The sequence below is a fragment of the Pseudoflavitalea sp. G-6-1-2 genome (assembly GCF_012927185.1).
Taxonomy (GTDB): Bacteria; Bacteroidota; Bacteroidia; order Chitinophagales; family Chitinophagaceae; genus Pseudobacter.
Map to the genome: position 1 here is coordinate 576714 of NZ_JABBGB010000001.1, position 57671 is coordinate 634384.

The 57671-nt window shown below is 47.2% G+C and carries 53 protein-coding genes (1 of these 53 only partly in view); 20 read left to right on the plus strand and 33 right to left on the minus strand.

The annotated features are described in order from the left end of the window. A protein-coding gene (locus HHL16_RS02340) for a clostripain-related cysteine peptidase (protein WP_169423534.1) crosses the window boundary here: on the minus strand, positions 1 to 54 show its 5' end (the start). It extends 1170 nt beyond the left edge of the window; 54 of the gene's 1224 nt are visible here — the first part of the coding sequence; its start codon is at positions 52 to 54; its stop codon lies beyond the left edge, outside the window. Between HHL16_RS02340 and HHL16_RS02345 the strand changes: the two genes are divergently transcribed. After that, a complete protein-coding gene (locus HHL16_RS02345; RefSeq protein WP_169423535.1) occupies positions 35 to 3082 on the plus strand; it encodes a two-component regulator propeller domain-containing protein in 3048 nt (1015 codons plus the stop codon). The genes HHL16_RS02340 and HHL16_RS02345 overlap by 20 nt on opposite strands. Here the strand turns inward: HHL16_RS02345 and HHL16_RS02350 are convergent, their stop codons facing one another. The 9 genes from HHL16_RS02350 to HHL16_RS02390 all read right to left on the minus strand — a co-directional run bounded on the left by HHL16_RS02350 (position 3083) and on the right by HHL16_RS02390 (position 11813). Then, a complete protein-coding gene (locus tag HHL16_RS02350; protein WP_169423536.1) occupies positions 3083 to 3736 on the minus strand; it encodes a response regulator transcription factor in 654 nt (217 codons plus the stop codon). 9 nt (positions 3737 to 3745) lie between these two features. Continuing rightward, positions 3746 to 4426, minus strand: coding sequence for a histidine kinase (locus tag HHL16_RS02355; RefSeq protein WP_169423537.1), 681 nt, complete (start codon positions 4424 to 4426; stop codon positions 3746 to 3748). A gap of 103 nt (positions 4427 to 4529) precedes the next feature. Continuing rightward, positions 4530 to 5432, minus strand: coding sequence for a lysophospholipid acyltransferase family protein (locus HHL16_RS02360; RefSeq protein ID WP_169423538.1), 903 nt, complete (start codon positions 5430 to 5432; stop codon positions 4530 to 4532). A 20-nt stretch (positions 5433 to 5452) separates the two neighbouring features. Beyond that, entirely contained in the window at positions 5453 to 6901 is a 1449-nt protein-coding gene (locus tag HHL16_RS02365) for an RNase adapter RapZ (protein WP_169423539.1), read from the minus strand. A 64-nt stretch (positions 6902 to 6965) separates the two neighbouring features. Continuing rightward, positions 6966 to 7694, minus strand: coding sequence for a nucleotidyltransferase family protein (locus HHL16_RS02370; protein WP_169423540.1), 729 nt, complete (start codon positions 7692 to 7694; stop codon positions 6966 to 6968). 38 nt (positions 7695 to 7732) lie between these two features. Then, a complete protein-coding gene (gene nadB, locus HHL16_RS02375; protein ID WP_169423541.1) occupies positions 7733 to 9331 on the minus strand; it encodes an L-aspartate oxidase in 1599 nt (532 codons plus the stop codon). Between the two features lie 26 nt (positions 9332 to 9357). Beyond that, positions 9358 to 10068: a lysoplasmalogenase gene (locus tag HHL16_RS02380; RefSeq protein ID WP_169423542.1), complete on the minus strand. Its 711-nt coding sequence runs from the start codon at positions 10066 to 10068 to the stop codon at positions 9358 to 9360. Then, positions 10058 to 10828 carry a hypothetical protein gene (locus HHL16_RS02385; RefSeq protein WP_169423543.1) on the minus strand — a complete coding sequence of 257 codons (771 nt, stop codon included), beginning with the start codon at positions 10826 to 10828 and terminating at the stop codon, positions 10058 to 10060. The genes HHL16_RS02380 and HHL16_RS02385 overlap by 11 nt, the downstream gene beginning before the upstream one ends. Before the next feature lie 31 nt (positions 10829 to 10859). Continuing rightward, positions 10860 to 11813: an aldose 1-epimerase gene (locus tag HHL16_RS02390; protein WP_169423544.1), complete on the minus strand. Its 954-nt coding sequence runs from the start codon at positions 11811 to 11813 to the stop codon at positions 10860 to 10862. Positions 11814 to 11864: 51 nt separating this feature from the next. Here HHL16_RS02390 and galK point away from each other — a divergent pair, with 51 nt between their 5' ends. Then, positions 11865 to 13037, plus strand: coding sequence for a galactokinase (galK, locus tag HHL16_RS02395; RefSeq protein ID WP_206022226.1), 1173 nt, complete (start codon positions 11865 to 11867; stop codon positions 13035 to 13037). A 72-nt stretch (positions 13038 to 13109) separates the two neighbouring features. Here the strand turns inward: galK and HHL16_RS02400 are convergent, their stop codons facing one another. The 3 genes from HHL16_RS02400 to HHL16_RS25280 all read right to left on the minus strand — a co-directional run bounded on the left by HHL16_RS02400 (position 13110) and on the right by HHL16_RS25280 (position 15243). Next, positions 13110 to 13712 carry a type 1 glutamine amidotransferase family protein gene (locus tag HHL16_RS02400; RefSeq protein ID WP_169423545.1) on the minus strand — a complete coding sequence of 201 codons (603 nt, stop codon included), beginning with the start codon at positions 13710 to 13712 and terminating at the stop codon, positions 13110 to 13112. 38 nt (positions 13713 to 13750) lie between these two features. Beyond that, a complete protein-coding gene (locus HHL16_RS02405; RefSeq protein WP_169423546.1) occupies positions 13751 to 14200 on the minus strand; it encodes a GyrI-like domain-containing protein in 450 nt (149 codons plus the stop codon). Between the two features lie 89 nt (positions 14201 to 14289). Further along, positions 14290 to 15243 carry a YafY family protein gene (locus tag HHL16_RS25280; RefSeq protein WP_169423547.1) on the minus strand — a complete coding sequence of 318 codons (954 nt, stop codon included), beginning with the start codon at positions 15241 to 15243 and terminating at the stop codon, positions 14290 to 14292. A gap of 110 nt (positions 15244 to 15353) precedes the next feature. On the opposite strand from HHL16_RS25280, the gene HHL16_RS02415 reads away from it, so the two are divergent. Genes HHL16_RS02415 through HHL16_RS02435 form a run of 5 tightly spaced genes read left to right on the plus strand, consistent with a single transcriptional unit; the run spans position 15354 to position 22083 of the window. After that, entirely contained in the window at positions 15354 to 16199 is an 846-nt protein-coding gene (locus HHL16_RS02415; RefSeq protein WP_169423548.1) for a 3-hydroxyacyl-CoA dehydrogenase NAD-binding domain-containing protein, read from the plus strand. Between the two features lie 32 nt (positions 16200 to 16231). Beyond that, positions 16232 to 17227, plus strand: a complete 996-nt coding sequence (locus HHL16_RS02420; protein ID WP_169423549.1) for an NAD-dependent epimerase/dehydratase family protein — start codon at positions 16232 to 16234, stop codon at positions 17225 to 17227. Positions 17228 to 17238: 11 nt separating this feature from the next. Continuing rightward, positions 17239 to 18321 (plus strand): carboxypeptidase-like regulatory domain-containing protein, encoded by a 1083-nt coding sequence (locus HHL16_RS02425; protein ID WP_169423550.1) that lies wholly within the window; start codon positions 17239 to 17241, stop codon positions 18319 to 18321. A 31-nt stretch (positions 18322 to 18352) separates the two neighbouring features. Further along, complete coding sequence (locus HHL16_RS02430; protein ID WP_169423551.1) at positions 18353 to 19096, plus strand: LytTR family DNA-binding domain-containing protein; 744 nt, start codon at positions 18353 to 18355, stop codon at positions 19094 to 19096. A 17-nt stretch (positions 19097 to 19113) separates the two neighbouring features. Continuing rightward, complete coding sequence (locus tag HHL16_RS02435) at positions 19114 to 22083, plus strand: histidine kinase (RefSeq protein WP_169423552.1); 2970 nt, start codon at positions 19114 to 19116, stop codon at positions 22081 to 22083. A 25-nt stretch (positions 22084 to 22108) separates the two neighbouring features. Here HHL16_RS02435 and HHL16_RS02440 read toward each other — a convergent pair whose 3' ends face one another. Then, positions 22109 to 23053, minus strand: coding sequence for a UDP-3-O-(3-hydroxymyristoyl)glucosamine N-acyltransferase (locus HHL16_RS02440; RefSeq protein WP_169423553.1), 945 nt, complete (start codon positions 23051 to 23053; stop codon positions 22109 to 22111). A gap of 364 nt (positions 23054 to 23417) precedes the next feature. On the opposite strand from HHL16_RS02440, the gene HHL16_RS02445 reads away from it, so the two are divergent. The 5 genes from HHL16_RS02445 to HHL16_RS02465 are packed head-to-tail and all read left to right on the plus strand — an operon-like array spanning position 23418 to position 27128. After that, entirely contained in the window at positions 23418 to 24008 is a 591-nt protein-coding gene (locus HHL16_RS02445) for a pseudouridine synthase (protein ID WP_169423554.1), read from the plus strand. Positions 24009 to 24059: 51 nt separating this feature from the next. Next, positions 24060 to 24935 (plus strand): YicC/YloC family endoribonuclease, encoded by an 876-nt coding sequence (locus HHL16_RS02450; RefSeq protein WP_169423555.1) that lies wholly within the window; start codon positions 24060 to 24062, stop codon positions 24933 to 24935. A gap of 25 nt (positions 24936 to 24960) precedes the next feature. Beyond that, positions 24961 to 25437: a gliding motility lipoprotein GldH gene (locus HHL16_RS02455; protein ID WP_169423556.1), complete on the plus strand. Its 477-nt coding sequence runs from the start codon at positions 24961 to 24963 to the stop codon at positions 25435 to 25437. Between the two features lie 3 nt (positions 25438 to 25440). Continuing rightward, positions 25441 to 26415 carry an ATP-binding protein gene (locus HHL16_RS02460; RefSeq protein WP_169423557.1) on the plus strand — a complete coding sequence of 325 codons (975 nt, stop codon included), beginning with the start codon at positions 25441 to 25443 and terminating at the stop codon, positions 26413 to 26415. A gap of 11 nt (positions 26416 to 26426) precedes the next feature. Continuing rightward, a complete protein-coding gene (locus HHL16_RS02465; RefSeq protein WP_169423558.1) occupies positions 26427 to 27128 on the plus strand; it encodes a response regulator transcription factor in 702 nt (233 codons plus the stop codon). On the opposite strand, the gene HHL16_RS02470 is transcribed toward HHL16_RS02465, so the two are convergent. Next, a complete protein-coding gene (locus HHL16_RS02470) occupies positions 27129 to 28574 on the minus strand; it encodes a BatD family protein (RefSeq protein ID WP_169423559.1) in 1446 nt (481 codons plus the stop codon). It abuts the gene before it with no gap. Between the two features lie 205 nt (positions 28575 to 28779). Between HHL16_RS02470 and HHL16_RS02475 the strand changes: the two genes are divergently transcribed. The 3 genes from HHL16_RS02475 to HHL16_RS25285 all read left to right on the plus strand — a co-directional run bounded on the left by HHL16_RS02475 (position 28780) and on the right by HHL16_RS25285 (position 31621). Next, entirely contained in the window at positions 28780 to 29412 is a 633-nt protein-coding gene (locus HHL16_RS02475) for a hypothetical protein (protein ID WP_169423560.1), read from the plus strand. Between the two features lie 83 nt (positions 29413 to 29495). Further along, the gene (locus HHL16_RS02480; RefSeq protein ID WP_169423561.1) at positions 29496 to 30839 is read left to right on the plus strand and encodes a histidine kinase; all 1344 of its coding nucleotides are present in this window, start codon (positions 29496 to 29498) and stop codon (positions 30837 to 30839) included. A 35-nt stretch (positions 30840 to 30874) separates the two neighbouring features. Then, complete coding sequence (locus tag HHL16_RS25285) at positions 30875 to 31621, plus strand: LytTR family DNA-binding domain-containing protein (protein WP_169423562.1); 747 nt, start codon at positions 30875 to 30877, stop codon at positions 31619 to 31621. Position 31622: 1 nt separating this feature from the next. On the opposite strand, the gene HHL16_RS02490 is transcribed toward HHL16_RS25285, so the two are convergent. Beyond that, the gene (locus HHL16_RS02490) at positions 31623 to 32324 is read right to left on the minus strand and encodes an SDR family oxidoreductase (protein ID WP_169423563.1); all 702 of its coding nucleotides are present in this window, start codon (positions 32322 to 32324) and stop codon (positions 31623 to 31625) included. An 81-nt stretch (positions 32325 to 32405) separates the two neighbouring features. On the opposite strand from HHL16_RS02490, the gene HHL16_RS02495 reads away from it, so the two are divergent. Then, entirely contained in the window at positions 32406 to 33101 is a 696-nt protein-coding gene (locus tag HHL16_RS02495) for a YjjG family noncanonical pyrimidine nucleotidase (RefSeq protein ID WP_169423564.1), read from the plus strand. A gap of 89 nt (positions 33102 to 33190) precedes the next feature. On the opposite strand, the gene HHL16_RS02500 is transcribed toward HHL16_RS02495, so the two are convergent. The 3 genes from HHL16_RS02500 to HHL16_RS02510 are packed head-to-tail and all read right to left on the minus strand — an operon-like array spanning position 33191 to position 35678. Continuing rightward, positions 33191 to 33847: a phosphatidylserine decarboxylase family protein gene (locus tag HHL16_RS02500; protein ID WP_169423565.1), complete on the minus strand. Its 657-nt coding sequence runs from the start codon at positions 33845 to 33847 to the stop codon at positions 33191 to 33193. Positions 33848 to 33881: 34 nt separating this feature from the next. Further along, positions 33882 to 34775 carry a phosphatidate cytidylyltransferase gene (locus HHL16_RS02505; RefSeq protein ID WP_169423566.1) on the minus strand — a complete coding sequence of 298 codons (894 nt, stop codon included), beginning with the start codon at positions 34773 to 34775 and terminating at the stop codon, positions 33882 to 33884. A gap of 15 nt (positions 34776 to 34790) precedes the next feature. Continuing rightward, complete coding sequence (locus tag HHL16_RS02510) at positions 34791 to 35678, minus strand: CPBP family intramembrane glutamic endopeptidase (RefSeq protein ID WP_169423567.1); 888 nt, start codon at positions 35676 to 35678, stop codon at positions 34791 to 34793. 62 nt (positions 35679 to 35740) lie between these two features. Between HHL16_RS02510 and dusB the strand changes: the two genes are divergently transcribed. Then, positions 35741 to 36784: a tRNA dihydrouridine synthase DusB gene (gene dusB, locus HHL16_RS02515; protein WP_169423568.1), complete on the plus strand. Its 1044-nt coding sequence runs from the start codon at positions 35741 to 35743 to the stop codon at positions 36782 to 36784. Between the two features lie 26 nt (positions 36785 to 36810). After that, on the plus strand, positions 36811 to 37764 hold the full coding sequence (locus tag HHL16_RS02520) for a M28 family peptidase (RefSeq protein WP_169423569.1): 954 nt from the start codon (positions 36811 to 36813) through the stop codon (positions 37762 to 37764). Positions 37765 to 37890: 126 nt separating this feature from the next. Here HHL16_RS02520 and HHL16_RS02525 read toward each other — a convergent pair whose 3' ends face one another. The 5 genes from HHL16_RS02525 to HHL16_RS02545 all read right to left on the minus strand — a co-directional run bounded on the left by HHL16_RS02525 (position 37891) and on the right by HHL16_RS02545 (position 43031). Further along, positions 37891 to 38421 carry a hypothetical protein gene (locus HHL16_RS02525; protein ID WP_169423570.1) on the minus strand — a complete coding sequence of 177 codons (531 nt, stop codon included), beginning with the start codon at positions 38419 to 38421 and terminating at the stop codon, positions 37891 to 37893. A 94-nt stretch (positions 38422 to 38515) separates the two neighbouring features. Further along, the gene (locus HHL16_RS02530; RefSeq protein ID WP_169423571.1) at positions 38516 to 39115 is read right to left on the minus strand and encodes a glutathione peroxidase; all 600 of its coding nucleotides are present in this window, start codon (positions 39113 to 39115) and stop codon (positions 38516 to 38518) included. Positions 39116 to 39144: 29 nt separating this feature from the next. Continuing rightward, positions 39145 to 40527: an aldehyde dehydrogenase gene (locus HHL16_RS02535; RefSeq protein WP_169423572.1), complete on the minus strand. Its 1383-nt coding sequence runs from the start codon at positions 40525 to 40527 to the stop codon at positions 39145 to 39147. A gap of 20 nt (positions 40528 to 40547) precedes the next feature. Continuing rightward, a complete protein-coding gene (locus tag HHL16_RS02540; protein WP_169423573.1) occupies positions 40548 to 41684 on the minus strand; it encodes a glycerate kinase in 1137 nt (378 codons plus the stop codon). A 3-nt stretch (positions 41685 to 41687) separates the two neighbouring features. Beyond that, a complete protein-coding gene (locus HHL16_RS02545) occupies positions 41688 to 43031 on the minus strand; it encodes a GntP family permease (protein WP_169423574.1) in 1344 nt (447 codons plus the stop codon). A gap of 152 nt (positions 43032 to 43183) precedes the next feature. Between HHL16_RS02545 and HHL16_RS02550 the strand changes: the two genes are divergently transcribed. Continuing rightward, positions 43184 to 43507 (plus strand): hypothetical protein, encoded by a 324-nt coding sequence (locus HHL16_RS02550; protein ID WP_169423575.1) that lies wholly within the window; start codon positions 43184 to 43186, stop codon positions 43505 to 43507. Between the two features lie 7 nt (positions 43508 to 43514). On the opposite strand, the gene HHL16_RS02555 is transcribed toward HHL16_RS02550, so the two are convergent. Both HHL16_RS02555 and HHL16_RS02560 read right to left on the minus strand, forming a co-directional pair. Then, positions 43515 to 44450 (minus strand): HEPN domain-containing protein, encoded by a 936-nt coding sequence (locus tag HHL16_RS02555; RefSeq protein ID WP_169423576.1) that lies wholly within the window; start codon positions 44448 to 44450, stop codon positions 43515 to 43517. Between the two features lie 9 nt (positions 44451 to 44459). Continuing rightward, positions 44460 to 44780 (minus strand): hypothetical protein, encoded by a 321-nt coding sequence (locus HHL16_RS02560; protein WP_169423577.1) that lies wholly within the window; start codon positions 44778 to 44780, stop codon positions 44460 to 44462. Between the two features lie 206 nt (positions 44781 to 44986). Between HHL16_RS02560 and tadA the strand changes: the two genes are divergently transcribed. Next, positions 44987 to 45430 (plus strand): tRNA adenosine(34) deaminase TadA, encoded by a 444-nt coding sequence (tadA, locus tag HHL16_RS02565; protein ID WP_169423578.1) that lies wholly within the window; start codon positions 44987 to 44989, stop codon positions 45428 to 45430. A gap of 78 nt (positions 45431 to 45508) precedes the next feature. On the opposite strand, the gene HHL16_RS02570 is transcribed toward tadA, so the two are convergent. The 7 genes from HHL16_RS02570 to HHL16_RS02600 form a co-directional block, all read right to left on the minus strand. Next, positions 45509 to 47020 (minus strand): SusD/RagB family nutrient-binding outer membrane lipoprotein, encoded by a 1512-nt coding sequence (locus tag HHL16_RS02570; RefSeq protein ID WP_169423579.1) that lies wholly within the window; start codon positions 47018 to 47020, stop codon positions 45509 to 45511. 10 nt (positions 47021 to 47030) lie between these two features. Further along, positions 47031 to 50540 (minus strand): SusC/RagA family TonB-linked outer membrane protein, encoded by a 3510-nt coding sequence (locus tag HHL16_RS02575; RefSeq protein ID WP_240965735.1) that lies wholly within the window; start codon positions 50538 to 50540, stop codon positions 47031 to 47033. 256 nt (positions 50541 to 50796) lie between these two features. Further along, positions 50797 to 51777: a FecR domain-containing protein gene (locus HHL16_RS02580; protein ID WP_169423581.1), complete on the minus strand. Its 981-nt coding sequence runs from the start codon at positions 51775 to 51777 to the stop codon at positions 50797 to 50799. 88 nt (positions 51778 to 51865) lie between these two features. After that, a complete protein-coding gene (locus tag HHL16_RS02585; protein WP_169423582.1) occupies positions 51866 to 52426 on the minus strand; it encodes an RNA polymerase sigma-70 factor in 561 nt (186 codons plus the stop codon). 2 nt (positions 52427 to 52428) lie between these two features. Next, on the minus strand, positions 52429 to 52902 hold the full coding sequence (locus HHL16_RS02590; RefSeq protein WP_169423583.1) for a hypothetical protein: 474 nt from the start codon (positions 52900 to 52902) through the stop codon (positions 52429 to 52431). A gap of 27 nt (positions 52903 to 52929) precedes the next feature. After that, the gene (locus tag HHL16_RS02595; protein WP_169423584.1) at positions 52930 to 54399 is read right to left on the minus strand and encodes a SusD/RagB family nutrient-binding outer membrane lipoprotein; all 1470 of its coding nucleotides are present in this window, start codon (positions 54397 to 54399) and stop codon (positions 52930 to 52932) included. Between the two features lie 11 nt (positions 54400 to 54410). Then, a complete protein-coding gene (locus tag HHL16_RS02600) occupies positions 54411 to 57518 on the minus strand; it encodes a SusC/RagA family TonB-linked outer membrane protein (protein WP_169423585.1) in 3108 nt (1035 codons plus the stop codon). Positions 57519 to 57671 lie beyond the last annotated feature (153 nt).

A 57671-nucleotide genomic window follows, 5' to 3' on the forward strand; every position in this document is an offset into this window, starting at 1 on the left:
TCCATCGTGAAAAATCACAATAGAAACGGTCCAGGTGCTTATACTACGAGCCATACATGATTTGATTGCTGTTGTTTTGGGAGAGAAAAGAGGAATAGCAATCATCGCCCTTATCCTTTGTTGCCGGTTAACGGCACAGGAAACTGCTTTTGTTCCCATCACCGGATTGAGTGTTGCCAATGGTCTCTCCAGTTCCAATATAAGAAAAATAGTGCAGGACAAATATGGCTTCCTCTGGATTGCCACACAGGATGGATTGAACCGATTCGACGGACGACAAGTTGAAGTGCTCAATGCAGGCAACAAAATTTTTTCGCGCAACCTGCCTGGTCAGGATATCTTCGACATCATCCCCGACTCCACCGGAAATTATCTCTACGCCTTATTTTCATATGAAGGCTTATCAAAAATCGATCTTCGAACGGTGAGCGTTGTAAACAACTACACACACCTTAACGGAAAGGGACAACCGGACTACTGGAACAAATGCCTTGCGCGAAAAGGCAACCTGCTCTACATCGGCACCAACGAAGGAACAGTAATCGGTTTCGATACAAAAAAAGAATCGGAGTTCTTTCGTTTCAGAACAACTGAGCTCTTCGATAAATCATATGCTGTAGACAAAATAAAAGTTACCGAAGAAGGACTGCTCTATCTCTTTCTTTCAGGAAAAGGCATTGTGCTCTACGATCCGGTGCAGAAAAAAATGATCCGGTTCATCAGCACAGCAGAACTCTACCTGAACGAAGATGGGTTTCAGTTTACCGACGTAGCTGAACATGCAGGTCTCTTTTGGATCACCACCAGCATGGGATTGCGATGCCTGGCGCTGCGCACCAATCAGATCCAGTATCCGCGCAAACTGCAGACCACGCCTGCCCTCTGGTTTCTCAATAAATACCTCAGCAGTGTTTCTGTATACAATGGCAAAGTGTTGTACAGCGGAAAAGACGGCTTATTCCAAACCGACTCCACGCTCGACAATCCGGTTCACATCAGGCCTACACGCAGCCATGAGAACCAGGATTTCTTCGAGCTTGCCAACTGCATTTACCAGCAGGGACCGGTGATATGGGTAGGATCGCAATACGGCATCGCGTGGGTGAAAAATCGTTTCTCACCTTTCATGGGACTGAGCAATTCGCTCAATGGAAATGGCAACCGCATCAAACACTCCATGGGACTGTTGCCAATTTCAGATTCAGTGCTCGCAGTGTGTTCAGATGATGCATTGTTCTTTGCCAACCATCGAACCGGTTCATTGGAAAAATTTTCGGTGCCTGATTTTTATATGTCGGTTTTCAAAGTGCCCGGCAATCTTTTTATTGCTTCCGGAGATCAGGGTTTCCAGTTGTTCGATGTTGAAGGAAATTCGCTGTCACTCGAAAAATACTTTCCGGAACTGAAATCCATCAGTCGTGATCTGCTGATCGGCGCTACCAGTTTTGCCGATTCACTGATCTTCATGGCAAGCCAGAATCAGAAAGGATTGCATTGCTGGAATGTTCTACGGGGAACCGTCAGCACCATCAACACGCAAAGCGCAGGTGTGAGATTGCAAAGCAATGTGATCAACCGTCTCTTTGTTGATTCTCGCAAAAGACTGTGGATACTCTGCGATAATGTTATTTCGGTGTACGATGTGCGCAGTAACTCAATGCAGCATATCACGCTTCACGATCCGGTGCAACAGAAACCGCTGAGTGTGATCATGGATATCTGCGAAGCCGCTAATGCATTCTGGCTCGCAGTCTACGGCGTTGGCATCGTTTCATTGAAAGAAGATCTCTCCATCAAAACAATCTACGCACACCGTAACGGCATCAACAATGTTGGTTTGTACAAGCTGATGAAACTTTCAGACAGTACGTTGATGGCCAGCAGCAATAATGGATTGAGTGTACTGAACATCCGTTCGGGAAAGGCCATGAACTATTTTGAAGAAGATGGATTGCATTCCAGCAGCTTCGAAGAAACCAGCGGTGCTGTCTCCGGTAATTTTCTTTTTTTCGGCGGCTTCAACGGATTCACCAGAATTGATCCGAAGAAGATCAGCAGCAGTCCGCCTGCACCGGTCCTGTATTTTTCCACTGCCAGTGTTAGCACAGAGGCCAGTTCTGCAGACACGCTCGATATTTTTATGAAGCACCTGATTATTCCCGAAGATGCTTCACAGGTTACCATTCATTTCTCTGCAGTGAACTTTACAAGCCCGGAGAAAGTACGCTATCAGTACATGCTGAATCCCATCAGCAAACAATGGGAAGATGGCGGGCATGAACCTTTTCTTAACCTGGTGGGCATTGGTCCGGGTACATACACTTTACAGGTAAGAGCCAGCAACGAAGCAGGTGTATGGAGTGAACCTGTTCAACTGGTATTGCAATTTGAGCCGAAGTGGTTTCAGACATGGTGGTTCACAGCCCTGCTGATACTGGTGGGTATTCTTATTGCCTTTGTGTTGTATCGCATGCGCATGCATCAGCTCGCGCGCGAAGAAGGCATCAGAAAAAAACTCTCCAACGATCTGCACGACGATCTCGGCAGTACGCTCAACAGCGTGAAAGTACACGCCAATCTCGCACTGCTCGATCCTCAGAACAACCTGCATCTGCAACGCATCAAAGAAAGCGTACAGCAAGCCATCGTGAGCACCCGCGATCTCATTTGGGTACTCGACGACAAGAAAGATACCGTAGATCATCTGGTAAGCAGACTGATGCAGTTCGCAGAACCGCTCTGCGATTCGCAGGGCATATCACTGAAGAAAGACATCAGCACCGATGCCTGGAATGTAAAGCTGGGAAAAGAAGAGAGAAGAAATCTCTACATGATCATGAAAGAGTCGATCAACAACAGTATCAAATATGCATCCTGCAGTTCCATCATTCTTCAGATGCACTATATCAATAAGCGATTGCACATTACAGTTAGTGATAATGGGAAAGGCTTTGATCCCGCCACAGTAACGCCAGGCAACGGCACTATCAATATCCGGTCGAGAGCCGAAGCGGCAGGCTATCTGTCGAATATTTATTCTGCTCCGGGAAAAGGAACTTCCGTTCAGTTATCCAAACAATGATTACACATGCACAATGCCGTGCTTGATGGCATAAATGGCTAATCCTACACGTGTTTTTATTTTGAGTTTCTCGAAGAGGCTGTCTCTGTATCCGTCGATGGTACGCGGACTAAGATGCATTTTATCTGCAATTTCTTTGTAGGTCATTTCGGAGCAGCTCAGTTTGAGGAACTCCAGTTCGCGGTCGTTGAGGTTAAGCACTTTGCGTGTTGCGCCTTCGTCGTCTGACTGATTGATGGTATGCAGCAGTTTGCCCGTGATCATTTCGGTATAGTAGAAACCTTTGCTGAGAACCGCTTCTATGGCTGATTTCAGCTCAGGAGTATCGGAATCTTTAAGAATATATCCACGTGCTCCGTTTTTCAGCATGCGGATGATAGCGGCTTCATCGTCGTACATGCTGAGTGCAAGCACTTTTACATCCGGACGATTTTGTTTGAGCCATCCGGCAGTTTCGTATCCGTCCATCTGCGGCATGTTGATGTCCATAAGCACTACCTGCGGTTCAATTCCATTCTCCAGTTTCTGGATGAAGTCTTTGCCGTCGCTCGCTTCTATCACTACCTGATGGCCGATATTGCGCACGAGAGCAGCCAGTCCGTTTCGAAGCAGCACATGATCATCTACCAGGCCAACTGTTATATTTTCCGTCATACATTGTTTTTAATGGGTCAAAGGCAGGGTCAGGAAGATGGCCAGCTCACCGTCTGCAGATCCGGAGATTTGCAGATTTGCATTGATCAGTTCGGCCCTGATCTGCATCTGGCGGGCATCATCGGGAAGTACCTCCTGTGCAATGCCCGGCTTAACGGTATGAAGCAACGGATTATTGCTTACTAAAAACCGAACGTCCGATTCGCGCAATTCGGCGCTTGCCAGAATGGGTCTCTTGCCACTCACTTCCACAAAGATAGCCAGCAGTTCCTGTAAAAGTCTGAAGGCAATCAGTTCACTGGCCTGATCGAATCTATCGATTTTTTCGTTTACGGTGAATTCGATTTTACGGTTGTAGATACGGCCGAGGGTTTCCATTTCATGAGCCAGGGCAAAGAGCAATCCTTTGTCTCTGATCTCGGTGATGGTAACGGGCCTTGCCACCTGGCGGAGGTCCTGAATGGCCTTTCCTACCAGCTTCCTCGAAGAAGCAATCGATTTATAGAGGTTATCTTTTTCCAGTGGTGCATGCGAACTCAGCTGCAACTTGGCCAGGCTCAATACCTGACCTACATTGTCAAATATTTCTGCGCTGATCATTTCAAGCTCACGTTCCTGTATTTCGAGTTGCACACGAAGCAGTTCTTCTCCCAACCGGTCACTCTGCTGTTCAATTCCGGATGTCATCATTATCAATGTTTACTAGGGTAGAAACCAGTGAATGGTCTCCATAGCAACGTTAATACCTGATGGGCAGAATTCAACCGGGAAAAACACGGTAATTGATGAAGGGTTAATTCACCGGAGGAGGGTCGTTATCGATCCAGTACTGGCTATATTCATTTTTCCAGTCATGTTTCCAGCGGCGATGGCTCCAGAGCCACATTTCGGGATGTTCGCGAATGGCATTTTCGAGAAAGCGGATATACCTTCGGGTAAGTTCTCCAACGGGAAGCTCTGAAGGATTTTCTGCTCCCACCTCCAGATAAACCCGGTAATAGCCGCGGCGGGTTTTATAGATCTGAGCAAATACAACGGGTATATTGGCAATGCGCGCGCCGTTCTCAGGCCCGCGTACAAAAGGAGTAGGTTTTCCAAAGAAATTGAGCCAGTAGGCATTGGCAGGGCTGCCCGGCGCCTGATCTGCCACCAGCGCAAGTACATAGTTGGTATGCCTGAACGGAACGATAGCTGTTCGCATATTGGTGGCCGGTAACATGGTAGATCCGGTTCTGGTACGAAGATGCATGAACAATCGTTCCATCGCCTTATTCTTGATGGGCATATACACTACCAGAAACTTATGCTTTGTAAAGAAGGGCATCGACACATTCGCCATTTCCCAGTTGAAATTATGACCGAGATGCAACTGGCATTTCCGGCCCTGATCGAGAAAGGTCTCAAATGCTGCGCTATCCAGCTGAAATCTTTTCAGGATCCATTCTTTACTGGCCGACAGCAACTTGATGGTCTCGATGAAATTATCCACGAAGTTTCTGTAGAACTGCTTCGCAATCTTCTTTCTTTCTTTCAGGCTTTTTTCAGGGAAGGCAATAGTGATGTTGTCGAGCACCACTTTTCTTCTGTAACCAATAACATGATATACCAGTGCGGCGAGTATGTCTGCAAAGCCATACAGAAACCACATCGGTAAGAGAGACATGAGATACAGTAATCCGTAAATCAGATAGTACATAATTCAACTAAATTCTTCTGTCAGGTATTTATCCAATTCTTTGCTTCCTGTTCTATATGATGAAGCGTTACCGGAATTTTATACTTGTTTTTGAGATGGCGCGTGAGTGCTTCCGCTGCATATACACTGCGATGCTGGCCTCCTGTACAACCGAAGTTGACGATAAGGTTTTCAAACCCGCGACGCATATAATCTTCTACCGTAATATCCACCACATCGAATACGCTGTTGAGGAAATCGGGCATGCGTGTTTGCTGTTCGAGAAAATCTTTCACTTCTTTGTCCCTTCCCGTCATCACTTTGAATTCCTGCAATCTGCCGGGGTTGAGAATACCTCTGCAATCGAATACAAATCCGCCACCATTACCGCTTTCATCAGTAGGTATTCCTTTTTTGAAGGAGAAGCTGTGAACGCGCACTTTCAATGGCATTTCGGGTGTAGCGGTAAGCGGAGTGAATCGTTCCATCACTTCATCTCCCACACATATGTCGAGCACTTTTCTGAATTCAGGAACTGATATGCCGAGGCTCTGATTTTCGATGAACCAGCGAAGATTGCTCAATGCCTGCGGAATGCTGGTGAGAAACTGCGCTTTTCTTTCGAAGAGGCCGCGGAAACCATATGCACCCAACACCTGCAGCAATCTGATGAGCACATATCCGTTGTACTGGCTTTTGAAAATGCCGCGATCTACCGGTTGTCCGATGATGGTTTCAAATGAATCGATATAATCGTTGAGCAGGTTTTCTTTCCAGGTATCAGGCAGATTTGCCCTGGCCTGCCAGATCATGCTCGCAGCATCGTACTGTGGCGCACCGCGCATGCCACCCTGATAGTCGATGAAATAAACTTTTTCATCGGGCTTCACCAGAATATTGCGGCTCTGGAAATCGCGGAACATGAAATATTTATACTCCGTGTGCGTGAGGTAAGTGCTCAGCGCTTCGAAGTCGTCGATCAGTTTTTGTTTGTCGTATGGTTTGCGAAGCGCATCGAGAAAGTAATATTTGAAATACAGCAGATCGGCCATGATGGCTTGTTTGCCGAATTCCTGATTGGTGAGGCAACGGCTGTAATCCAGCTCCTGATGGCCTTTCACCTGAAGCTCTGCCAGTGAGTGCAGGCTTTTTTTGAACAGCGCATACACATTATCGGTAAGTCCTTCTTCTTCGAGTTTATTGAGCAGACTTGTATCGCCGAGATCTTCCTGCAGGTAAATGGTACGGTCTTCACTCCAGGCAATGATGGCCGGAACCGGCAATCCTTTTTCCCTGAAATGTTCTGAGAAGTACATGAAGGTATCGTTCTCCGGAACATTATTGCCATGTGTGGCAATGCAGGTTCCGCCTTTCAGGTGCAATCTGAAATAGCGGCGGTCTGAACCGGATTGTGGTAATACCTCGATATCCAACGGGGCTTCCCCCATGGAAATGCAGAGTTCTTTTATTGCGTCTATTACGGCGATCATTGGCTTACTGGTATAGCGGCCAAAAATAGTGAAAAAAGGCCCCGGAAGTGCATTTTGGCTGCAATCAGGAGAACAGTTGCTCCGCTTTTCCGACGGAATCCGGCTTGCCTACATCGATGAAACGGCTTCCGCTATGGTCGAATGACCGGATTATATGCTCCGAAGCCAGATTGAGGTAAACATCAACAATGGAGAATTTTCCTTCCTGAACAATCAACGGGAATATGGCCGGACTGATCACATGGATGCCGCTGAATGCTTTCTGATTCACCACAGAAGACACTCTCCGGATCTTCTCTTCGCCGGAAGTAACATTTCTCCATCCGGTAAGTGTATCGTTTTCATCGAACAGAAAATACCGGCTGGTAGAGCGGTTGGTAACAGCCAGTGTGGCAAGAGGAGTATTCTTCCGATGCGATTGCAACATCGCTCCCAGATCGAGATCGGTGAGAATGTCTACATTGATGATCACAATCGGATCGGTTGTATCGCGAAAAAGTGGCGCTGCTTTTTTGAGGCCGCCACCGGTTTCGAGCACAGCATCGCGTTCGTCGCTGATGGTGATATTGCTGCCCCAGCCATTGTTTTGATCGATGGCATGGATGATCTGTTCGGAGAAATGATGCACGTTCACCACCACATCCTTGATGCCGTGCTGCTGCAAATATTCAACATTACGTTGCAGCAACGATTTGCCGTTGATGATCGCCAGCGCCTTGGGATGCTTGTCTGTCCATGGTTTGAAGCGGGTTCCCAGGCCGGCGGCAAAGATCATAGCTGAAGGTGGTCGCATGCAGTTGCAGATTTAATTGCGCAAGATATAGGAAAAAATTACAGTACGATATTCTGCACCAGTCTGCTCTTCGCCGGATAATCGGTATTGTAATGCAGTCCCCTGCTCTCTTTCCTGAACTGTGCACATTTCACAATGAGATAGCTCACGGTGATCATATTGCGCAGTTCGCAGAGTTGCGGAGAAAGCGTGGTTGCCTGATAAAGCAGTTCTGTTTCTTCCCAGAGCAGATCGAGTCTTCGCAGTGCACGTTCGAGACGAACATTGGTTCTTACGATACCCACGTAATCACTCATCACCTGCTGCACTTCTTTGAGGCTCTGCGTAATGAGGATCATCTCTTTGGGATCGGTAGTTCCCTGTGCATTCCAGTCGGGGATCGGAGGAATGGGCTTGCCGTTCGTCTGTTGTGCTGTGCTGTCGAGAAATGCACGATGCGCAAACACCATCGCTTCGAGCAACGAGTTGCTGGCAAGTCGGTTGGCGCCGTGTAATCCTGTACTGGCGCACTCTCCCGCTGCATAGAGATTCCGGATGCTGGTTCTTCCCCAGTCATTTGTTTTGATACCGCCACAACTGTAGTGCGCTGCCGGTACTACAGGGATCATATCTTTTGTAACATCGGTGCCGATAGAGCGGCATTTCTCGTAGATATTCGGGAAGTGCTCAATGAATTTACTGAGAGGGATATGTCTAACGTCTAAGTATACGTGCTCTGTACCGGTGATCTTCATTTCGCTGTCGATGGCGCGGGCTACGATGTCGCGCGGAGCAAGGTCTTTGCGTTCATCATATCTTTCCATGAAGGCTTCGCCTTTATTGTTGCGCAATATGCCGCCATCGCCACGCACCGCTTCGGTGATGAGGAACGATTGCCCGCGTACACCCGGCTCATACAGCGCAGTTGGATGGAACTGAATGAACTCCATGTTCTCGATCCTGCCTTTTGCACGATACACCATCGCTACTCCGTCGCCCGTTGCGATATTGGGATTGGTGGTAGATCTGTACACCTGTCCGTTTCCGCCGGTTGCCAGCAATGTAGTGCCTGCAATGATCTTCTCGATCTGATTGGTGCGCAGGTTCAGCACATACACGCCATAACATTCGATATCGGGAGTTGCTTTGGTAACGAGGTAGCCGAGATGGTGCTGTGTGATGAGATCCACCACAAAGCAATGTTTTACAATTTCTATATTGGAATGTTCGGCCACTGCTGCGAGCAGGGCGCGCTCAATTTCTTTTCCTGTAACATCTTTGTGATGCAGAATGCGGAACTCCGAGTGGCCGCCTTCCTTGCCCAGCTTGAAATCGCCATCGGCTTCTTTATCGAACTGCGTTCCCCATTCGATCATTTCATGAATGCGGTTCACTCCTTCTTTCACTACCACCTCCACTACATTCTTATTGCAGAGGCCATCGCCTGAGATGAGCGTATCTTCTATATGTTTCTCAAAACTGTCGCGCTCAAAATCCGTTACACCGGCAATGCCTCCCTGTGCGTACTTGGTATTGGTTTCGTCGGCACTGGTTTTGGTGATCACTGTAACTTTCCTATCGGGGTATTTGCGGGCGGCCTTCAAAGCGAAGGTGAGCCCGGCAATGCCTGAGCCTATCACTAAATAATCGGTCTGCATACTAATTTTCAATTCGGGCGGTAAAATTATGGGTTATTGCGCGATTGCAGATATTTCCTGCTTCCTGTAACCAGTAACAGCTGAGCCAGGCAATAGGTTGACATTATAAACATGCCAGCGGCAGAAAATGAATGATAGAACTTATCGAAGCCCAGCACAGAGTCTGAAATCACAAAGAGCAGCGCTCCTGTAACGCAGAGTGCGCCTGATAATTGTCTCGGAAAATGAAAGGCGTTGACAGCGGCCAGCAGCATGGTTCCGATCACGGCAGCATACAGCAATACCGGAATTTCCAATGGTCCGGCCCCTTCGCGAAGCAGGTAGAAAAATAGGCCGATATACACCATCACCAGAAATACCAGTACCGGATTCCACGGCCTTCCGGGCTTGTTTTGCTTTTTCACTTTCAGAAAAAAGAGGATATAAAAAATATGTGCAATGAGAAAACTGATCAGTCCTCCGATGAAGTACAACTCGCTTTTTGATGCAAACAGCAGCAGCGTATCTCCTCCGCAGGAGAAGAGCAATGCCAGCTGAATCAATCGCCTTCCTTTCTTGTCTTCTAATGGATACCCGTTGAACCAGAGCAGCAAAAGCAGCATCAGCAAGGGTTTGGTAACATACCGCATTTGCTCGCAGCCCAGTTGGATGGCTGTGAGGTCGGCGATGGCATCCAGCAGAAAAAGCAGGAGCCATAGTCTGTTGAATCTACTTTTAACAGGCTGATCAATATTCAATGCTGTAGGCAAATTTTGCGGGATCGTTTACAATTTCCAGCAGATTGTATTTCAGCGTCACGGTTCTTTTATCGTCCGATACTTTCAGCAGTGGATTGGTTACGTTTTTTACGATACGGGGGAGTTTGAAGTTGGTGGTGTAGGTGATCTCGATGCCCTGTTCGATCATTTTCTTCAGGTCGGATACCATTGGCTTCAGCATGAACTCTTTGAATTTTACGGTATCCACTTTTCTGCTGATGAGGCCGTTGGCAATTTTTACATCGTAAACGCCAACGAGATCACTCATGCCGGCATCATCGGGGTTCGAATTGTTAGCTGGCTTCTGATCAGATTTCCAGAGGCCCGTCATGGTATTGTTCATGATGGTTCCCTGCGACTCCATCAGTTGTTCGAGCTGTCCGGCATTTTGGTATGGGATGCGTACATCGATCTTCAGCAGCTTCTCTTTCATATTGAGTTTCAGCGCTACTTTGCCATCTTTCATCCAGGCGATCTTTGCGCGTTGAGCTTCATCTGCGGAATCGATGATCGACTGCATGGAGATTACCGTATCCATTGGTCTGTCGAGGCCGCTGCTGGTAACTTCTTCATCGCCGATAAAAGCCTGGGCCAGATCGAGCAATTTGCCCATATCCATCCTCGATTCGAAAACTCCTCCGCCATTTTCATTGACTACCACATCTTCATTCACTTCATAACAGGCAGCCAGTACAAATGCAAAGATGAGCACAGAGAGGTATCTCAGGGATTTCAACATTGGGCGAATCATTTTGCACAAGGTAACAGATTTACCCAATACTTGCCTGATACCAGCAGCTAAATGTGAGGGTTTGGCGTGGGCTCATGCGTATCAGTCCCATACCGTTATTGAAGCTGTTTGGCGCCGCACTGAGGTTTTCGATGGCGATGCTTTCGCGGTCGTCGGGTGTGTAGATCTGGAGGTAGGGATACCTGGCATTCACGTAAAAGGCTATCCGGAGCTGGTTTTCAGGATTGTACAGAATGCAGCATGGTGTACCTTCTTCGTTGTCGAGCAGAAAGCAGTTATCGAGATGGCGGCTGCCGAGTTCGGCTCCGTACAGAAAGCTATCGTCAAAAACAGTATTTCCGGTAGGGATCAGTTTTTCATCGAATTCGAGCAAGGTATCCGAACGGAACTGCAGCTGGTACTGATCCACTTTTCCGCCGAGCCTGAAGTAAGGATGCCACCCATCGCTCATGGGAATGAAACCATCCGTAAGATTGGTTACTGTTGTCTCCACCTGCAACGCATTATCCGGATGCAGTGAATACTTCACTTCACACATATAATTGAAGGGAAATCCGGCATCGTCTTTTTTGTATTGATAGCGAAGGCGAACGGCCGCCATATTATCGTCGGCCAGCTGATCTACGAGGTTGAAAGGCTTATTGGCGAGCAGGCCGTGAATAGCAGAGCCATCCTGAAACCTGTTAGCAAATTCATAAGTTATTTCATCAAAACTGTAGGTACCGCCGGGTATCCTGCAGGCAAAGGGAGACAGCTTTGCACTCTTGTATGAAAGATGCAGAAATCGTTCGAGATCAGCCTTTCCTGCGTAATTGTCTATAATATTGATCCGGCGGCCATTAAGAGGTATTTCAAATCCATGAAGAAGGGCGCCGTGGTCTGGTAGTATACTGATTGTTGTGCCAGTTATCTTATCTTGCAATCTGAGAATGTTCAGCTGATCCTCCGTAATCCGGTCGATTCCAAAGCTCATAGTATCTTTATTAAATCGTAGAATTTTTAAATTTAAATCATTTTCACTGATATGCCGATAGTAGAACGTTTGCGTAAAAAATTCCGGGAATTGTATGGACAGGAACCGATCGTAGTAGCAGCACCCGGACGAGTGAACCTGATCGGAGAGCATACAGACTACAACGAAGGTTTTGTATTGCCCGGTGCCGTTGACAAACGCATGTACATTGCCATTGCTTCCGTAGCAGAACCGGCCATCACCATCTACGCCAATCAATTCAAAGAAAGTTACACTTTCAATCCCACAGAAGAACTTCAACCTGTAACCGGCTGGATGAACTATCTGCTCGGTGTAACTCATCATATCAAAGCTGCGGGCAAAACTATCGGTGGCGCACAGGTGCTTATCGATGGCGATATCCCTGTTGGTGCAGGCATGAGCTCATCCGCTGCACTCTGCTCTGCATACGGCTTTGCGCTGAACGAATTGTTCAGTCTCGGACTCACCAGAATGGAACTGGCATTTATCGGACAGAAAACAGAACATACTTTTGTTGGCGTAAAATGCGGCATCATGGATCAGTTCGCCAGTCTTCATGGCAAACGTGGTCATGTGATGAAGCTCGACTGCCGCAATCTCGAATACGAATACATCCCCTTCGAATTTCCCGATCACAAAATTGTACTGGTGAACAGTATGGTGAGCCACTCACTGGCAGGCTCCGAATACAATGTGCGCAGACAACAATGCGAAGAAGGCGTGGGCATTCTCAAGAAATCTTACCCGGCCATCAACTCGCTGCGCGATGTGAGTCTGGAAATGCTGCAGGAACATCATCACGAATTAACACCGGTGGTGTACGACAGATGCTGGTATGTAGTAACGGAAAAAGATCGGCTGCTCAATGGCTGCGAAGCATTGAAACGCGGCGACCTGCAGGCATTCGGCAAACTGATGATCGCCACGCATAACGGCCTCAGCAAACAATACGCTGTAAGCTGCACCCAGCTCGATTTTCTGGCCGAACGTGCCGGATATATCGAAGGTGTGATGGGATCGAGAATGATGGGCGGAGGCTTCGGCGGATGCACCATCAACATCGTTCAGACAGAAGCGGTGGAAGCTTTCACCCATCAGATCCAACGCTCATTCGAAACGCTGTTTCAGGTAACACCCGAAGTGTACGTTACGCAGATCGAAGACGGCACTCATGTAGTGGTGGGAGATGAAGTATATCACTAACAGATTTCATCAAAATACAAATCGGGCGTATCTGAAAAGATGCGCCCGATTTTTTTACTAACCCTGTTTGTTCTATTCTGCTGCTGCGAGCAGTCTGTTATTCATGCCTGCACTTTTGAAGAGTTCATATACTGCTTCGGTTGTTTCTTCTTCCAGCACATCGAATTTTTTGAAGATGGCCATCATCATTTCCAGCGCTGCTGCGCCATTGGCTGTGATGATATGCTCGTCACTAACACAAGGCTCGTTTCTGTAATGCGCGGCGCCATTGTAATCAGGAGCCAGCTCTTTCAGATATTCGGCGCCATTGCTGGTATGCGGAATATGATCGAGAAAGCCATGATTGGCCAGCATTACCGTAGCTCCGCAAATTGCTGCCACTGTTTTGCCCGCATGCACAAACGATTCTACCAGCATGGTCAGCTCCTGAAAATCGCCATTCTCCCATGCTTCGCCTCCGGGCAGAAAAAGCAGATCGATCTTCTTCGGATCCACATCGGCCAGTGAATGATCCGGTTCTATTCTAATGTCTCCCATGGATGTTACCGGATGTCCATCCAGTGAAAATGTACGGATCATGAAATCTGAATATTTGTTGAGATGCGCTACTGTGTATGCTGCCTCCCAATCTGCATAGCCGTTAAATACGAACAGATAACATATTCTCTTTTTCATGATTATTGTATTTGAGGTGGTTTCAAAATGTGTTCAGCCTATACCAGTCCCATTTGTACGGACGTGATATTGTTCTCAGGATTTTCAAAGTCGATATTCACATAGATCTCGCGGCATTCATCGTTGATGGGAATCCGTCGGTCGTCGATGTACTTGAACAGTTGTCCGTATACACCAGCAAGGCCATCCCATGTGCCGAGATGCTCATGCACCAACGCTTTGAATGCAGGCAGTTCTTTTACTTTGAACTTGTCCGAGACAACTTTTCCCTGAATCGGCAGGGCAATTTCAAGCGTGAATTCAGTATCGGGTTTGCCATCTGCTCCGCGATAGATCCAGTAAACAGGACCGCTCACCAGCACCTGTTGATTAACAGCCTCGATCTGCAGGTCTTTGATGGTAGTACCAATGTACTGGTGCAGGGTGTTCAGGGTTGTACGGAACGATCCGTAAAGAACGGTTACCGTGGGGTGAGTCTTAATTTCCATGCTTTTTGCGTTTGTTTACACAAATAAACAATGGGGTAGTGACAGCCCTATGTCAGCAGGAAGTCACAGAATCGATAAAATCTTCGCTGTTAGCCCAGATAATGCTGGTGAAGCTCCTGTGTGAGGGAGGCCATTTTGTCTTTCAGCTCCTGCGGAGATTCAACTTTTACGCTGTTGGTGTAAGTGAGCAGCCAGCGGCCGAAGTATTCGAGGTGTTCGGTCATGAAGATCATGCGGGAGCAATCGTCATTCACCGGTTCTTCTTTTACGAAGCCGTAGTAGTAGCGGCTGTTCTTGATGTATTTGGCGGTGTCGTTATTCATGGTGATCACCACTTCAAGCATTTCCCTGCTTTCTGTTCGCAGCTTTTCGATGTAACTGTGGAGCGTGGGATGTTTGTCGGCTTCGAAGCTTTCGTCTTTTACCTGAAGGCGCTGAATGCGGCTCACCCTGAAATCGCGGTAACCCTTGCGCAGCCTGCACCAGCCGATGAGGTGCCAGTACATGCTGTAGTACCAGAGACCGATCGGTTCTACAATTCTTTCAGACAGTTCTTCTTTACCTCCGGAATGATACCTGATGAAGATGGCTTTCTTTTCAACGATAGCCTGCTGCAATGCAGAGAGATGCGATTCGGCTTCTTCATCGGGCACCCGCATTCTCAGCACTTCGATATTGTTGGTGAGATGATCCAGATTCTCTTTATCGGTGGTTCTCAGAACGGCCTTGATCTTGAACAATGCCTCGGCAAAATGTTTGCGAACAGAGCCGTCTGTGAGTTTCTCAGCGAGCTTGCCGCCAAGGAGCAGCGCATTGGCTTCCTGCTGGCTGAACATCACCGGAGGAAGGCGATATCCTTCCATGATGGTATAGCCGGTACCAGCCTCTCCAATAACGGGAACACCACTTTCGTCCAATGCTTTCACATCGCGGTAAACCGTGCGCAGACTGATGTTGAAGCGATCCGCAATTTCCTGTGCGGTTACCCTTCGTTTGCTTTGAAGGTGAGTGAGAATGGCGTGGAGTCGGTCTATCCTGTTCACAACAATAGTTTATGCAGGCACTAAATTACTACTATGAAATTGTTTACCCGCTCTTTTTACTACTTTTATCCCTCCAAATCCTGAACAGGATTATACATTCAACATAGTTTATGATACAATCGGTTTGTGTTTGCGGTGCAGGTACCATGGGAAGAGGCATTGCCCAGGTAGCGGCCCGGTATGGATTTCATACCATTTTATTCGACGTGAACAAAGACACGCTGAGCCAGGCCAATGAAGCATTGCAGAAAGATCTGCAGATGCTGGTAGATAAAAACAAACTCACGGCAGCACAACAGAAAAGCATACTGGATCATATCCGGTTCACCAATGAGATCAACGACTGCATAGCAGACATCGTTATCGAAGCCATCGTTGAAAAGTTGCCGGTGAAAGTGGCGCTGTTCAATCAGCTGGCAGAAGTGAATCACAGTGAAACCATTTTCGCCACCAATACTTCTTCGCTTTCAGTAACGGAGATCGCTGCACAGGTGATTCATCCCGAAAGAGTAGCAGGCATGCACTTCTTCAATCCGGCGCCATTGATGAAACTGGTTGAAGTAGTGGCCACCCCTCAAACCAATGCACAAACCATCGATGCAGTGGTGCAACTCACAAAGCAACTGGAAAAAACACCAGTGCTCTGCAATGATGCCCCCGGCTTTATTGTAAATCACGTAGCCCGACCTTATTACCTCGAAGCGCTCTATCTGGCCGAACAGCAACTCAGCAGCATCGAAACCATCGATACATTGCTGGAAGCTACCGGCTTCAAAATGGGCCCCTTTAAACTGATGGACCTTATCGGAAACGACATCAATTATGCAGTAAGCTGCTCTGTATATGATCAGTTGGGACAGCCATTGCGCCTCCGCCCTTCTCCCCTTCAGCAGGAGAAAGTGAATACCGGAGCCCTGGGAAGGAAAACTAAAAAAGGTTACTATCAATACAGCTGACAGGCATTGTTCAGTTTATAAACAATATCCATTTGTCTACAATTTTCGTCACCGGCGGAACAGGTTTTCTGGGCGCCTACATCATTAAAGAACTGGTACAGCAAGGCTACAAGGTTCGCGCGCTCAGAAGAGGACCGAAAGCCCCTGCCTTCATCCCCGCTTCCATACTCGAAAAAGTGGAATGGGTAGAAGGAGATGTTCTCGATGTGATATCGCTCAGCGAAGCCATGGAAGGAGCAGATATGGTGATCCATTCAGCCGCCGTAGTGTCGTTCGATCCTGCCGGACAAATGAATATGTACCTGGTTAATATCGAGGGCACTTCAAACATGGTTAATATTGCCCTGGAGAAAAATATCAGCCGTTTTGTGTACATTAGTTCTGTTGCCGCTCTTGGAAGAACCACCAAAGAATCGCATGTAACGGAAGAAAAAAAGTGGACGAGAAACAAAGCCAATACTGCCTATGCCATCAGCAAGCATTTTGCAGAAATGGAAGTATGGAGAGGAATGGGAGAAGGATTGGATGTAGTGGTGCTGAACCCCAGCACCATACTCGGTTATGGCGACTGGAACCAGAGCAGCTGCGCTATTTTCAAAACGGTTTATGAAGAGTTTCCCTGGTATCCCGGAGGTATCAACGGATTTGTGGATGTGGAAGATGTAGCGCGTGCCGCCGTTCAGCTGATGGAAAGTGAAGTATCCAATCAGCGGTTCATTGTTTCGGGAGAGAACTGGCCACTTCGACAGCTGATGAACACCATCGCCGACGGCTTTCAAAAAAAGAGACCGGCCAAACATGCCACGCCTTTTTTACTGAATATCGCCTGGAGGCTGGAAGCACTCAAAGCGAAGTTCTCCGGGAAAAAGCCACTGCTCACCAAACAAAGTGCGCGTGTAGCAAAAAGCAAAACCTATTTCGATAATACAAAGCTGCTGAACACATTGCCCGGCTTCAGCTTTACACCACTTGAACAGAGCATCGGAAATGCATGCCGGCAATACCTGAAGCAGCACCCAGGATCCTGAAACCAGCTACTATGAAAAAGTTGATACCCTTCCTCGCAGCAGTACTGATGCAGTACAGCAGTCTTGCTCAGGAAAAAACCTTTACCCTGCTTGGGAAAGTAACAGACTCCGCCACACAACAGGTTATGGCAGGCGCATCGGCCTATTGCCAGAATACCACACAGGGCACCGTTACCAACAGCAACGGCCTTTTCTTTCTCCGCCTTCCCAATGGCGGCTACGATCTCGTGATCTCCTACATGGGCTATGAGAAAAAAGTGATCCGCATCAGCAACAGCAACATTACTTCAGACACACTGCATATTTCACTGGTGAAGCAGGAGCAGTCCCTTACCGAAGTAGCCGTTGTTGCCAGCAGTGAACTGAAAGATGGATGGGACCGGTATGGAAAATTCTTTGTCGAGCATTTCATTGGCACATCTCCCAATGCAGCACAATGCATCATCCGCAATCCCGAAGCGCTCCGTTTCTTCTACACCAAAAAAAGAAACAGGCTGAGAGTAACTGCAAAGGAAGATATTCAGATCACCAATGCGGCACTGGGTTACAATATCCGTTATCAGCTGGATTCTTTCAGTTACGATTTCAATACCAATATCAGTCAGTATACAGGTTATCCGCTCTTTCAGGAGATCGATACAACCGCAGCAGTGAAAGCAGAATACCAGAAGAACCGGGCGCGCACGTATCTCGGCAGCCGTCTGCATTTCATGCGTACCCTGTTCGACAGCGCTGTTACAGATGAAGGGTTTGTAGTGGAGAAGATGGAGGATGATCCTAAAAGCGCCAAAGGCACTGTGATCAAAGACCTGTACAACGAAGAACTCTACGAGTCCGACAGCAGTGATGTACTCATCAACTGGAAAGGCCGTTACCGGATCACCTACAAACTGGTGCATCCCGAAAAAAGATATCTGCAGGATTACAAACTTCCGGAAACTATAAAAATGCAGGCATCCCTGCTGGATGTTGCCGACGGATTCATCATCGAAGAGAATGGCTATTTCTACGATCAGCAATCAGTGATCAGCACCGGATACTGGGCATGGAAACTTCTTGCAGAATTGCTTCCATACGATTACGAATACCAATGAGCAGCAGCCCTGCCCATTAATCATTAACCTTATGATCAGGAGTATCATTATTGACGACGAACCAAACAGCGTGGAAGCCCTCCACGAAATGCTTAACAGGTACTGCACCAATGTACAGGTGATGGGCACTACAGACAATATCCGTACTGCCCGCGACCTCATCAATCTGCACAAACCCGATCTGGTTTTTCTCGACATCGAAATGCCTTTCGGCAACGCATTTGAATTGCTGAACAATTTCCCGGCCGTAACATTCGAAGTGGTGTTTGTTACAGCCTTCGATAACTATGCGCTGAATGCCATCAAGTTTTCTGCACTCGACTATCTGCTGAAACCGGTTAACATCAAAGAACTGCAGCAGGCGATTAAAAAAGCAGAAGAAAAAATTCAGGCCAAGAATATCACCAGCCGCATAGACAACCTGTTGTTCAATCTGAAGCAACCGGTTAACAGCAGCAAAAGGCTGGCGCTGCCTACATTTGAAGGATTGATCTTTCTCGACACAGACGATTTTGTAAGGCTCGAAGCCAGCAACAACTACACGTTCATTTTTCTGAAAGACAAAACAAAAACAGTTGTATCGCGCCCGCTCAAAGAATTTGAATCGCTGCTCGACATGACCAATTTCTCGCGCGTGCATCACTCACATATCATCAATCACAACTTCATCAAAAAATATCATCGCGGCCGCGGAGGATATGTGGAGATGGAAGATGGAAGCTCCATCGAAGTAAGCACCCGGAAGAAAGAAGAATTCCTCGCGAAATTTATCTGATCAAACAACCCATGCACATGCTGCGTCTGCTCATCGCATTTTTGTTTTTGCTTGCCTGCAACCTGCTTCAGGCGCAGGAATACAACTACAAGCAATTCACTGTACGCGATGGCCTTCCCAGCAACACCATTTATGATATCAAACAGGATTATGAAGGGTATATTTGGTTCGCAACAGACGCAGGGTTAAGCCGGTTCGATGGAAGAAAGTTTGTAAACTACAGCTCACAGGACGGGTTGCCTACGGCAGAAATCCTGCAACTGCTGCCGGATATCAAAGGAAGGCTCTGGATAATATCTCTCCGCAACTTCCTCTCTTATTATTACAAAGGGAAATTCTATACCCCGGAAAATGACAGCCTGTTGAAAAAGCTCGTATTCAAGGGCACCATAGGGTCGATATCGGAAAACAGTCTGGGCGAAATTGTGATGACAAGCACTCGCGGCGACCATAAGTATTTTATCGGCGCAGATAACACTGTAACTGATATTTCGGAGCTTATCGAAAAAAAAATAGGTCCTGGTATAGCTTTGTCCACTTCAAGAGCTTTTAGGCCCAAATCCCATTTCTTCTTCAATTATGACGACTCCATCCATAACAATGAGAAAGTATTTTCCAGCTCCCAACTCCTTTTGGAAGATGGCAAGCTAACCTTGTGGCTCAAAACCAAATTCTATCCCAAAAAGAAATATCTGGTACGGTTCGAAGAAGTTAACGGGAAAATCAGGAAGATCGATTCGGTACAAAAACCAGAGTTCAAGAAGGATTTCCAGACTGTGGTAACCAGACCAGACAAAGAAATGATCTTTCTCCCTCCAACTGATTTAGTGCTCACTACGCAATCGGGATGTAAGACCTGTTTCACCCCCATCCTGTTAGGCAGCAACGGAGGAACGCTGCTGGTCGACACGCTTAATTATATTTATTCAGACTTGCTGCTTCCCGGAAAAAACTGCAGCAGATCTCTGCAGGATGATGAAAAGAACATATGGTTGGGAACACTTGGGGAAGGTGTTTTTTTGCTTCCTTCCCGCGAATACAAAACACGGAAACTTTACAAAGAAGATGCTGAAATTAATTCAATCAATTCCGATGGAAATACCATTTATGCAGGCGGAAATTACGGGAGACTGCACTTTCTGGAAAATAACAACACCAGCACTGTAAGTTTTCATCACCTGATAAAATTATCCAACAACAAAACGGGCGTTAACCGTTTACTGCAGATTACCAAAATGGGGGCAGATCTGCTGCTCAGCTTCGACGGATTCATGCTCAAGTATAACCCCACCACAAAAAAAACGGTGTTTGGCAGACTCGATGTGCTCAAATCTATTCAGCCTTTGAACAAAGACACATTGCTGGTGGCAACCGGCAGAGGCGGCTTTCTGGTGAACAGTAATACGCTTAAAGTGATCGACACCATTTTCAGGTTCAGAACGTATGCAGCCATCGAGGCCAATAATGCGTGGTATATCGGAGCATCCAGCGGCTTACATAAAATTAACAGAAACAGGAGCACCTGGTATATGGGAACTGCTATCCCACCACTGAACAATATCATCTCCCAAATTGTGCAATCCTCCGATGGCAGCCTTTGGATAAGTACACTCGGCGGAGGAGTGGTTCAATTGAAGAATGATACGCTCGCCAATCATTTCACACTCGCGAATGGATTAACCAGCAACAACTGCAAAGCCCTGTATGCAGATGGAAGGTTTGTATGGGTTGGAACAGAAAAGGGCCTGAACCGCATCGATCAGCTGCACCCTGAAAAACCCATTCTCCACTACACTTCCGCAGACGGCTTAGCCAATAATGATATTCACGCTGTGTACACAAAAGATAAGATAGTGTATGTGGGCTCTATTGAAGGCCTTACCAGCTTCGATTCCACTAAAGTAACTTCAGCTTCTGTCTGTTATCTCAATATGCAGCAGGTGCAGGTAGGCAAGCAAATAAAAAGTATCGACAGCCTTTCGGAGATCAGTTACAAAGAAAACGATTTCCGATTCGATTATACCGGCATCTCATTCAGATCGCTGGATGAGATCACCTACTTCTATCGTCTTATCGGATTGAAAGATACCTGGGACAGTACCCGGAATACTTCGCTCTCCTTTCTGGCACTGCCACCCGGCAGATATCAGCTGCAATTGTTTGCTGTAAACAAGTTCGGCGTCAACAGCAAAACCATCAGCATTCCATTTTACATCAAACCGCCTTTCTGGGCAACCTGGTGGTTCAGAATATTGATAGCCTGCTCGATCGTTGGATTGGTTTGGTGGCTGATCGTTCGCCGCATCAAACAGGAGCAGGCAAAAGCCGCCACGCAAAACAGGATCAACGAACTGGAGCAGCAGGCGCTTCGCTCTCAGATGAATCCGCATTTCATTTTCAACTGCCTCAACTCCATTCAGAATTTTCTGCTGCACAACGATTTTGAGAAAACCAACGAATACCTCACTTCATTTGCGCACCTGATCCGGCAGACGCTCGATAACTCCAGCAGGGAGAGCATCAGTCTTGCGAGCGAGATACGATACCTCAACAGTTATCTCGATCTGGAGAGTATGCGGTTTGCACATTCATTTCAACATGCCATCAGTATCGATCCGTCGATCGATGCAGACAATATGCATATCCCTCCCATGATTCTGCAGCCGTATGTGGAGAACAGCATTCGTCACGGACTTCGCTACAGGCAGGAAGGGATCGGATCTGTGAAGGTAAAGTTCGAGCGCAGAGGCAATACGCTGCTCTGCATAGTGGAAGACAATGGAGTTGGAAGAAAGAAAGCAGGTGAACTGAAATCTTTCATGCATGTGGAGTATCAGTCGAAGGGAATGCGGTTGACCGCCGAACGCATCGAAGCAATGAACCGTCGTCAGGAAACTCCTATCACGGTAGATGTGATAGATCTCTCGGAGGCCGGAAATTCAACCGGCACCCAGGTGATCGTTCGCTTTCCAAACGTATTCCTGTAGTGCCGGTATAGCTGTGATGAATCAGTTATTTCGATTTCAGTTTCTCCCAGATCTCAGGAATGCGTTTTATCCAGATCAGTTCTTTCTTCTTCAGCATGGCATCGTCCGTTGGTGTACCCAGATAAATCTTGCCTCCTTCGAGATTGCCCGGTACTCCGCTTTGTGCAAGCACAACGGCATTGTCTCCGATGGTGAGCGTTTTTGATACGCCTACCTGTCCCCAGAGAATTACACCCGATCCGATCTCAACAGCGCCTGCTACTCCAACCTGCGCAGCAAAGAGACAGTTAGGCCCGATAATGGAATCGTGACCGATATGCACCTGATTATCCATCTTGGTGCCGCGGCCGATGCGCGTATCGTGACTCACACCTCTGTCGATGGTGCAACCTGCACCCAGCTCAACATCATCCTCGATCACTACTCTGCCACCGCTTTCCATTTTCTTATACCATACATCGCGGTCTTTTTTGGTGTTGTAGTAAAACGCATCCGATCCGATGATGGTGCCGGATTGAATGATCACGTTATTGCCGATCACACAATGATCCATGATGGTAACATTCGGATGAATGCGGCAATTGGTTCCGATGGTAACATGATTGCCGATGAAAGTACCCGGCGCAATCCACGATCCTTCGCCGATTACAGCAGACTCACTTATCATGTTGGTGGATGGAACGAAGGGGCGGAAATGTTTTACGATGGTCTGATACGCTTCAAAAGGCTGATCGGTTATCAGCAGCGCTTTCTCAGGAGGGAAGCTGGTTTCTTTATTGATGATGATGAACGATGCAGCTGAGTTGATGCACTTCTCGTAGTATTTCGGATGATCTACAAATACCAGATCGCCTGGCTCTACTCTGTGTATCTCGTTGATACCAGTTGCGGATGCAGCAGTATTGCCTGTCAGTTTTGCGCCGATCAGATCAGCTATCCATTGCAATGATACCGGTGATGGGAATTTCATATCGGGAATTTGCGCAAAAGTACAACTCGTTTTGAATGATGCAGCAAAAGAAGTGCAGAGTAAAACATAGCTGCGCGTTGTATTTCATCGAATGCAATTTCAAACGGCCTCTCTTCGTTAATAGTTTGTTGCTGCAATTTCATCGTAACATTTTGCAAATCCGATAGAGCATTTCGTTGCTTACTTCCGTTTTCTCCGCCAGATTTTCCACAGTATTAGAAAAAATGTGAATAAAATTTATTCGAAAATTTTTTTAGATAGAAAAAATTATTTTTAATATTGTGGAGGGAAATTTATTTCCCGGTACTTACTAACCCATCTACATAATAAATCTCCCGAATCATCGGGAGATTTTTTTTTGACTATGCTTCGATATTTCGTCATCTATAAACCATTTCAGGTACTCTCACAATTCACTTCAGAAGAAGGGAAACAATGTTTGTCTGATTATTTCAAAGTACCATCAGATGTATATCCTGTAGGAAGATTGGATTACGACAGTGAAGGATTGCTCCTGCTCACCAACGACAAATCTGTGAATCATCGTTTGCTTCATCCATCATTCGCACACGAAAGAGAATACTGGGTTCAGGTAGAAGGAAGCATCACCAATGAAGCCATTCAACTGCTCAGCTCAGGCATCACCATTTCTATCGACGGGAAAAATCATCGTACCAAACCAGCCCGCGCCATCCGCTTTGAAGAGGAGCCTAACGTGCCACCCCGCAATCCACCCATCCGGTTCAGGCAAAATATTCCTACCAGCTGGATTTCCCTTTCGCTAACGGAAGGCAAGAACCGACAGGTGCGGAGAATGACGGCCAAAACCGGTTTTCCAACCTTGCGGCTTATACGATACCGGATCGGTCACCTCACCATCGACCGTCTCGCCCCCGGCGAAATGCAGGAGCTGAGCCGGAATATTTTTTGCAAAGGCGTGGGTATCCTCCCATGAACATCAAGCCTATCGCATATTTCCTTACCTTGCTGTAAAATCGAGTAACATATGCTGAAATCAATGACCGGATTTGGAAGAACTGAACAATCCATTGGTGATAAGACTTTCCTGGTTGATATCAAATCTCTCAATGGAAAGCAGTTTGAACTTTTCCTCAAAATGCCGGCCTTCCTCAAACCCTTCGAGTTCGACATAAGAACACTCTTATCTGAGAAACTTGGTCGTGGTAGTGTGGACTGCACCATCAGCCTCAAAGAGAGCGGAAGTGCAAAGCCTGTCAGCATAAACACTGCACTTGCAAAAACTTACTATAGCTCCATCGCGGAATTATCCAAAGACCTCAACCTCGATCCTTCGAGCATTCTGAGCAGCCTGCTCAAACTGCCGGAAGTGATCACTCCAACCAGCGATACACTCACAGATGCAGAATGGGAAGCTTTCAAAAAGCTCATCCTCACTGCTGTGAATGCGCTCAACAATCACCGTCAGGAAGAAGGTAAAATGCTGGAGAACGATCTCCGTCTCCGCATCAGCAATATCGAAAAACTGCAACTCGAAGTACAGAACCTCGAACCTATCCGTAAACAGAAGATCAGGGAAGGTCTGGTGAAAGTGCTCGAAGAGAATGTAGGTAAAGACAGCTACGATCCCAATCGTCTTGAGCAGGAACTGATCTATTACATCGAAAAGATCGACCTCAGCGAAGAACAAACCCGTCTCATCAACCATTGCAATTATTTCAAAGAAGTGATCAGCGAAGGGGAAGACACTAAAGGAAAGAAATTGTCCTTCATTCTTCAGGAGATCGGAAGAGAGATCAATACCACCGGTGCCAAGGCTTATGACTCTACCATCCAGAAGGCAGTAGTGCAGATGAAAGACGAACTGGAAAAAGCAAAAGAGCAGGTACTGAACGTTTTGTAATTTTATACTTGTAAAATTTCCCCCCTTGAATAAACAAGGCATTACCGGCATCCTCACAATGGCATTCGCAGCGCTTCTGCTGAATGCCTGCTCTGTGAGAACCGATCTGTTCGAGAAGAACATTCCCATCCCCGACCATAACTGGAGCAAGAGCTTCAAACCTGAGATCTCAGTAAACATCGAAGACACGGCCAGCAGGTACATTATCTATGCAGTGGTGCGCCATCAGGATGCATACCGCTACAAGAACCTGTACCTCAATATTGCCATCCAGTCGCCCACCGGAGAAACCGCCACACATATGGTTGATCTGAAACTGGCCACCGACGAAAAAGGATGGCTGGGCTCAGGCATGGATGATATTTTTGAACACCGCATTCAGATAACGCCAGCAGGTACACTGCATGCCGGCGCCTACAAATTCACGCTTCAGCAGATGATGCGCGAAGATCCGCTGGAGCATGTGATGAATGCCGGCATCCGCATCGCAAAAGTGCCTTAATGCATGAAAGCTTCCGGTAAAAGCAAGTTCTTCCTCGTAAGCGTGGCCTATTGGTTTCTGCTGGTGTACATCATTGCAGAACTCGTTTTCTGGTTCATCTCCCTCAATCATCAGAACAATCAGATGGCCAGCTACAAGCACAGCGAGCTTTTACTGGACGATCCTGCCTATGCACAGAAATACGAAAAGATACAGGACGAGAAGAAACGCAAAACTGCTCAGTACATCGGAGAGGGCGTTACCTTTTTAGTGCTGAGCATGGTGGGCGCACTCTTTGTATATCGCGCGCTGCGCAAGCAGATAAAACTGCAGCAGCAGCAGCAACACTTCATGATGGCAGTAACGCATGAACTGAAAACGCCTATCGCTGCCGCCCGCCTCAATCTCGAAACACTGCTGAAGCATAACCTCGACGATGCCAAACGGCAGAAGCTGCTCAGCATGACGCTCGAAGAAACCAACCGGCTGAATACCCTCACCAGCAATATCCTCGTTTCGTCGCAGCTCGAAGGAGGCCGTTATCTCTTCGCAAAAGAAGAGATCAATTTCAGCGAACTGGTGCAGAACAGTCTGCAGGATTTTGTCAACCGCTTTCCCAACCGGCCATTTTCATCATCCATTACACCCAATATCGATTTCACCGGCGACCCTCTGCTGTTGCAGATACTCGTGAACAATCTGCTGGAAAATGCCGTTAAATATTCGCCCAAAACCGGAACCATCGGATGCAGCCTGGAAGTTACCAGAAAAGCAATCACGCTTCAGGTAACGGACGAAGGGCCTGGCATTCCGGATAACGAAAAGAAGAGAGTGTTCGAGAAATTCTATCGCATCGGCAATGAGAATACCCGTACAGCCAAGGGCACGGGACTCGGACTCTATCTCTGCAAGAAGATCGCTGAAGATCACCGGGCCGGTATCCGCATTACAGACAATGCACCATCTGGTTGTATCTTTACTGTAAGCTTCACGTTGTAACCGACATAAACATGAGCGCAAAAACATCCATACTGCTGGTTGAAGACGAAGAGAATCTCCATGAAGCACTCAAGCTGAATCTGGAGCTGGAAGGATATGAAGTGACATCGAGCTTCACCGGCAGCGACGCCCTGCTGAAAGTGCAGGGTGAGTATTTCGATCTCATCATTCTCGATGTGATGCTGCCGGAACTGGATGGCATCACCGTTACAGAAACCATCCGGGTACAGAACAACGAAGTGCCCATTCTCATACTCAGCGCAAAGAACGCCAGCTCAGATCGCGTGCTCGGCCTCAAAAAAGGCGCGGATGATTATCTCACCAAACCGTTCAATCTGGAAGAGCTGCTGCTCCGCGTACATAAGCTCGTAAGCAAGAACAAGAAAATGCAGGAGAAAGATACGGTCGGCGACAGTTATACTTTTGGCAACAATACACTCGACTTCAAAGCGCAGGAGGCCATCACTCACAAGAACGAACGCATACAGCTCAGCAAGAAAGAAGCGATGCTGCTGAAGCTGCTGATAGAAAATAAGAACGAAGTGGTACCCCGCGAGAAGATCCTGCAGGCAGTGTGGGGATACAACGTGTATCCCACTACCCGTACCATCGACAATTTCATTTTAAGCTTCCGGAAATATTTTGAGCAGGACAGCCGCAATCCTCAATACTTTCACTCCGTAAGAGGCGTAGGCTACAAATACACAGAATAATTATTGTAAGGGGCGTAAGCCATCGAGAACAGTTCGCGTGTCGTCTAACAACATGCGCGGATCGCTTTGCTCGTGATCAGGAACGTAGAGCGCCCATTCGCAGGTATTGAGCAGGCTCAGCAATTGCTGTACCAGTGCGGGTTGTACGCCCTGCTCAGTTAATCTTGCAGACACATTTTGCTTGTTGAGTTGCGTGGGAGGCATCTCGCAGCGAAGCGCAGCCATATTCCAGAGAGATTGCTGTATCTCGTGATAGAACAGTTTCATGTTTCCGGTTCGCATCGCTTCTCTTGCTTTGGTGAGCTGATCTTCTGATGATGGAATTTCCACCACAGGCTTCACTGGTTCTTTCACTGCTATCGGTTCCTGCTTTTTCTTTCCTCCTCTGGTGAACTGAAACACCAGCCATCCGAGAATGATCAGCACCACTCCACCAAACCAGAAGTAGTGGATGGGAATGCTTCCATTGCCTACTCTTTGCATTGCTGCAGAGCGGAGATTGCGGGTCTCTTCCGATTCGCCGGCTTTCACCTGCAGCACCAATGGTTGACTTTCAGCTTCTTTATACAATTGCTTTTGCGGATCGAAATAAGAGAGAATTGCTTTTGGGATTGTAATGAAACCAGTATCCGGCGCAGCAAATGAATACTCGAAAACTTTAGCGCCGGCGAGCGGGAAATTGTATTTGTCCACCAGCTCCTTCACAGCCGGGTCTGCTGTATCAACTCCTTCGGGCCATTTCACTTCCGGAGGAGTGAGCAGCGAGATATTTCCGGTTCCTTCCACTACAACCTTCACTTTCACCAGCTCACCCTGATGAATAGCCGTATCAGGGCCTTTCAGCGACACTTTGTAATTACCTACGGCTCCTGTATAATGCACAGGTTGTCCTTTTGCCGGCAATGGTTTTACGTGAACCGTCACCGGTTCGGACCGCAGCGTAGTCTTCTGATCGAAAACAGATGGCGGAGCGCCGATATTCACCCGAAGAAAATGCACGATGCTTTCCACCTCTGCGGGATCGAGCACAAAATCTCCCTCCTGCAAGGGAAACAGTTGCACTTTACGAATAAGATTCACGTAGTAAGGTGCGCCGTTGATCTTTTCTATTTCGGGTTTGCTGTCGTAATTATCTACCATCTCCATAACGCTGAAACCCGTGAACGACGGACGTTTCATCACTTGCGAAGAGGTATTGAGACGTGAGCAGAGTTTGTATACAACTTTGAGTGGTTCACCAACAAAGCAGCTGGTTTTACTCACTTCCACACGAAGCAACAGGTTCTGTTTGATCTTCAGCTCGGCTATTTCTCCGGGCTTTATGGTGGAGAGTGTTTCTACATCAGGACCATCTTCTTCGCCCATGCGCTGGGCAATTACAGTCTGTGCCCGCAGTTGAACGGTACAGCAGATAAGGATCAATGAATATAATAGTCTGATGTTCATTTCGATGATAACAAATTTAACTGTTGCGTTGGTGAATCGCCAGTTTAATTCCAGTTAAATATGGGTTAAAAGGATGAGTGGCAGAAGAACCAGTAAATAAGCAGGAACAACCGTTGGATAACTGCAAAAGCATATCAAACATCAATCATCGTAACTCTGTATCGGCAACGCGCTTTACATCTTTAACCAATTAAAACCTCCTATCATGGCAAAAGTAAAAATTGCGCTCACCAAGATGCGCTGTCTCGATGAGACATCAGAACCCAGTTCTTCCGACGAACCATATGTACTGGTATTTGCAGCGAAACTCCAGACTGTTGGCGGAGTGGTAGTGATCCCTTCTGCACAAACCGTAATGTATGGTCCATGGAGCGATGTGGATGCGGGCGAGCTCGTAACTACCAACCGCATCGACTTCGGTCCGCCGCTGAAAATTCTTCCTCCCAAGAACTTCTGGGGAATCAGCGGCAATGCTGAAGAGCTGAGCAAACTCGACGATGCAATTTTCATTGCAGCAGTAATGGAAAACGACGATGCAGAAGCAGGCGGCATCCGCGCAGGTACCCATGCGCAGATGTTTGCAGCCATCACTTCCTATGCCAATGCCGGCATGAGCCGCGCCACCATGGTATCCAAACTCAAGCAGGATATGCGCGATATCCTTACCGGAGTAACCGTTACCGGCATTCCAAGCAGTGATGATCTGGTAAACATCACCGAAGTACGCTTTGCATCGGATGCATTGCAGAAAGTAAGTTCGGCAGTTCAGGTGAAAACCATCGAACTGTCCGGCGATGGCGGCAAATACCGCCTCCGCTTTGAGATGAGCAAAGGATAATCGCACCGATCATCAGAAATAAGAACTGGCCTAAACTGAGGCCGTCCTGTAAAAGGGATGGCCTCTCTTTTTAAATTAGTACATTGAGGGAACAAAATGCTCAACTGCTGTCCACTCCGGTGATCATATCGATCGTATTGCTGATGCTGGCATTATGCTGGCTGGTATTTCTGTACAGAGAAAAAATGTTCAGAGCCAGAGAAGCACAGAAGACTGCGATACAGCAATTGCGTGCTGCGAATTTTCAGCATCAGCTGGAGATAGAGCAGATCATCAATTACTTCGCTACATCCATGGGTGAACAAACACAGATAGATGAACTGTTATGGGATGTTTGCCGCAACTGCATCGCCCGGCTTGGGTTCGAAGATTGTGTGATCTATCTGGTGAATGAGTCAGCTCAGATGCTGCAACAGAAGGCCGCCTGCGGCCCCAAAACCACAGCATTCAATATCATAGTAGATCCCATAGAAATACCGATGGGCAAAGGAATCGTAGGCTCCGTGGCCGTTTCGGGCATGTCTGAAATAATTGCAGACACTTCTGCAGACAGCCGGTATATCATCGACGATGCACATCGTTTTTCTGAATTGACCGTTCCCATCATCAGCAACCGGAAAGTAATTGGAGTGATCGACAGCGAACATTCTAAAAAAAGTTTCTACACTGCACAGCATCTTCAGATACTCACCACCATTGCCAGCATGCTGGCACATCGCATCGAAAGGATGTATGCAGAGAACAGCTCGCGTGAAAAAGAATTCCAGCTGATAAGACTGCACCGCGATCTGGCCATGCAGCAACTGACGGCGCTTCGCGCGCAGATGAATCCGCATTTCATTTTCAACGCACTCAACAGCATCCAGCAATTTATTCTGCAGGGCAATGCAGATGAAGCCAACCGATACCTGAGCCGCTTCTCCAGACTGCAACGCGAAATACTCCATCATTGCGATCAACATCTGATTACACTCGATAAAGAAATTGAAATGCTCACGTTGTATCTTCAGCTGGAGCAGCTTCGATTTCAGGGTAATTTTCATTTCACTATCGAACTCGACGAAGACCTTGATGCCGATGAGATCCGCATTCCTCCCATGATTCTGCAACCATTTGTAGAGAACGCCATCTGGCATGGACTAATGCCAAAAGAAGCCAACCGGCAATTGCAGCTTCGTTTCTTCCCCAAAGAAGAAAACCAACTTTGCTGCATCATCAAAGACAATGGCATTGGCCGGAAAGCCGCAGCCAGCCTGCGAAAAGAGCAATCGCACGAATCGAAAGGATTGCAACTCGTAAACGATCGCCTTCAACTGTTGCGGCAGCAGTATCAGCAATCATTCGAAGCAGGCATCGAAGACAACACTTATGAAGATGGATCTCCCGCAGGCACCACCGTAACCTTGTTACTCCACATCGGACAATAGCGCCGCAAGAAGCACAAATTCAGTAACTTCGGAGAGTGATAAAAGCTGTGATCATAGACGATGAGCCTGCTGCCGTTAACACTTTGCAGTTAATGCTCGACAGGTATATTCCGGAAATCAAACAGGTGAAAACCAGTAATGATCCGGAAAAAGCCATTCAGCTGATCAAAACTTTCAAGCCGCAACTGGTGTTCCTCGATATTCAGATGCCTACGATGACAGGCTTCGATCTGCTGAAGAAACTGCCCGAAATAAACTTCACCATCATCTTCACTACAGCGCATCACAAGTATGCAATCGAAGCGCTCCGGTTCAGTGCACTGGATTATCTGATGAAACCTATCGATGCGGACGAGCTACGGCAGGCAGTAGATAAATTCATGGCAAGAACAGTGGTTGCGCTGGGCCAGCAAACGCTTTACCAGAACCTGTTGCACAATATCACAGCTAAGGACAGAAAAGATTTCAAACTGGCGCTTCCTACGAGCGAAGGAACTTATTTCTTCAAGCCCGAAGAGATCATCCGGCTCGAAGGAGAGATCAACTACACCTGGTTTCACTTCATCAATCGCAAGCCTTTGCTGATTTCAAGAACATTGAAGGAGTATGAAGATATTCTGAATGATCATGGTTTTCTGCGCATCCACAAATCGCATCTCATCAACAAAACCCATGTAGTGAATTACACGCAGCATGGAACGCTCACACTCAGCGATCTTTCGCAGGTTGATATTTCGAGAAGAAGAAAGGAAATAATTCTGGAGGCATTGCGCTCACGCTGATCTACAGATCACCCAGCTGAGGACGCAGCACGATATCCTCCACACAAGCCTGTGGCGACAACTGCGATGCAGCATGGATCATCGTTGCAATATCCTGTGCCGTCATGATGCGTTGGGGATCTATTCCGCTTCCCGCCCATGAGTTGGTGAAAGCCGCACCCGGATATACCCCCGTTACCTTGATGCCATAAGGTTTCATTTCTTCGCGGAGATTGCGCGAGAATCCTGCCAGTGCAAATTTGCTGACGCTGTATGCTCCTCCATTGGAATAGGCATGCAGTGATGCAATAGAGCACATATTGAAGATATGACCCTGCTTGCGTTCGATCATTGCAGGTACAATGGTGCGGGTAAGATGATAGGCGCTGTAGAGATTAACGGCCATCATTTTTTCGAGCAATCCTTCCGGTTCGTTATAAACACTGCCGGGCTCGAATGATCCCGCATTGTTCACCAGTACATCGATGGGTTTTCCGGAGCCGAGCACCCATTCTCCGAATTCCACTGCCTGCGATTTTTCGGAGAGATCGGCTGGCATGGCTTTGATGGATCTTTCGGGATAGCGTTGCATCAACTGTTCGAGGGTTTTGTAGAGATCAGTTGCACTGCGGCTGCAGAGGAACAGATCGTGGCCCTGAACAGCGAATGTTTCTGCAATGGCTCTGCCGAATCCTTTTGATGCGCCGGTGATCACAATGTTCATAGTACAGGAATTTTGCTTAGCGAAGTAAGTACATTCCTGCTGAATTAAGGTCACTAAATTTTGCTGTCGTATTTTTGCAGCATGAAGTACAAGCATCTGTTTTTTGACCTGGATCATACCTTGTGGGACTTCGATTCGAATTGCCGGTTTACGCTGGAGCATCTGTATCAAAGCATGGAACTGAAAGAACGTGGTGTAGATGATTTCGAGCGCTTCTACAAACACTATATCATTCATAACGACAGACTATGGGAGAAGTACCGCGCCGGTACCATCAGGTCTGAAGACCTTCGCTGGAAACGCATGCATCTTACACTGGTAGATTTCAAGATCGGTGACGAGAAACTTGCCACCGAGATGAGCACTCAATTTCTGGAAATGCTGCCTTCGCGAACCATCCTGTTTCCATACACTATCGAGATACTCACTTATCTGAAAGAGAAAGGATATCAGCTGCACCTCATCACCAATGGGTTTGAGAAAACGCAGCATAGCAAGATCACGTATTCGGGGCTCAGTCCGTATTTCATGGAAGTGATCACCTCCGAAGGAAGCAACAGCCTGAAGCCGCACAAAGAGATTTTCGATTACGCGTTTCTGAAAACGAAGGCATTGCCTGAGCACAGCATCATGATTGGAGACAGCATCGAAGCAGACATCATGGGAGGCATCAATGCAGGCATCGATCAGGTATTTGTGAATCACCTGAACATCGAGCCATCGGTGAAAGCAACTTACACGGTTTATTCGTTGAAGGAGCTGGAAAACATCTTCTGATAATTCAGGGAACAAAAGTTATTTCCCCGAAACAAAAAACCTTCTGCCAGAGACAGAAGGTTTTCTTATGCGAATCAGTTAAGTGAAAATTAAACAGTAGCAATAACATCTACTCCGCCTTTCACGGCCTGTCCCAGCTGAACATTTATTTTTGTTCCAACAGGAAGCAGCAGATCTACACGGCTACCGAATTTGATGAAGCCGAGCTCAGCGTTCTGTTCTACTTTCTGGCCTACCTGCAGATAGTTGATGATACGTTTGGCCAGTGCACCGGCAATCTGCTTAACCAGCACTTCTCCTTTCGGATATTTGATCACCACGGAGTGGCGTTCGTTTTCAGTGGATGACTTAGGATTCCAGGCCACGAGATACTTCCCTTTGTGATACTGATTGTACACCACTTCGCCGCTGATAGGGTTGCGGTTTACGTGTACGTTCGCAGGACTCATGAAAATAGACACCTGCAGACGTTTGCCTTTGAAATATTCTTCATCGATCACTTCTTCAATTACAACAACTTTTCCGTCGCATGGGCTGATCATCTGATTCTCATTTCTGGTCATCTGCCTTGCAGGGATACGGAAAAAGCTCACGATAAAAAGTGTCAGCCCAAGTGTGAGAATAAATATCAGCCAGCTCAGCCATGGAGTGGAATAACTGATGAAATAAAAGCTCAACAGGTTGATCACAGCGAAGATGATGGCAGTAATAAGTATGCTCTTATAGCCTTCTTTGTGTATGGTCATCGAATTCAATTAAGGGTCTAAAATTAAGAAGATATTATTTTATGAACAGAACAACATAGAGCCAGACGAATGGAGTGGCCAGCAGCAGGGAGTCGAAACGATCGAGAAACCCGCCATGGCCGGGCATCAGAGAGCCGCTGTCTTTCACATTGGCCATGCGTTTCAGCTTACTTTCGAGGAGGTCGCCGAGGGTACCCATTACCGCCGCGATGCTGGCGATGATCACCCAGTGGTGAACAGGATATTTTACCCAAATGTGCACCCATTTACCTAACAGGCCCATCACAATTACGGCTAAGATTGCGCCGCCAATGGTTCCTTCCCAGGTTTTCTTTGGAGAAATGGGTGAGAAAGGCGTTTTGCCGATCAGAGAACCTACAACATATGCCATGGTATCGTTGATCCAGATGGAAACGATCAGTATCAGGGGAATGATAGGAATTTCAGGGAAGACAAAATCCGGGTTAGGATAATAGTCCAGCCCCCTGATTCCGCTGAGATCGATCATCAATCCCCAGCTCAGTGAGATGTACAGCAATCCCAGCAGCGAATACCCTATATTCTTTGCGCTGATATTTTTTGCGAAAAGCAGTTCCACAACAGGAAGAATAAACACACAGATCAGTCCCAGCCACCAGCCGATAGAGTGAAGCGAGAACTCACCGAAATTATAAGCATCGTTGGTAAAGAAAAGCATGATGCTCCATCCCGCAATCTGAACAGCATATTTATGAACCGGGGTGATGGTGGCATAATCGGGATCTATCTTTCCTACCAGTTTTTGATATTCATTCCAGCAACCAAAATGTATGATGCTGAACAGTACAAAAAAACTCCAGTGATTCCACAACAGTCCAACCATCATCACCACCACAAAAATGGCGGCAGTGAGAGAGCGGGTCTTTAATGTGGCAAGGTTCAAAGCCATGAGGTTGATATTGGATTAAGCGATAAATTGATTGGTGGCATTCAGGTCGTTCACTCCGTACACTCTCGACCAGCTCACATTTGAGTTTCTTTTGAAATACCAGATGATGGCCACCACGGCAGTTAAGCTGATAACGGCAAACAGCATGGGCGTATGCGGATTTTCGTTCACATATTTTGGCATGTATGCAACAGCCACCACCTGCACTGCATTGATCACAAAGTGTGCGATCACGGCAGTCCACAAACTTCCGCTGTACCAGCAGAGGGCTCCGAGCACAATGCCCAGGTAGGTGCGTGGAATAAATCCGAGGAACTGAAAATGCAGGGCGCTGAATACCATCGCGGAGATGATGATGCCAACCCAGGGACTTCTGGTTACATTGATCAGCACCCGTTGCAGCGCGCCTCTGAAGTAGATCTCTTCACAGATGGCAGGCACTACTGCTATGATAAAAAGATTTACGAAAATATCGAATGAGCTCTTCACCTGCTGCAATGCACCCATGGTTTTGCCGGCTTCCATTTCCATTTGCCTGAGCGATTCCGGGATCGGCAGCATCTGATTCAGTTGACCAAAATAGAAAACGGCAGGCATCGCCACCAGGGCAATAATGCCCGATAAGATGTACATATTTGGCTTTTCCGGCTTTTTGAAACCGAGAAAATAGAATTGACGTGTACGGAAGGTAAAAGCTGCAAAAAGGAATGCCGGAAGAAAGAAAAATGAGATGGAACCCAATACCTGCGCCCATTTTAACCTTTCTGCAACACCCGGTTTTGTGAGGTCGATCTTCGCCTCCGTGCCTGAATTGAACAGGGTTGCAGCCAGTAATGGCGTAGAAACCAATATTAACAGAGCCAGTTGCCTCCAGGGAGAACTTATCTTTAAATGACCGATCATAGACTGGTAAACAAATATTAGTATGTAAATTTGCAGCCGGCTCAAAGATACAGTTTCCAACGATGGTTCAAATCGGTAATATATCACTTCCGGATTTTCCGCTACTACTCGCTCCCATGGAGGATGTGAGCGATCCGCCTTTCCGTTATGTATGCAAACAGAACGGAGCAGATCTTATGTACAGCGAATTCATCTCAAGCGAGGGATTGATCCGTGATGCCATCAAGAGCCGTCAGAAACTCGATTTCTCCGAATTTGAAAGGCCGTTCGGCATTCAGATCTTCGGAGGTGATGAAGAGGCAATGGCCATGAGCGCCAAAATTGTGGATACCGTTCAACCCGATCTGGTAGATATCAATTTCGGTTGTCCGGTAAAGAAAGTGGTGTGCAAAGGCGCAGGCGCTGCCGTACTGAAAGACATCGACACCATGGTGAGATTAACAGAAGCCGTGGTTAGATCTACCAGCCTGCCCGTTACCGTAAAAACAAGATTGGGCTGGGACGATAACAGCAAGAATATCGAGGAAGTAGCTGAAAGGCTCCAGGATGTTGGCATCAAAGCACTGACCATCCACGGCCGTACCCGCGCACAATTGTACAAGGGCGAAGCCGACTGGACGCTGATCGCTGCAGTGAAAAATAATCCGCGCATCCATATCCCCATTTTCGGTAATGGAGATATCGACTCTCCGCAAAAAGCGCTGGAATACAAGAACAGATATGGCGTCGATGGCATCATGATCGGAAGAGCAGCCATCGGATATCCCTGGATCTTCAGAGAGATCAAACAGTTTCTGAAAGACGGAACCCTGCTTCCATTGCCCACCCTCGACGAAAGGATCGAGGTTTGCAGAACCCATGTTCGCAAATCAGTGGAATGGAAGGGTGAAATACTGGGCATTCTCGAAATGCGCCGTCACTACACCAACTATCTGAAGGGGCTTCCGCATATCAAAGAGTTCCGTACCCGACTGGTAACGGTGAAAACTTTGCAGGAAGTTGAATCCATTCTGGAAGAAGTAGCAGTTCATTTTGCAGGGCAGACACCTGCGCATGAACCAGTAGTGATACCGGCCGATCAACTGGATTCCTGCGCTTACAACTGATCATTCAGCATTTAAATATCACTACCATGGTCCGCATCATTGCCTGCACGCTGTGCAGCCTTATCCTGCTGTCTTCCTGTAACGGGAATGCCAACCAGCAGCAACAACCGAAAAATGAAACTGCAGCAGTTCAGACATTTGCCGCACTGCTCGACAGCACACAACTGATCGATGATCTTGCATTTCTCTCCTCTCCTGCACTAGAAGGAAGACTTGTTGGCACCGAAGGAAATAAAAAAGCCCGTAACTACATCGCCGCCCGCTTCGATTCACTGAAGCTCCAAAAGCCCGACACCAGCTGGTTTCAGCCATTTCCTGCAAGGCAGGGCAAAACAGGCGTGAATGTGATTGGGATGATAAAAGGCACCACTTACCCCGATCAGTATTATGTGGTGAGTGCGCACTACGATCACCTTGGCAAAAAGGGAACTGATATTTATGCAGGTGCAGATGACAACGCTTCGGGGTCTGCTGCGCTGCTGGCAATGGCTGCTTATTTTACGCAGCATCCTCCGCAACACTCCATCATCTTCGCAGCATTCGATGCAGAGGAAGGTGGATTGGTTGGTTCAAAATATTTTGCAGACCATCCCGCAGTAGACATCAAAAAGATCCTGCTCAATATCAATATGGATATGGTAAGCCGCAACGACAAGAATGAGATCTATGCCAGCGGCACTTTTCATTATCCATTCCTACAAAAGTATATCGACAGCATTCAGACCAAAACAAGTGTAACAGTTTCAACCGGCCATGATGATGCATCCAAAGGCGCATCGGACGACTGGACTTCACAATCTGATCATTATGCGTTTCATCTGAAGAACATACCTTACATCTATTTCGGAGTGGAAGATCATCCGGATTATCATCACCCCAGCGATACATTTGAAAAGGTGAACAAGGGATTCTACTACAAGGTGTGCAATATGATTGCAGAGACTGTATTGCTGACAGACAGGCAAGTGAAGTTGCAATAGCAGGCAAGAAATTCAGATCAGAAAATAATCTCCGGCAGCTGCAGAGCACGGAAGAATGTTCCACAGGAATATCTTCACCTCTTCAGCTGCTTTTTTTGAAGACATCAAAACACTGCACAACATATACTACCTGCGCGTTTGAGCAGGCGCAGTAAGCCATTCAGCCAATTTCTGTGTGTACACTTTGGCGCGTTGCGCAGCAATGGTTTCCATACCAAACAGCAGTACTCCCTGAATGAGTAATGTAAGACCAAGCCCCACCCAGAAAGATTTTTCAGGTTGTGCCTTGTATAGAAAAATCAGCACAATACCGATAATGGCAAATCCAAGTTCGGCCACTTTGTAGATCACGAAATGCTTTTCCACTTTCTGCATACGGGGAAGCTCTTCATTTCTTAACTGATCGGGATTCATATCATAAGCATATACGTTCCTGATCCGATCACCATCACTTTTTCTGTAGATGGAAAACCCGATGGCACATTCCATTAACCCAAGCAACAGAAGCGGAACAGCAGCGCCTTTGAAGAGATTGGTGCGCAGTGCGAAAAAAAATACCAGTGCCAGAACAATAGCCACCAGTCCAATAATCAGCACAATCAGACCGGCCTGCTTTTCTGCCATGAAATATTTTTCGATATCAGCTTTGGTTAGCATGTATTTGGAGTTTACTGGAACAATCACAGTTTAGCTGCAAATGGCAATCTGCATTATTCCGCAAGATTGTGATTTGCAGGTTTCAGAAGAAACGCTATTCAGTTGTTTTGCTTTCTACGGCGCTCACAACTTCGCTGCTCAGCGGGGATACAGACGGGTCGAAGTAATTGATGAGATTACCTTGCTCATCGAGCAGGTACTTCGAGAAATTCCAGGTAGGAGCCTGTTCATTCCATCCGTTTTCCTGTTTGCTTGTAAGCCAGTGGTAAACAGGATGCTGGTTGTCGGAAGGCACTACCACCGATTTCTTAACCAATGGGAAGGTAACACCAAAATTCACTTTGCAGAACTGCGCAATCTCTTCGTCGTTCCCTTTTTCCTGTTCGTGGAAATCGTTCGCAGGGAATCCGATGATTTCGAGCTTGCCGGAGTATTTACCGTAGAGCTCCTGCAAAGCTTCGTACTGATTGGTGTATCCACAGTTGGAAGCAGTATTCACCAGCAGGAGTTTCTTTCCACGGAATTGCTCCAGAGAAATGGTTTTGCCATTGTTGAGCTGAACAGAGAGATCGTATATGGAACTCATGGGTTGATCATTTTTGTTTTGCAATATGAGGGAATTCTTTCCTGCAGCTCTGGTGAGTTTCATCAATACAGGATACAGGAATTTCATGATGCGCTGGCGAATGGTCATACGTGTAGATTATGTAACAAAGGTCCGCATTAACGGATGATCTTCTTAAATAAATTCAGTTTCCCTTTGTATGGCGGGAATTTCATGGCAGGGTTGAACCACAGTGGGGTTTTCATTACAGACTTCCGGTGACTGAAAGTATCGAACCCGGCTTTACCGTGATAAGCCCCTGTACCGCTGGAGCCTCTGCCTCCGAATGGCAGATTCGGATTGAGAAAATGCCAGCTGGTATTATTCACGCATCCTCCACCGAAAGGAATCTGCTGCAGGTACCAATGTTCTTTTTTTCTGTTGCTGGAGAACAGATACAAAGCAAGCGGATTGGGATGTTGAGCTACCTGCTGCAACACTTCCTCTTCTCTGTCAAAGCTTATCACAGGAAGAATTGGTCCGAATATTTCTTCATTCATTATGGCTGCGCCGGCAGGGATCTCATCTATGATCGTTGGCTCAATATAGAGTGTCGCTGCATTAGTTTTTCCTCCGTGCAAAATCCGTCCCCGTTGCAGGTAAGCAACGAGGCGATTGAACTGTCGTTGATTGATGATCTTTCCGAAATTGTAATCATGCGCAGGATCATCCGAATAAAAACTCCGGATGGTATCTTTCAGTGCGTTGATCAATGCATCTTTCTTCGATGAATGTACCAGCACATAATCAGGCGCAATGCACATTTGGCCTGCATTGGAGAACTTGGTAGCTGCTATTCTTTTTGCAGCCACTTTGATATCAGCATCTGCTTCTACAATTGCCGGACTTTTCCCACCCAGTTCGAGCGTTACCGGCACCAGTTGTTCTGCAGCCATTTTGTAAATGAGTTTGCCTACAGCTGCTCCGCCAGTGTAGAACACATGATCGAAGCGGAAATTATTCATCATGAGCGGCACCACTTCTGCACCATCACCTTCAACGTAAAGTACATACTGATCAGGGAAAGCGTCGCGGATAATCAGTTTCATTACCGCCGCAGTTGCCGGAGCATTCTCACTGGGTTTCAGTACTGCGCAGTTTCCGGCAGCAATGGCGCTGATCAGCGGAGCCATCAGCAATTGAAAAGGATAATTCCATGCACCGATTATCAGCACAACACCAAGGGGCTCATACATTACGAAACTCGATGAAGGAAAGTTCAGCAGATTGGTCTCTGCAGATTGAGGTTTCATCCATTGCTTCAGATTTTTGAGTGTATGACGGATCTCACTCAACACAAATCCTGTTTCGGTTACCCAGCTTTCTTCTGCATTCTTTTTGAGATCAGTTTGCAGCGCATCATGAATAGCATTCTCATGTTTCTTTACAGCTTCGGCTAAAGCTTTCAGCTGCTGACGCCGGAAATCATAACTTCTGGTTGCGCCGCTGTTGAAGTATGCGCGCAGTTGTTGTATCTCCTCAGAAATGGTAAGTGGCGGCATGAATTGGGTTTGCCTGTAAGTTACAGGTTTTTGCCGATCGCCAGAAGCGCACCGATATTCCTGCCGGTTCTTATGAGATTGGCTTTGGTATCGATCATGGCCTGCTCCAGACCGGTGGGTTCATTCCCAATGGATAACAACACATTGAACAAGTTTTGCAATTCCGGATTTTGAAGGGGAACTTTTCCAGCAATACCAATCACGGGAATATTCAATTGTTGCGAACGAAGCGCCACACCGAAAGGCGCTTTTCCCTGAAGGGTTTGTTCATCGAGACTGCCTTCTCCGGTGATTACGAGATCAGCGAGACGAAGCTGATCATCAAATGCAGTGATAGACAGAAACTCGTCTGTTCCATTGAGAAGACTGGCATTCAGCCAGGCGGCTAGTCCGGCTGCAGTGCCACCCGCAGCGCCACCGTGACGATACGCCCGCATATCTTTTCCGGATTGCTGCAAAGTAATATTGCTGAAATGTTCCAAAGCGTTTTCGAGTTTGAGAACGGCAGATGCATCGGCACCTTTTTGCGGGCCAAATACTTTTGCTGCTCCTTCATTGCCAAGCAGGTAATTATTTACATCGCATAGGATTTTGATCTCGCAATTGTGCAGTTGAACATTCGTATTTGAAGTATCAATTTTGTGTAGTGCTTCTAATCGTTGTGGCATGGCAGTGATTGCCTGATCGTCTTTGTTCAGAAACCGGAAACCAAGCGCCTGCAGAATTCCGGAGCCCCCATCTACAGTTGCACTTCCGCCGATGCAAAGCAGGATGGTTTTTGCCTGTTGATTCAGCGCATGCAATATAAGTTCACCGGTACCGAACGAAGAAGCATGCAGCGGATCGCGTGCTGAATCGGCAATGAGCCGGAGCCCTGATGCAGCGGCCATTTCAATGATGGCTGTTTTAGATGGTTCGATCCATCCGTATTCTGCTGTTACCTGCTCTCCCAATGGCCCTTGTACAGTAATAGAAATCGGTTGTGCATTAAGATATTTCATTAGCAGAGGTGCAGTACCATCACCACCATCCGCTACCGGAAATTTTGTAATGTTTGCTTTCGGAAAACTCTGCAGTAATCCTTCGATAAGTGCTTCGGCTACTGCTGTTGCATCGAGGCTATTCTTAAATGAATTCGGAGCCACCAGAATATTCATACATCAGTAAGATATGCAGCGTGATAAAATATAAACAGTTAATAAAGTTACCAGTCCCATCCAAATAGAAGCAAGGGTGTACACACGCAACATCGTACGCATGTTTAATCCTGAGAACTTTGCGATCACCCAGAAATAGGCGTCATTGGCATGAGAGATCATCATCGATCCGGCTCCCATCGCAAGCACGGTGATCAGTCTGCCGTTTTCTGAATCCAACCCCATAGCAGGCAACAGTGGTTGCACAATAGATGCGGCGGTGATTATTGCAACAGTTGAAGAGCCCTGGGCTGTTTTCAACACAGCAGTCAGCAGAAAAGGAAAGAAGATGCCCATGTTTTCCAGTGCTGTTGAATTGCCCAGGTGTTTGCCCAATCCTGTTGCAGCCAGCACAGCACCAAAAGCGCCACCAGCGCCGATGATCACGAGAATGCCTCCTGCTTTTTCGGCACTTTCTGTGAGCAGGTGTGAGACAGTATCCCGCTTCCATTGTCTGCCGGCTGCAAATGCCAGCAGGATGCCGATTGATAAAGCTATCACCGGCTCGCCGGCAATCAGAATGATGTTTTGCCATCCGGCTCCATTTTCTTTCTCCATAACAAAGAAGGAATGCAAGGCGATCAGCAGTATAGGTACAATAACAGGCAGAAAAGCAGCCAGCGTTTTCGGGCCTTTTATTGTCTCCTGCTCTTTCTCTTCCGTTGCCGGATGTCTGCTTCCGGTTTCTGGCCATTTCTTGCCTGCATATATCGCCCATGCATATCCGATAATCATGGAAGGGATAGCTACCAGCACTCCAACGCCAATGAGTTTTCCGTAATCCACACCAATAGTGCCTGCAGCAGCGGCCGCACCGGGATGCGGTGGTAAAAGACAGTGAACAGCGTATAGGCCTGTAGCCAGAGATACCGCCATTACTGCCATAGAGATACCCGTTCGTTTGGCTATGGAATGATTCAGACCACTCAGCACAATAAAACCAGAATCACAGAAAATCGGCAGACCTACCACAAACCCGGTAATGCTCATTGCTAACGGGGCACGTTTCTCCCCTGTTCTCCGAAGAATGTAATCGGCCATTACACGCGTGCACCCGGTATGTTCCAGCAATACGCCGAGAGTAGTGCCCAGCACTATGATCAAGCCCAGTGAACGCATGATATTGCCAAAACCTTCTTTAGAAGCTTTCAGTATTTCAGGCACGGGCATCTGAACACCAATACCCACTACAAAACAGGCCAGCAACAGTGCAAAAAATGCGTGCACTCTGTATTTCGCTGTAAGTAAGATAATCAGCACAATGCCTGCGGCCAGACAGATCAATACCTGTAAAAAAGAAGCATTCATGCACCGTTTTTCCGAAAAAGATACTTAAATTAACAGTAGCTTCCCTACTCAATACTGTAGATCAATCTCCCCAAATGCAGCAACCTCTGCCCTGATCATTTTATCATTAATACTGGAACGGTTTCTGATCTTCTCACATAAAATAGTTTCGTATGAAATGCAGATCCGCTTTTTTCATGCTTCTGTTACTGGTAACAACAACGGTTACGGAAGCCACACCGCTCAATGATCCTGGAAAGAAAGAAATAGCAACGATGACCACTGCTGAAAAAGATGCGCGTGTTGCCGCTATTGTAAAACGGGTTGAAGAGATCAGGGCCATGGACAGATCATCACTTAGCAGAACAGAAAGAAAAGAGCTCCGGAAAGAGCTTCGCTCCCTGAATAAAGAAGCGAAGGTTTTCGGCAGAGGAGGCGTTTACCTCTCTCTCGGAGCTATTCTCATCATTATTCTGTTATTGATTCTGATTCTGTAAATCAGTTTCAGCTAAGTATAGGCACAGGTTTGCGGGAAGGCAGTTTGTGAAAGCTGCTGTAAACCCGTTGCGCCCATTGCTCTATATTAAACAAATAAGAGCTGTAAGGCACCTGTTCTTCAGAGACAATGCCAGCTTTCTTTTCGGGAGCAAGACAATCGAACATTTCGCTGATTCGCTGTAACAGTATTGCAGCCTGTTCGGGTGCAAGCATATAATCTGATTTATACCGGCTATGCACATATGCTTTTTGGAGTAGCCGGAACAATTCTCTGTCTTGCCGGGTTTGCCTGGGAAAATGGTCTGATACCTGATTGCTGATCAGCGTAGTATATCGCAACAGTTTATCGAGATTGTGCGTACTTGTTTTCAGACCAGTGAACTGCAATATGAAAGTAATACAGGCATGCTCTGTTGCCTGATGCATCAGAAATGCCGCCAGGCTGTATTCTTTTTTGGCTTCAAAAATCTTAGCCCCCGTGAGAAACATTTTGCTTCGGTGGTAACCCTGCTCGACCAGCTGAGCGCTCCGATGCCGCCAGTCTGAATCGGAGAAGTACACCGGTGGCCTTACTGGCATCGATGAAAGATTGAAAAGCAGCGGCGCCTGTTCAGCAACTCTGACAGCGAAGGATTGCCCTTCTCCAAGCCATTGCTGAAAGAGGCGGGATGGATATACCAACGTATGAATCCGCTCTGTAAAGCGGGTCTGTTCTAGAATATCCTGAACAGTATCACCGCATCGTTTTTCTGAAGGCTGCGTGAGTACCAATAGAAAATATCCGTTGGACTGTGCCTCCTCATGATCATAAGGATGAAAGATAGAATTCACTGGCAGATCAGCCGCAGTTACTCCGAGCAGGAATATCTTATCCACGGCAATTTTCTTTCTCAGTTGTGCAACAAGGCCGTTCAGCTGACCGGATGATTGATATTTCAGCATAGGATTGCTTTAATTGGATGATGCTGTTTTTTTCTTCGCCTGCTTTTTAAAAGTTGCAGGCAGTTCTTCTCTTACCATCATATATGCTGCTTCTGCAAGCAACTCAACATTCCGGTAAAAGAACAGCAAATTGCTTCTGTCCCTTGCAGATTCAAATTGTGCTGCATCGGTTGCAATGCCAGCTTCGAGCCATTGCCAGAGCATGCTTCGGAGATCATCCAAATGATACCAGGTGAAAAATTCTTTCAGTACAGCAGCCGGGTCTTTTCTTTGCTTTTTACTTAACCGGACGGGCTTGTTGAAAAACTTCGTTTTCTTGTATGGATTCATAATAATGCATTTTTAGTGAAAGAAAAGTATCCACATAAAAAATGGCATTACCGACTACTGTACATAACAGTTCAGGTGAGGAGGTAGAACAAGTACTAACGTTATTTACTATGCGAATCTACAACACCTCCACCGAATTGCCAAATATTTTAGCAATTCTCTTTTCCACTTCGCTCCTTTTTTATCCTTTGTATCTTAGCGCCATTATGAACACCAGTGACGAGCAATACATGCAACAGGCGCTCCGCGAAGCCCATCGCGCCTACGAAAACGGCGAAATACCCGTTGGCGCAATAATTGTGATGAACAACCGCATCATTGCAAAAGGTCATAATCAGGTAGAGCTGTTGAAAGATCCCACAGCGCATGCAGAGATCATTGCATTAACTGCCGCCTTCAATTTTCTGGGCGCCAAATACCTGCCCGATGCTACGCTGTATGTAACGGTTGAGCCCTGCCTTATGTGTGCCGGCGCCCTTTACTGGAGCAAGATCAGCCGCATTGTTTGGGGCGCAGAAGATGAAAAGAATGGCCATCAGCGCATCACTAAAGAGAACTGGCCCTTCCATCCTAAAACCACCATCACCAAAGGTGTTCTTAAAGAGGAATGTGCAGAACTGATGAAGAAATTTTTCAGAGAACGCAGATAACTGTTGCAGGTGCAAAAGAAAAAAGCGGGGCTGCTTCTGCCCCGCTCAAACAATGCACATATTAAAAAACCAAACTGCTTACAATTTATCCCACCACATCCTTCCCTTCAGATCGTCCACGCCATTCAGGCCCGGCTGTGCCTTTACAGCATTCGTGTAATTGGTGCCATTGATATTCTGCTCCTTAACCGGATAGGCCTGCCTCCGCGGAATGGGTGTATTGTTGTTATTGGGTGCAGGTGTCAGTTCGGGATAACCCGTTCTTCTCCACTCTGCCCATGCTTCGTAACCATTGCTGTAGAGATGCAACCAACGCTGGTAACCGATTTTCTTCAATGCATCTGCCGGCGTATAAACAACGGCAGCGTTTGCCATGTATGCAGGCAAGCCGCTTACATCACCGGCATCATCGGGGTTGTAAGGAAGTTTCTCCACCTGCTCATCTTTTGAAGGATCGTATTGCTTAAACGTAAGCCGGTTCCACTGACGAACCGATGCCTCGATCGCCGCATTGTAATTGGCCTCCGCTACTGCATCGCCGCCAGGTATCCAGCCAATTTTGGCGGCCTCAGCCAATGCAAACTTCACCTGCGCATTTGTAAGAATGTAACAGGGCGAGTTTTGTGTTCGTATATGCACCCCCGTGAGTGATACTTTTGCAGAAGGAATTTGCCCTACAGCATTGCCATCCAGTCCGTATGGAACTCCAAAGTAACCGCTTCCATTAGGAGCCGGGTCTGCAAAGATGGGCAGCCGCGGATCATTCAGTGCCTTCATATAGTTGACGATGGTCTCGCTTGCCCAGTACCACTGACGTCCCTGTACATTGAAAACATAATACCAGTAGCTCTGGTTTGCCTGATTAGCCAGGTGAACATACACAGCGCTTTCCGAATTGCTGCTGATGAGATCTCCCGCAGCCGCATCTGCAAACTCAGTCTGCCCTTTAGCCGGATCGATCTTCGAAAGACGAAGCGCCATGATCATGCGCATCGAATTGGCGAACTTTCTCCATTGCTCCATATCCCCGTTGAACAGGATATCTCCTTTTACTGCAGCCGTATTTTCGTTTATCTGTGCAGCAGCCTCTTTGAGCTCTTTCAGCAGATCGTAATAAATATCTTTCTGACTGGTATAGGCAGGCGTGAAATTGCTAAGCCCCTGCAACGCGTCTTTGTAAGGTATATCGCCCCAGCGGTCCGTCATATGCCAGAAGAACCAGGCACGAAGTATCCGTGCAACCGCCAGCTGATTTTCTTTCGATCCTTCTGCATTGAGAAAAGTTTTTGTCTGAAGGATAGGTTGCAGGTTCATCAGCGCTCCCGAATAGATCCAGTAGAAATCGAAGTTCACTACGGTATAGCGCGATGCATCGGTGTATGGCTTTTCGGACCAGTGCTGCACATTCAGCATGCCCTGCGGCGCCTCGATCACTGCCGGCATCTGATTGATCACATAGGTCAGCAGCAGTGGATTGGTGGCCTTATCCGGAAGATTGGGATTGATGTTCAGATCATCGCTGAACTTGGTGCAACCTGCTCCCATTACCAGCATGGCCAGAATCAGTATGATAGATGTTGTTTTTTTCATGATGCTAATTTTAGAAGCCCACATTCAGGTTTATGCCAAAAGAACGTACCGTTGCCAGCTGACCTGTCTCAAGCCAGTTATTGGATGTACTGCCAGTGGCCAGCTCTCCGGGGTTGATACCCTTCGGCGCTTTCTGCCAGATCATGAACGGATTTTTGGCGATGAATGCAATATTGATGCTCTTCACAGGCAGCTTCGCTATCTTCTGTTGTGAAAATGTATAGCCCAATCTTATTTCACGCATACGCACATACGAAGCATCCATTACCCATTCTTCATAGATCTTGTTACCCAGTACATTTCTGTAGTAACTGCGGGCATTTACATAAGCTGTCACTTCCTGTTTGGTGGTATTTGAAATGCCGGTGATCTTGTAACCTCCGCCATCTCCGAGCGGATCGCGGATATTCTTGCCTTTATCGTTCATGGCCGCTGTGATCTCGTGCTGACCGCTCTTTACTGCCAGCATCTGAGACCAGCTGAAGAATTTACCTCCACTCTGAAAATCAATCACGGCATTGAGATCGAAATTGCCGAAGGTGATGGAGTTCTGCCATCCGCCTGTGAAATCGGGCAACGACGATCCCAGTTTATGATTGGTGCTCCACATCGGCATATTGGAATTATCGAGCAGAATTTTTCCTGTTGCCGGATCACGGTCGTAGCCATTTCCTACCAGCGTGCCGAATGCTTCTCCTACATTCGCGAGCAGATACATGGGTACCGATGCATAAGTATTCTGATCGATGATCAGTGTATTATTGCCGGGATAGAGCTCAAGGATCATATTCTTGTTGTGCGCAAAATTCACCATGGTGCTCCACTTGATCTGTTTGCTTTGAACAGGCGTTCCGTTCAGCGATACTTCGATACCTCTGTTGCGGATATTGCCTGCATTGATCACATATCTGGTAAAACCACTTGGCCCCGGCACATCGAGATCGATCACAGCATTCTTATTTTTCTGCTGATACATTGTTACACTGAACCCAACCCTGTCTTTGAAGAAACGCATATCCAGACCGGCTTCTATCGCAGTGGCCAACGATGGTTTCAGATCAGGGTTGTTGAGCTTATCGGGCACATACATGGGAAAGTCTTTGTTGTAAGGATCTCCCAGTACATATGAATTCGCAGTCTGATAAATATCGATATCGGCTCCTGCCTGCGCAAAGCTTCCACGCAGCTTGGCATAGGAGATTGCAGGCACTTTCATCAGCTCGCTGAACACTACCGATGCACCCACTGAAGGATAGAGATAGGCATTGTTGTTCTCCGGCAGCGCTGATGAAATATCTCTGCGCAGTGTTCCTTCGATGAAATAGGTGTTATCGTAACCAAGGCTTACAGAACCGAAGGCACTCCGCACTTCTTTTCTTCTCAGATTATTGCTTACATCGGGCCTTTCAACAGAGTTGCCGATATTGTACCAGTCTCTGGCTACCAGTCCGCCTACAGTTGCCTGCGTGAGCGATGTGTATCGTTGAGTGAGTATGTTTCCTCCAACATTGGCCTGCAATGATAACTTACCGAACTCTTTCACATACTGCGAAATAAACTCGTAGTTCATTTCCTTGGATTCGTACTTGCCCGTCCAGAAACCAGGTACACCGCGGCCTCCGGCTGCATTACGGCCATCGATGTTCTGCGTAAATCCATCCTGACGGATAAAGCCACTCACCGTAAATCCGGGAATGATGGTGTAGGTAAGACCAACATCTCCGAAGAATCTTTCTCTTGAATCATTCGAGGGATTTTCATACGCATCGAAGTAAGGATTGTTCCAGTCGATCGGCGTCATGTTTTCATACACGCCCTGATCATTCGGATCATTTACATTCCACTGATAGAATGTGCCATCTGCATATTTGTACTGTTTCAGTTTTTTCATATCCAGATTTCGCTGGAACCACTGATACATATTGCGGGACCCCAATTGCTGGTAGCCCTGTGAAGGACGAATGGCCTTGTTATTCGCATAGTTCAGATGCGTTACCAGCAGCAGTTTATCGGTGATGTTCAATGAGCCGTTGAAAGAAAGGTTATTGCGTTTCAGACTGGTATTCGGCTCAATGCCTTTGATGCTGGTGTTATTGTAACTGAGGCGGAATGTGATGTTTTGTCCACCCCCTGCAACAGAAATGCTGTTGTTGAGTGTATGCCCTGTTTCAAAATAATCCTTGATGTTATTGGGATGTGGAATGAAAGGCGTTTCCTTTCCGAAATCAGGATCACCGGGATAGAAGCTGTACTGATGCCTCACCGGAGTGCCATCCATTTTAGGTCCCCAGCTTTCGTCCCAGGTTCCATCTACATATTTTGTTTCTACACCGTTGATGTCGATGGTAGGAAAATTGAGACTGGACCCTGCCCCATAGATATTCTGCAGCGGCATCCAGTTGCCTGGTTTTTCGATGGTGAATGCAGAACTGAAATTGATAGTTGGTTTCTTTGAAGTTTTACTTCCTTTCTTGGTAGTGATGAGAATTACACCGTATTGTCCACGAAGACCGTAGAGTGCAGATGCAGAAGCACCTTTGAGAACACTTACAGATTCAATATCATCGGGGTTGATATCCTGCGCAAGGTTTCCATAATCTTTACCGCCTTTTCCTGCATAGTTGCTGTTGCTGACGGGAATATTATCCACCACAACAAGCGGCTCTCCATCGCCGGTAATTGAGTTAACGGAACGGAGTCTTATTTTCTGTGTACCGCCCATGCTTGCTGCAGAGGATCCGCTGACGCTTACGCCTGCAATCTTTCCTCCAAGAGATCCCAGCACATTCTGCTCTTTCGCAACAGTGAGGTTCTCTCCTTTGATCTCTTGTGTGGCGTATCCGAGTGAACGTTGCTTGCGGTTGATGCCGAGTGCAGTTACTACTATTTCTTTCAGTTTGTTATCGAGTTCCTGCAACTGAACATTGGCAACAGCCACTTCGTTGTTTGCCACAACGATGGTAATGGTTTGATTGCTGTACCCTACTGCAGTAACAGATAATCTGTAAGTGCCGGCTTTCACTCCGCTGATTACGAAGTCGCCGTCTTTATCAGCAGCGGTTCCTTTGTTGAGTTCGGTGATCATTACCGATGCGTTGGAGACGGGATCTCCTTTCTGATCGGTAACTTTTCCGCGAATGCTTCCGTCGTACACCATTTGCTGTTCGTGCACATCTATTGGTGGTATCGACGGCGATTCATAATTCTTTAGTTTTCTGATAACGATATTGCTGTTCACCAGCTCGTATTGCAGGCTGGTATTTTTCAGCAGCATGTCTAGGATTTTGGAGACAGCCATTTTTTCTGCATGCAGAAAAATATTGTCTACCTCCGCTATTTCAGCAGTACGATAGCTGAATGGGATCTGAGTGGCTGACTCGATTTTTTTGATGGCAGTTTTCAGAGAAGCATTCTTCAGTTCAATTGAAATGAAGATCTTATCCAATTCCTGCGCTTTTCCGTAACCGGCAATCAGTGTTCCGCTCAGGGTTAAAAATATGGCCAGAACTGTTATTCTCATGAGCATTTGCTTAATCCATTGCAAACCAGCCAGTGAAGGCTGAGAATGTGCAGGAGCGCAAACCCACGCAGGGGCATGCGAATTTGCAGACAAATTCATAGTTTTGGTCTGTTTAAGTAATTCTGTAATGAGGATTCTATTTAAACGCCGGGCCATACCAGGTCGTAACTGGTTAGGCCCTTTTTTATGCCGGCAATCAGCCCGGTGCTGTAATGGTTGTTTTTGATTTCATGTTATGAGTTTTGGGATGAGGTATTTAGTGTACGTAATATTTCCCTCCCTCCTGCTTCAGTGCAGCATCGGTTAATCTGCATAAGATCTCCAATGCTTTTTCTACTCCGGTTTGTCTGTTGAATGATGTAGAAATGCGCATATTGCTCACCGTATCATTGGTTACATCGATGCTTACATTGTACACTCTTTCAAGGTCTGCTACTATTTCACTTACCGGTTCATCATCGTAAGCCAGTTTTCCCTGCTGCCATGCGGCTACCTGCTGAAGGCCGGACCGCTTGTCGGCAATGCCGCTTCCATTATTGTTCACCCTCACCTGCTGGCCTGTGGTGAGCGTGGCTACTTCTTTATCGAGATACTGCACTTTCACTTTGCCCCTGCTCACAGCCACCGTTACATTGCTGAGATCTGCATATGCTTTGATATTGAATGCAGTGCCGAGAACAGTGGTAGCTATTTTTCCGGTATGGATGATGAACGGCTGCTGCGCCTGATGCTTTACATCGAAATAGGCTTCACCACTGAGATACACGTTGCGGTTGCTTTTGCCGAAGTCAGCAGGATATTCCAATGTGCTCGCAGCATTCAGCCATACCTCCGTACTATCCGGAAGCAACAAAAACCGGTACTCCGATCTTTCCGTTGAGGATACACTCATCGCAGGTTTGGGTGCTGCTTCTTTTTTGTTCATCAGGTACACTCCACCAACCGTTGCCGCAATGCCTGCTGTGATCACCAGGGCCGCATAGGATCTTTTCTTCTTTACCGGCTTCTCGTCTTCAGGTTGGGTAAGCCATTCCGGTTCCGGCAACACCAGATTACCGGTCTCATCTACATAGGTAACAGAAGTTTGGCCCAACGCTGTGTATGCTTCACTCACCAGCTGACGCAGTTCCTGATCGTGGTCAGCATCGCGAAGCAATGCGAAGAGTTCATCGAACTCCCGCCGGGTACATTTATTTTCAAGGTATTGTCTGAACAAAAACCTGATCCTGTGTTCCATATTATTCAACATTGCGTGCAAAAACAAAATGCCTGCTTCATACTAGACGAAGCAGGCATACAGATGTTCCTATCCGGATCAAAAATATTTATGGGAAAAACAATCGACTGGTTCCCGACAGGAAATTCCGGATCGATTGCAGCGCCGACGACAATTGATTTTTTACGGTATGTTTTGAGATCTGCAACTCACTGGCAATTTCCTCATAATTCAATCCGCGCTCCCGGTTGAGCTGCCAGATCAGTTTGCGTTGCGCAGGTAAGCTATCGATGGCTTTGCGGATGATCTGATGATACTCTTTTGTTTCGAGCAGCGCTTCGGGATCATCCTGCTGCAGCACCAGATTGCTCCAGACAGCTTCTTTCAAACGGCCGTCCGCCGCGGCTTTCCGGAGAAAGTCGATCACTTTATTTTCGGTCATCCGGTAGAGCCAGGCTTCGATATTCTTTACCTGATGCAATTCAGTTCTGCGTTCCCAAAGCTTCAGAAATACTTCCTGAATCACATCTTTTGCAAACTGTTCGCTCTTGGTGAGTTGCTGGGCCAGCGCATACATCCGGTATTCATGGGCACGGAAAATACTGGCGAAAAGTTCTTCCATTTCCTTTTCGTTCATTTCCTTGTTGGTATGGTACCGGTTGCCGTCCATGGTTATTTCAGTTTTACATAGATGGTTCTGATTACGTTCAGGTTATTCTGGTTAAGTATTTCGTAGTCGAGCCTGATCACTGTTCCCGAAGCACCTGTCGGAAGTGTGTACGGAACCAGCAGTGTATCGAGCCGTTTGATGGTTGAGAACGCTTTCTGATATGCGATGGTGCTGTATTTTTCTTTCGCTCCTGCACCAACCGTATTGAACAGATTGATCTCTTTCACCGGACTTTCAGAAAAGAATTGCAGCTCCGTGTTGAAGGTGGCGCTGGCATCGTAAGCCGTTGCATCCGTTCTGGACGTGGCAAGTGTTTTCTGTGTGGCCATATCTATCAGTCCATTACTGCTTACAGGCACAGAACCCACACCTGTAGGAGTGGAATTGTCCCTTACAAAATCATACTTGCTTTTTTTGCAGGCCGCTATTGCAGCCAGCGTGCATAGAGCGAGCGTGATATATTGAATTGCTTTCATGATCTTTTGTTTTTGAGTGAAGATGGATTACTGATCCCACCACATTTTTTCCGTCATTGGTTTGAATGCGGCTTTCGCATTGGGGTTTCGGTTCACCTCCACCAATGGCAGCAACGAACGGCGGATGAACTTGCCGCCCATATCAGGATTGATGTTCACCGGCAGTTCCATTCCTGTAAAAAGATTCGGATTGTAATCGTACCTGCGAACATCTACCCACATATCGGGATTGAGAAACAGCGTTACCATTTTCTCGCGCATGATATGTGCAATCTTCAGTTTATCTGCTCCCACGCTTACCTGTGCATTGGCGATATAGGCATCGCGTTGAACAATTGGCACAGTGAGTTTGTCCATATTGGCCCTGATGCCTTCGAGGTAGGCTGCATACGCATCGGCAGTAGATCCTGTTGTGGTGGTATCTCCTCCGTTCTTCAGAAACAATGCTTCTGCTTCCATGAGTTTTTGCTCTGAATAAGTGGCCATCACCAGTGGCGACCCACGCATGCCATAGAAGGTGGTATCTGTGAGATCTGCTGTGTTGCCGGTATTGGCCGCACCATTGGTAATGCCTGTGTAACTGCTTGCAGCCGGACGTTTGTAAATGATCTTGATAGCACGGGGATCTACCAATCCCGGAAAGTAAGTGCCATTGATGGCATTGCAGAATCTCCGCGATGGCGCAATGGTGAATGTGGCACTGCCGGAAATCCTTCCCGATACATTCACAAACCAGGGATTGGGATTGCGCTCACTAAAGATCATCTGGTAATCTTTCGATGTGGAAGTGTACGCATTCTGCATGGCTGCGAGTGCGTTCTGTGCGGCAGCTGCTGCACCTTTTTTGGTTGTGTGCATGTAGAGCCTTGCTTTCAGAAAATACGCGGTTCTTCTCCATGCGAGCGTGTCGCCTCCGTAGATCAGATCATCAACACCGGGTTTCAGTGTGGATGGGTTTGGAAGCTTCGATTCATCGATGGCTGAATCGAGATACTTGTGCATGAAAGTGTAGATATCTTCCTGCTTATCGTATTTCGGTTGAAGTATCTGAGGCGCTTTGAATGCTTCCGTCAATGGCAGATCTCCATACGTATCTGTAGCCAATGTGAGGTTTGTTACGAAGAGAATTCTCGCGATGGCCGTGTAGTGTGGCGCGCCTTGCTGTTTGGCCGCATCCACCATCAGTTTGGCATTGGCGAGGGCCGTCCACATGCCTTCAAATGCAGAGCTGATGCGCACATCGCGGTATCTGTCTTCGTTCAGCGGGCCACTGCTGTAGGATGCCATCTGCTGACTGAACAAGGTTGTAATATAACCAAGCAACGCATGATTATTAGCCGTGGTATACTCCACTGCAGGCAATGCTGTTGCCAGTGTGATCGATGGTGATCTATTCGGATTGACATTCACATTGCCACTCTCCACAAATTTTTTACAACCTGCCATCAACACCAGGCCGCAGAGCACTGCATATGATACGATTGATTTGTTGCTCATGTTGTCAGGTTTTAGAAATTAAGGTTCAGGTTGAAGATCCAGGAACTGAAATTCGGAATATTGCTGCCGGTGAATCCGTAGGCATTGTAGCCGGTGGAGAAGGCGCCGCTTCCGGGGTCATATCCTGAATAGCGTGTCCACAGAATGAAGTTGCTGCCGGTAATTCCTACCGATGCACCGCGAATGAATTTGGTGCGTTCCAGCACTTTTTTCGGAATGGTGTAGTTGAGTGAAACGTTGCGGAGTCTCAGCCAGCTTGCATCCTGCAGAATCACATCTGCGATGTTGTTGAACAGGCCTGTGTTGCGATAGTAGTTATGATCGAGCACTACGGGTATATCATTCTCTTTTCCGTCCGCGATCTTCACGCCTTTGAAGATCACCTGCTGATAGCGGTTCTCTGTGATCTTCAGAACTCCGTTACGGATTGAGTTGCGCATAGTTACATCAAATACATCGCCTCCCTTTTTGTATTCGATCAGTCCGGAGAGGCTCCAGTTCTTCCAGGTGAGTGTAGTTGAAAGGCTTCCGATCCAGTCGGGGAAAGCGTTTCCGGCTTTCACGAATTCCTGTGTTACGTCCGGGAATCCGCTGGGCAGTATCATCAGATTGCCTTTATCGTCGCGACGATAGGCAACGCCCCAGAGATCGCCGGCTGATCCGCCGAGACTTAATTTGTTCATGATCCTTCCTTCGTCGTAGAACGGAATATCGGTGATGCCTTCTTTGATGCTCACTACCTTGCTTCTGTTCTGACTCCAGTTTCCGGTGATGCTCCAGCTCCATTCTTTGTTCTTCACCGGCACTGCTGTGAGCTCCACTTCAATACCCTCATTGCGGATAGTGCCCGCATTGGTGTAGTAAGTGCCGAAGCCCGATGTGTAAGATACCGGAACAGGAATGATCTGATCTACATTTCGGCTGTTGTAGTACGTTACATCCAGATTCAGTCTGTCTTTCAGGAAGTGCAGCTCTGTTCCCACTTCAAAAGATTTCTGCATCTCTGGTTTGAGTGCCGAATCAGACAGCTCTGTACTGCGGAGAAATCCGAGCAGGCTGTTGAAACCTGTTACGAATGGAAACCCTTTGGGTGCAGAGAAGTAAGGACCGTTCGCATATGGCGGCGCATCTTTACCCACCTGCGCATAAGACACACGCAGCTTACCGAAGTTGAGGACGTTGTTGGAAATATTGTGCAGATCGGTGAAGATATAACTCAAGCTCACCGCAGGATAGAAGAATGAGTTATTTGCAACAGGCAGCGTAGAGCTCCAGTCGTTTCTTCCGGAGAGTTCTACATACACAGCGTTCTTGTAACCGAATTTCACGTTACCAAAAATGCCTGCATATCTTCTGCGTGTTGTTGTACGCAGGTTGTATTGATTAACAGTGTTGCTGAGATCGTAGAATCCTACGAGACCGAATTTCTCACCTCTGTTGTTGATGATGTCGTTGTAGGTAACCTGAATGTTGTTGCCCACCATGAGCGTGTAATCCCAGTCGTCGTTGATCTGATCCGTCCAGGTAAGGAAGGCGTTGCTGTTCACATCTCTGCTGGTGATCCTTTCCTCTACGATGAAACCTCCTGAAAGTATCGCCAGATCAAGCGTGGTGCGGTCTCCGGGATATCTTGGTCCGGGTACAACACGTGTGCGGCTGTCATTGAAATAATCCCCTCCGATTTTGTAATCGAATTTCAGTTTGGGCAGTATGCTCCAGTTGAAACCGAGATTGCCCACCATGCGGAAGAGATTGCTGTTCATCTGACTGTATTTCGCAACGTAAAGTGGATTGTCGATGATGGTTGGCGCGTACACTTTCATGCTTCCATCCGGGTTCAGGTAATCGCGCACATCGAAGGTGGTGGTATGATAAGAAAGGGAAGTCATTACACCTTTATCTCCTGCAGATGGCTGATCGTTCTGAGAAGTAGTGAATGTTGCAGATCCATTCATGCTGAATTTCTCTGTGAGCTGTGAGTTAGCTGCCAGCTTGAATGTATAACGATCGAATTTTGTTCCGGGAAGAATGCCGCTCTGATTCAATGCAGAGAAAGAACTGTAGTACGTTGTTTTATTTCCTCCTCCCTGCACAGTAACAGAGTTGTTGTAGCGATTGCCGGTTGAGAATGCTCGTTTGAAATTATTGTACACAGGATCACCTTCCGTTACCGGAGGTCCGAATGTCTGGAATCGGTTAGGCGTGCCATCGGAGTTCCACGACAATCTGCCTTGCTGTCCTTCGCGATACTTTGTTTGTATCTCCGGATACTTGGTGAGATAGTCCCATGAAACGGAACTGTTGAGGCTCACGCTCATTTTGCCGGTTGAGCCGCGTTTGGTAGTGATCACCAGAACACCGTTGGCGGCTTTCAATCCATACAGCGCCGTAGCGCCCGCGCCTTTGAGCACAGAGATGGATTCGATATCATCAGGGTTGATATCGAGGCCACGGTTTGGATAAGCAAACTGATCGTTGCTGCCGGCCTGCAGCAGGTTGGTACCTGCGCTGGGCACCATGCCGCCTGAGCTGGTGGAGTTGTTCACGGGAACGCCATCGATCACAATCAACGGCTGGTTATCGCCTGCGGGGTTCATGGAGCTGAGACCGCGGATAACGATATCGGTACCGGCTCCGGGAGTACCACCACTGGAAGTGATATTCACACCGCTCACCTTACCCTGAATGGCATTGATGAAGCTGTTCTCCCGCCCTTTGCTAAGCTCGGCAGAACCCACTTCCTGCACATTGTATCCGAGTGTTTTCTTTTTCTGTTTGAAGCCGAAGGCGGCAGTAACAACCACTTCGTCGAGACTGCCGGCGTTTTGCAGCACCACGTTGTAATCGGTACTGTCCGAAAGCCTGAGTTCTTTGGTTTTGAATCCTGCTGCAGACACCACCAGAATGCGGCTGCCCGAAGCGGGCAGGGCAATGGTGAAGCGGCCATCATCATTGGCCGAGACGCCTGCGCTGGATCCTTTCAGTAAAATGGTAGCTTGAGAAACAGGAGAGCCTTTGTCGTCAGTGACCCGGCCGGTTATCTGCCTGGTTTGAGCGAAGAGAGATGTGGGGATAAGAATTAACAGAATGATCCCCCACCTACACAGTAGTTCTTTCATAAGCAGTTTGGTATTTGTTGAATGGGATTACCCGTAAGTTAAAGGATTGAAATCAGAATACCGCAATTTGCTGCACGATTCTGCACGGTATTTTCCGGCTCTTCCGGATTTATGCGGCGTTCTGAATGCAAGATGAAAATATTGCCCGCGAAG

Coding starts and splice junctions, on each gene's coding strand:
- HHL16_RS02600 (WP_169423585.1), bottom strand. CDS start 57,518: ATGAAAGAACTACTGTGTAGGTGGGGGATCATTCTGTTAATTCTTATC.
- HHL16_RS02405 (WP_169423546.1), bottom strand. CDS start 14,200: ATGGAAATTAAGACTCACCCCACGGTAACCGTTCTTTACGGATCGTTC.
- HHL16_RS02440 (WP_169423553.1), bottom strand. CDS start 23,053: ATGAAATTCCCATCACCGGTATCATTGCAATGGATAGCTGATCTGATC.
- HHL16_RS02470 (WP_169423559.1), bottom strand. CDS start 28,574: ATGAACATCAGACTATTATATTCATTGATCCTTATCTGCTGTACCGTT.
- HHL16_RS02360 (WP_169423538.1), bottom strand. CDS start 5,432: ATGTACTATCTGATTTACGGATTACTGTATCTCATGTCTCTCTTACCG.
- HHL16_RS02365 (WP_169423539.1), bottom strand. CDS start 6,901: ATGATCGCCGTAATAGACGCAATAAAAGAACTCTGCATTTCCATGGGG.
- HHL16_RS02590 (WP_169423583.1), bottom strand. CDS start 52,902: ATGAAAGCAATTCAATATATCACGCTCGCTCTATGCACGCTGGCTGCA.
- HHL16_RS02390 (WP_169423544.1), bottom strand. CDS start 11,813: ATGAGCTTTGGAATCGACCGGATTACGGAGGATCAGCTGAACATTCTC.
- HHL16_RS02595 (WP_169423584.1), bottom strand. CDS start 54,399: ATGAGCAACAAATCAATCGTATCATATGCAGTGCTCTGCGGCCTGGTG.
- HHL16_RS02500 (WP_169423565.1), bottom strand. CDS start 33,847: ATGACCATACACAAAGAAGGCTATAAGAGCATACTTATTACTGCCATC.
- HHL16_RS02560 (WP_169423577.1), bottom strand. CDS start 44,780: ATGAATCCATACAAGAAAACGAAGTTTTTCAACAAGCCCGTCCGGTTA.
- HHL16_RS02445 (WP_169423554.1), top strand. CDS start 23,418: ATGCTTCGATATTTCGTCATCTATAAACCATTTCAGGTACTCTCACAA.
- HHL16_RS02585 (WP_169423582.1), bottom strand. CDS start 52,426: ATGGACGGCAACCGGTACCATACCAACAAGGAAATGAACGAAAAGGAA.
- nadB (WP_169423541.1), bottom strand. CDS start 9,331: ATGCAGACCGATTATTTAGTGATAGGCTCAGGCATTGCCGGGCTCACC.
- HHL16_RS02490 (WP_169423563.1), bottom strand. CDS start 32,324: ATGAACATTGTGATCACCGGCGCATCAAAAGGATTCGGCAGAGCCATT.
- HHL16_RS02355 (WP_169423537.1), bottom strand. CDS start 4,426: ATGATGACATCCGGAATTGAACAGCAGAGTGACCGGTTGGGAGAAGAA.
- HHL16_RS02520 (WP_169423569.1), top strand. CDS start 36,811: ATGGTCCGCATCATTGCCTGCACGCTGTGCAGCCTTATCCTGCTGTCT.
- HHL16_RS02350 (WP_169423536.1), bottom strand. CDS start 3,736: ATGACGGAAAATATAACAGTTGGCCTGGTAGATGATCATGTGCTGCTT.
- HHL16_RS02495 (WP_169423564.1), top strand. CDS start 32,406: ATGAAGTACAAGCATCTGTTTTTTGACCTGGATCATACCTTGTGGGAC.
- HHL16_RS02370 (WP_169423540.1), bottom strand. CDS start 7,694: ATGCGACCACCTTCAGCTATGATCTTTGCCGCCGGCCTGGGAACCCGC.
- HHL16_RS02475 (WP_169423560.1), top strand. CDS start 28,780: ATGGCAAAAGTAAAAATTGCGCTCACCAAGATGCGCTGTCTCGATGAG.
- HHL16_RS02400 (WP_169423545.1), bottom strand. CDS start 13,712: ATGAAAAAGAGAATATGTTATCTGTTCGTATTTAACGGCTATGCAGAT.
- HHL16_RS02550 (WP_169423575.1), top strand. CDS start 43,184: ATGAAATGCAGATCCGCTTTTTTCATGCTTCTGTTACTGGTAACAACA.
- HHL16_RS02385 (WP_169423543.1), bottom strand. CDS start 10,828: ATGTTGAAATCCCTGAGATACCTCTCTGTGCTCATCTTTGCATTTGTA.
- HHL16_RS02535 (WP_169423572.1), bottom strand. CDS start 40,527: ATGCCGCCACTTACCATTTCTGAGGAGATACAACAACTGCGCGCATAC.
- HHL16_RS02575 (WP_240965735.1), bottom strand. CDS start 50,540: ATGAGAATAACAGTTCTGGCCATATTTTTAACCCTGAGCGGAACACTG.
- HHL16_RS02430 (WP_169423551.1), top strand. CDS start 18,353: ATGATCAGGAGTATCATTATTGACGACGAACCAAACAGCGTGGAAGCC.
- HHL16_RS02415 (WP_169423548.1), top strand. CDS start 15,354: ATGATACAATCGGTTTGTGTTTGCGGTGCAGGTACCATGGGAAGAGGC.
- HHL16_RS02510 (WP_169423567.1), bottom strand. CDS start 35,678: ATGATCGGTCATTTAAAGATAAGTTCTCCCTGGAGGCAACTGGCTCTG.
- HHL16_RS02530 (WP_169423571.1), bottom strand. CDS start 39,115: ATGACCATTCGCCAGCGCATCATGAAATTCCTGTATCCTGTATTGATG.
- HHL16_RS02505 (WP_169423566.1), bottom strand. CDS start 34,775: ATGGCTTTGAACCTTGCCACATTAAAGACCCGCTCTCTCACTGCCGCC.
- HHL16_RS02460 (WP_169423557.1), top strand. CDS start 25,441: ATGAAAGCTTCCGGTAAAAGCAAGTTCTTCCTCGTAAGCGTGGCCTAT.
- HHL16_RS02435 (WP_169423552.1), top strand. CDS start 19,114: ATGCTGCGTCTGCTCATCGCATTTTTGTTTTTGCTTGCCTGCAACCTG.
- dusB (WP_169423568.1), top strand. CDS start 35,741: ATGGTTCAAATCGGTAATATATCACTTCCGGATTTTCCGCTACTACTC.
- HHL16_RS02570 (WP_169423579.1), bottom strand. CDS start 47,020: ATGAAAAAAACAACATCTATCATACTGATTCTGGCCATGCTGGTAATG.
- HHL16_RS02525 (WP_169423570.1), bottom strand. CDS start 38,421: ATGCTAACCAAAGCTGATATCGAAAAATATTTCATGGCAGAAAAGCAG.
- HHL16_RS02545 (WP_169423574.1), bottom strand. CDS start 43,031: ATGAATGCTTCTTTTTTACAGGTATTGATCTGTCTGGCCGCAGGCATT.
- HHL16_RS02540 (WP_169423573.1), bottom strand. CDS start 41,684: ATGAATATTCTGGTGGCTCCGAATTCATTTAAGAATAGCCTCGATGCA.
- tadA (WP_169423578.1), top strand. CDS start 44,987: ATGAACACCAGTGACGAGCAATACATGCAACAGGCGCTCCGCGAAGCC.
- HHL16_RS02555 (WP_169423576.1), bottom strand. CDS start 44,450: ATGCTGAAATATCAATCATCCGGTCAGCTGAACGGCCTTGTTGCACAA.
- HHL16_RS02465 (WP_169423558.1), top strand. CDS start 26,427: ATGAGCGCAAAAACATCCATACTGCTGGTTGAAGACGAAGAGAATCTC.
- HHL16_RS02450 (WP_169423555.1), top strand. CDS start 24,060: ATGCTGAAATCAATGACCGGATTTGGAAGAACTGAACAATCCATTGGT.
- HHL16_RS02425 (WP_169423550.1), top strand. CDS start 17,239: ATGAAAAAGTTGATACCCTTCCTCGCAGCAGTACTGATGCAGTACAGC.
- galK (WP_206022226.1), top strand. CDS start 11,865: ATGCCGATAGTAGAACGTTTGCGTAAAAAATTCCGGGAATTGTATGGA.
- HHL16_RS02580 (WP_169423581.1), bottom strand. CDS start 51,777: ATGGAACACAGGATCAGGTTTTTGTTCAGACAATACCTTGAAAATAAA.